Origin of the sequence: Acidiphilium sp. PA, assembly GCF_026191915.1 — a bacterium.
GTDB lineage: Bacteria > Pseudomonadota > Alphaproteobacteria > Acetobacterales > Acetobacteraceae > Acidiphilium.
Genome location: NZ_JAIMBY010000001.1, coordinates 452,740 through 508,062, shown reverse-complemented (window position 1 = coordinate 508,062; position 55,323 = coordinate 452,740). Strand labels below are relative to the sequence as shown.

Genomic DNA, 55,323 nt, shown 5'->3' with positions numbered 1-55,323 from the left:
GAGGGCCGCCTTGTAATATCGTACGTTTATAGCAACAAATAAACCGGAGGCAACAATGATCCGAAACATCGAAGATCTGGCCGAAGATTGCATGGCGCGCGGTCTATCACGCTGCAATTTCGCGAAACGCGCGGGCATACTCGGCGTTTAACAGACTTGGCAATCCGGCCGGCGATCCTGATGGGGCTCCGGGCGATCACCCTCGCGCTGTCCAAACTGTTCACGGAGCCATCGCATGACCATCCAACCTTGCATCATCGCTCTCGATGCCGGCACCTCCATGCTCAAGGCGGTCGCCTTCAATCTGGCCGGCCAGCCGATCGCAATCGAAAGCCGGCCCAACCGCTATCGCGAAGCACCGGGCGGGCTCGCCGAGCAGGACATGGTGCAAACCTGGGACGATGCAGCGGCAACCATTGCCGCCCTGGTCGCCCGCCTCGATGGTGCACCCGTCGCCGGCCTCGCCATCACCGGCCAGGGCGACGGCACCTGGCTGATCGATGCCGCGGGCACTCCGGTCGGCCCCGCTCTGCTCTGGCTCGATGGCCGGGCCGGCCCGATCATCGAGCGCATCCGCGCGAGCGATGCCGGCCTTGCGATCTTCGCCGAATCCGGCACCGGCCCGGCGGCCTGCCAGCAGGCCGGCCAATTGCTGTGGCTGGCCGCCAACCGCCCTGACCAGCTCGCCCGCGCCACCACCGCGTTCCACTGCAAGGACTGGATTTATTTCAACCTCACGGGTGTCCGCGCAACCGATCCGTCCGAGGCGTGCTTCACCTTCGGATCGTGGCGCACGCGTGCCTATTCGCCGGTCACGATCGCCGGCTATGCGCTTGAATCCTGTCGCCATCTGCTACCGCCGATCATCGATGGCATGACGACGCAGCACCCACTCACGCCTGCCGTCGCCGCAACGCTCGGCCTCGAGGCCGGCACACCGGTGGTGCTCGGCTATGTCGATGTGCTGTGCAGCGCGCTGGGCGCGGGGATCTATGGGACGGGCGCCGACTGCGGCACCTCCATCATCGGCAGCACCGGCATGAACATCCGCCTCGCCGACGATGAGTTCGAACGCGCGGCCGGCGCACCGCTCAGCGGCTACCGCATGGTGTTTCCGGTCAGGGGCAAGACCGCGCTGCTGCAATCGACCCTCGCCGCCACGCTCAACATCGACTGGCTGGTTGGTATCGCCGATCAGGCGGTCCAACTCGCCGGCCACCCGTCCGATCACGGCGCCATGCTGCGCGCCCTCGACGAACAGGTGCTCGCCGCGCCGCCGGCGCGCGCCGTCTATCACCCCTACATCTCCGCGGCGGGCGAACGCGGGCCGTTCACCAATTCAAACGCTCGCGCCAGCCTCGCCGGCATCGACCGCAGCCTCGACCTGCCGGGACTGATGCGCACGATCTATGAAGGTCTCGCCCTCGCGGCGGCCGATTGCTACGCCGCGATCGGTGGCACGCCTGACATGATCAGCATCACCGGCGGCGCCTCACGGTCGGTTGCAATGCGGCGGATCTTTGCCGCGATGCTCAACCGTCCGGTGCGGATCATCAAGGAACACGGCAGCGGTGCGTTGGGTGCGGCCATGATCGCCGCCGTCTCGCTCGGCATCGCGCCCAGCATGGATGATTGCGCCCGCGCCTGGGTCGCCCCGCTGCTCGGCGCGCCCGAACCGCCCGATCTCGCGCTCGCCGAGCATTACGCTCCGCTGCTGCCCATCTATCAGGCCGCCCGTGACGCTGCGCCGCCGTTCTGGCACCAGTTCGCCCGTTTCACGGAGACGCGGCATGGATAACACGGCGCGTGACTGCGCGGTGATCGGCGATCATTTCATGCGCCCGGCCGCGTTCGAGCGGGCCATCCGCGCCGCCTGCGGTGATGCGGTGGCGCTGCGCTCGATGACGCTGCCCTGGCCCGATCTGCCCATGGAGCATGGCTATGCCACGCCGGGCATGGACGGGTTGAAGGAATACCAGGGCGATCCCGCAGAGATCACCGGTTTCGTCGGCGACGCGGAAATCCTGGTCACCCATCTCGCCCCGGTCTCGGCGCAGATGCTGGAACGGATGCCACGGCTGCGCCTGATTGCGGTATCGCGCGGCGGCCCGGTCAATATCGATATGCAGGCTGCCCGGCTGCGCCAGATCCGCGTGGTCAACACCCCCGGCCGCAATGCCGGCGCGGTCGCTGAATTCACCATCGGCGCCATCCTCTCGCAAACCCGCCTGATCGGCGCCGGCCACGACAGTCTGCGCCGGCAGGACTGGCGGGGCGATCTGTACCGCGCCGATCGCACCGGCCGCGAACTGTCCGAAATGACCGTCGGCGTGATTGGCTACGGCCAGATCGGCACGCGTGTCGTGCGCCTGCTCAAGCCCTTTGGCTGCCGCATCCTGGTGCACGATCCCTACGTGCCGCTCGATCCGGCGGATATTGCCGACGGCGTCAGCCCCGCCACGCTCGAAACCCTGCTCGCCGAAGCCGATGTCGTCACGCTGCACGCCCGCGTCACCGCCGAGACCACGGGATTGATGAACGCGCAGCGCATCGGCGCGATGCGGCGCGGTGCCTATCTCATCAACACCGCGCGCGGCCCGCTGGTCGATTATCCGGCGCTCACCGCCGCGCTGCGCGACCATCACCTCGCCGGCGCCGCGCTCGATACCTTTGCGGTCGAACCGGTCCCGCCGGACTGGCCGTTGCTGAGCCTGCCGAACGTAACCATTACGCCGCATATCGCCGGCGCGTCGGTCAAGACCGTCACCATCGCCGCCGCCGCCGCCGCCGAGGAACTCCGCCGTTTCCTCGCCGGCGAACCACCCCTCAACCCGTGCTGACCAACCGCACCCCCCAATCCAAGGTGACCCCATATGACTGAACTCGACCTGCGCAAATCCCTGATCCACGCCTGCCAGCAAATGAACGCACTCGGCATCAACCAGGGCACCTCGGGCAACATCAGCATCCGCCATGGCGATACCATGCTGATCTCGCCATCCGCGACGCCCTACCACCTGATCGGGCCCGACATGGTGGCCGCCATGCCGATCGATGGCGATTACGGCAGCTGGACCGGCCCGAAAAAACCGTCCACCGAGTGGCGCTTTCATCTCGATATCCTGCGCGCCCGGCCCGATGTTCACGCCATCGTCCATAGCCACCCCACGTTCGCGACCACGCTCGCAATTGCGCGCAAACCGATCGAGGCGTGTCACTACATGGTCGCCGCCTTCGGCAGCACCGATATCCGTTGCGCGCCCTATGCGACATTCGGCACCAAGGAACTCTCTGAGTACGCCCTCGCGGCCCTGCAGGACCGCATGGGCTGCCTGCTTGCCAACCACGGCATGATCGCCCTGGGTGAAACGCTCGACAAGGCGATGTGGCGGGCGGTCGAGCTCGAAACCATCGCCCGGCAGTATTACTATGCGCTGCTGCTCGGCCAGCCGCATATCCTGTCCGCCGCTGAAATCGACGCGACACTCGATCAATTCGCCGGCTACGGCATCCAGGACGACGCCCCGGCGAGTGCCGCATGAGTTCCAGGCGATGATCGCCTTGCCATCAGCCCAGCGGGCAGGGTGCCTCCAGTTGCCCGGTCATCCGCTCGGTCCAGCCGTTCGCCGCCGGAAGCGTCCGATCGAGCCCCAGCCGCCGCAGCGTGTCGCATAGGCAAGCGACGCCGGGCGCGCTGCAGAAACACCGTCCACCCTCCGGATCGCCGAGCCGCAACCCGATCGACCCGCCAATCTGCGTCGCTTCGCCGCTGCCGCTGCGGTTCAGCACGATCCGTACCGGCCCCGCGATCGCATCGGACGCATCGGGCGCGCGCACACTGTAGATCACCACCGGAACATCGAGCGAACGCCCCGAGCCAAACCGTGGCAACCGCAGGGCAAAATCGCCCGGCCGGTCGTCGCCGGTGTGAAACACGGCATGATCCGCGCGGTAGCGCACCGGCAGGTCGGTGAACACATCCTTGGCAAAACCCCAGGCCCGCCAACCCGGTTCAACCGAAAATCCGTCGCTTACAATGATCCGCACATAAAACGCCCCAGGCTCGGCGGCCGATTCGCGTGGCGTCAGGCTCACGGCAAGCTGTATTTCGCGATACCGCCCGAAATCGCTGACCCGGAAATCGATCGCCAGCAGCGTCACCATGCTCCGCCCGCGGCCGCAATCGAGCGGTTCGAACGCCGCGGCCGTCGCCGGATCGAGCAACCCGGCAATCGCCGCCCGATCGACGTACCACGCCGCCCAGCCTTGCGACGCATCGATCACCCGCGCCGGCAGCGTGAACGGCACATCCCCTGCCGGCCCGACCTCGAACATCGTACCGATCTCCTCGGGATCGGCTCCCGCGATCGGCACCTGGTAATCACTCAGCAGACCGGCCGGCGGATTGTCCAGCCGGTTCGCGATGTTCTCAATCGCGGTCGGCACCGCCGTCGCGAGATTAGCCAGCAGATTAAAGTACTCGCGACCCAACCCCTGCAGCACGGTCGCGGCACTCCACGGTCCCAGCAACCCCTGCTCGACCAGCGAGGCCGAGCGCCGCGCCGCATCGGCGGTCAACCGCCAAGGCCGGCCGACCATCTCCTCGCCCGCCCGGACGTAGCTATCCATCAACCGGAACAGATCGAGCGTGGTGAACCGCGGGCGGCGCATCACAGGCGGGCGCTTGTCCGGCATCGGGGCTCCTTGGCACGCATCGTCGGATGATCCGTTACGGTGCCGTCTGATCGTCCCTGATCCGCCGGGTCGCTGTCAACCGCCCCAACCGCGCAACCAGGCCGCCGCCGGTTCCGGCCGGCCGAACAGATAGCCCTGCATCATGTCGCAGTCGCGCGCCCGCAGAAACGCCGCCTGCGCCTCGGTCTCGACCCCTTCCGCCACCGTCGTCAGACCGAGATGCCGCGTCATGGACAGAATTGCCTCGGCCAGTGTCGCATCGCGCGGATTATCAGGAAGGCGCTGGATGAAGCTGCGGTCGATCTTGATCTCCGCGATCGGCAGATTCTGCAGATACCCGAGACTCGAATACCCGGCTCCAAAATCGTCGACCGAAAACCGTATGCCGCGCGCAGCCAGCGCATCGAGCAGCGCCCTGGTCTCATCGATGCGGTCGATCAGCAGGCTCTCGGTAATTTCGATCATCAAATCTTGCGCATCGGCCCCGGCCTCGATCAGTGCCGCTTCGATATCGGCGATGAAATCAGGATCATGGAACTGCCGTGGGCTGACGTTGATCGACACGCGCAGCCGCCGTCCCCGCGCCGCCTGCTCGGCAAGGATGCGGCACACCGAACGCAGCATCCAGCGTCCCATCGCGAACACCATGCCGGTTTCCTCGGCGATAGCGATGAAATTGTCGGGCGACACCAACACGCCATCCGGTCGGCGCAATCGGATCAGCGCTTCGGCACCGGTAATATGACCATGTTGATCAACCTGCGACTGCAACCACACCTCGAACCGATCGTGGATCAATGCATCCCGCAGCGCGACTTCGATCAGATGCCGCTCGGCAACGCGCGCCTGCATCCGCGTCTCGAAATAGACGATCGGCGTCCGATCGCCCGCCTTGGCCTGACGTACCGCCATGTCCGCCTGGCGCATAATGTCCTCGATGGCATGGGCCCCGTCCGGGAACATCGCGATGCCGATGTTGGCACTGACACGGCACTCGTGCCCGACCGCATGAATCGGCTGGGCGAGGGTCGCCAGCACCTTCTCGGCAATCCGTTTCCCGATCGCGGCGGCCCGGGGCTGTGTCTCATCCAGCCCGGCCAGAAGGATCGCGAATTTATCATCGCCAACCCGTGCCACGATATCACCCTTGCGTACCACGGCCGGCAATCGCCGACCGATCTGCCGCAACACGGCATCGCCGGTGGCATGCCCGTGGAGATCATTGATCGCCTCAAACCCGTTCAGATCGAGGACCATCAACGCACTGTGCATGCCGGACTGGCGGGCCCGTACCAGAAACTGCGCCAGATGTGACAGCAACAACGCCTTGTTGGGCAAGTTCGTCAGCGCGTCGTAATAGGCCAGGCGCTCAATCGCTGCGTCCGCCTGATGCTTCTCGGTAATGTCGACCCACGCGCCGACGATCTGGTCGGGACAACCGTCGGAACCGATCACGACGGAAGCCTCGTCACGCACCCACCGATAAACGCCGTCCGACCGCGCGAACCGGTACCGATGCACAATTCGCCCGGTCGCCAGCAACCGCTGCACGGCCCTTATCGCGGCATCACGATCCTCGGGGTGTACATGGTCTATCCACCAGTTCGGTGCCCGGACCGCCGCCGGACCATACCCAAACAAACGCTCTATGTTGGCGCTGAAGTCCGTCACGCGCCACAGCATGGAATCGCTCGTGCCGTTCGGACGCTCCAACGCATAGACCAGGGTCTGGCTGGCTTCGAGCAGTCGGGTCAACCGCTGTTCGGTATCGCGCCGACCGACGAGGGCAGCATCCCGGGCACGGCGCATTCGTAATGCGCAGAGTCCGTAAGCCAGGTCACCGGCGAGCTGGCTCAGTAACCGGATCTCCTTGCCGTCGAAACTTTCATCTCCTGGCAGCACGCTCGCCGCCCGATCGGTCGCAAGCAACGTGAGGCAGCCGAAACTCGCCCCCGTTTCGTCGCACAGCGGCAGAGCAACCGCTGATACATGTCCCTCCAGATCGGCATCGTCGTGCCACACGCTGAGCGCGGCGGTGTGCATCACGTCGTCGATCACAACCGCTCGCGCCTCACGCACGGCCGTGCCGGACGGTCCCCGACCGTGAACATTGTCGCCCCAGGAAATATGAACGTCGAAAATCCGGTCGATTCCGTGCCCCGCCATCGCGACCGGGCGAAGTGTGCGCCCCTCATCGGTTTCCGCCATACCGACCCACGCGGCGCTGTAACGGCCGAGCTTGACCGCAATATCGCAGATTGCCTGGGTTAGCGCTGCTTCATCGGTCGCTCGAGCAACGGCCTCCCGGCTGGCTTGAACCGTTTGCAGGGCGCGGTTACTCCGCGAGAGCAAAGCATTGGCACGGGCCAGCGCGTCCTCACGCAACCGGCCCTGAAGGAGGGGTGTGATCCATTGCACCAGATCGGCGCAAGTCGCCCGAAACGTGCCGCTCAACTCCGGTTCACGAAATCCGATTGTAAGGGCAAACCGCCGGTGGTCCGTTGCAATCGGCATCGTGATCTGCCGGCGCGTACCGCAGCTGACGGCGAAGGCAAGCGCCGGATAATCACTGACCTGTTCAGGAACCAGGACCGGTCCGGAGTCGACCGCGACCTGCTCGCTCAGGGCGGCGGCGCATGATAATTCTCCCAGCGGCCGCCACGCGGTCCGCCGCTCCTGGCCCAGGATGGCGGCAATCTCGGGCAAATCGGCGTGACTTGCCATTACCCGATACGTCATCGTCTGCGGATCGCCCTCGCTGACCGCACAATAGGTCGCGCCCAATCGGCGGCCGACATGCGCCAGCAACGTATCGAGTGCGTCCGTCAGACTGGGGGCACTTGCCGTTATCTCCGCAATTTCCTGTCGCAACGACAATTCGGCAATCATGCTGCGCTTTTCCGTCAACCTTCGGCGCAACTCGAGTTCCGCAACCACCGAACGCGCGAGTTCGCCCAGCATCGCGATCTTCTGATCATCGAAATCAGGTCGCAAAACCCGGTCAGCAAGCGCAAACGCACCAAGCGTCAGGCCATCATCTGTCTTTAAAGGTGCGCCCGCATAAAACCGAATGCCAAGCGTTTGCACCATCCGGCTGTCATTTGCCAGCGGATCGTTCAATGCGTCATGCAACACCACCGCCATCCCGCGGTTGGTCACCGCGTCGCATAATTTGTTCCGGCGTGGCAAGTCGGTCACATCGGCGCCGTAACTCGACTTGAACTGCACGACGTCCTGACCGACCAATGAAATTAACGCGATCGGCATCTCGAACATTGCGGCGGCCAGCTTCGTGAACCGATCGAATAGCTGATCAGGTCCGACATCAGCACCACTATAGCGTCTCACCGCTGCCAGGCGCTGCGGCTCACTCGTGTCAAGGTTGTGCACGACATTACTCATAACGGTCGACATATCTCAAATACTACACCATTGCAAAAATAATTATGACGGCAGAACGGTTGTATTTTGGGCGCTTGTCTTTTTAACGCATTTCCGTCATAGGTCTGACTTCGATCCGTCGCGCTGCGAGTCTCGCACCGCGGCGCCTTTTTTGTTGTGCCCGAATCGAGGGCAGGAGAGACCGATGTTCGACGCCCTCTCGGGCAAGCTAGGCGATGTATTCGACCGGTTACGCCGGCGTGGCGCCCTGTCCGAAACCGACGTGATCGAGGCGATGCGCGATATTCGCCTCGCTTTGCTCGAGGCGGACGTCGCGTTGCCGGTCGTGCGTGACTTCATCGCGAAAGTGCGTCTCCAGGCTGTGGGTGCGGAGGTGCTCCGCGCCGTCTCACCCGGCCAGCAGGTCGTCAAAATCGTCAATGACGCTCTGGTCGAGGCTCTCGGCGGCGAAGGCGTGGTGCCCCTCAACCTCAACGCCGCCGCGCCGATCCCGTTCCTGATGGTCGGTCTGCAGGGCTCCGGCAAGACCACGACCTCCGGCAAGATCGCCCTTTATCTGAAGGACAAGCAGCGCAAGAAGGTGCTGCTCGCCAGCCTCGACACCCAGCGCCCGGCTGCCCAATTGCAGCTCGCCCAGCTGGCCGAGCGCGCCGGCGTTGCCTCGCTGCCGATCATCGCCGGCGAAACCCCGGTGCAGATCGCCCGCCGCGCCATGGATACCGGCCGGCGCGAAGTCTTCGACGTCGTCATCCTCGATACCGCCGGCCGCCTCTCGATCGACGAAGCGCTGATGGACGAGGTCAAATCCATCCGTGCCGCCACCGATCCTGCCGAGACCTTGCTGGTGGTCGATGCGATGACCGGGCAGGACGCTGTTGCCACCGCAACCGCCTTCAACGAAGCCGTGAGCATCACCGGCATCGTCATGACCCGGCTCGACGGCGATGCCCGCGGTGGCGCCGCCCTGTCGATGCGCGCGATCACCGGTGCGCCGATCAAATTGATGGGCATGGGCGAAAAGCTCGACGCACTCGAGCAGTTCCACCCCGAACGCATCGCCAGCCGCATCCTGGGCATGGGCGATATCGTCTCGCTGGTCGAGAAAGCATCGGAAAACGTCGATCAGGCCAATGCCGAAAAACTCGCCAAAAAAATGGCGAAAGGCAAGTTCGATCTCGAAGATTACGGCGAGCAGCTTAAGCAGATCACCAAAATGGGCTCGCTCTCCGGCATCATGGGCATGTTGCCGGGTGTCGGCAAGATCAAGCAGCAGCTGGCGGATGCGGATCTCGATACCTCGATCCTGAAACGTCAGGGCGCCATCATCTCGTCGATGACCAAGGCCGAGCGCGCCAATCCCGACATCATGAAGGCCAGCCGCAAAAAGCGCGTCGCCGCCGGATCGGGCACCTCGGTGCAGGAAGTCAATCGTCTGCTGAAGCAGTTTGACATGATGAAGGACATGATGAAGCGCGCCTCGAAACTGGGCCAGAAAGGTCTGGCGCGCGGCGGTCTGGCGGCGCTGATGCCGCAAGGCGGCGGTCGGCGTCCGTTTTAATAAGTCCCATCGTCCGGGAGTTAGGTTTTTGTTTACTTTGGAGAGTTATACACAATGTCGTTGAAGATCAGACTGGCCCGCGCGGGCGCGAAAAAGCGCCCGTTCTACCACATCGTGGTGGCCGATGCGCGCAGCCCGCGTGATGGTAAGTTCATCGAGCGCCTGGGCAGCTACAACCCGATGCTGCCCGCCGAGCACGAAGACCGCGTGCGCCTGGTCAACGAGCGTGTCACCCACTGGCTGAGCCAGGGCGCTCAGGCGACCGATCGTGTTGCCAAGTTCCTCGGCAAGGCCGGCCTTGCGCCGATGCCCGTCTACCGCGATCAGCCGATCCAGGCGGCGCCGAAAAAGAAGGCCCAGGAACGTGCCGCCGAGCGCGCGAAAGCCGCCGCGGCCTGATCAATGGATCAGTCGCTGATCCTGATGGGCGTCATCGGCAAGCCGCACGGGGTGCGGGGGGCAGTGCATGTGCACGCCTACACCGCAAACCCCGCGTCGCTGGCCGATTTCGCCCTGCGCGATCAGCGCGGCCGCACCATCGATCTCGCCTGGATCACCGAAGGTGTTGCCCGCATCACCCTGCACGAACCCACGGGCAAGCGCGTCGTGGCGGACCGCGATGCCGCGGCGAAGCTGGTCAACCTGCAGTTATTCGTCGAACGCAGCGCGCTGCCCCCGGCCGATGATGACGAGTACTATCTCGCCGACCTGATCGGGCTCGCCGCGATCGGCGCCGACGGCACGATCCACGGGACCATCACCGCCGTGCACGACTACGGCGCGGGCGCGAGCATCGAGCTTGATGATGGCTCGCTGCTCCCATTCACCCGCGCCGTGGTGCCCGAAATCGACCTTGCTGCAAAACGCGCGATCGTCGTGCCCCCGGTCGAGGTCGCCGGCGAAATTCCCGGCCAGAGCGCGGTGCAGGAATGAGCTTCCGGGCCACCATCCTTACCCTGTTCCCCGAGATGTTTCCCGGACCACTCGGCCATTCCCTCGCCGGTCGCGCGCTCCGTGAAGCCATCTGGTCGCTTGATTGCGTCAACATCCGCGATTTCGGCCAAGGCCGTCACCGCGCGGTGGACGATACGCCGTTCGGCGGGGGCGCCGGCATGGTCCTGCGGCCCGACGTGCTCGACGCCGCCATCGCCTCGGTCACGGACGATCGCCCCCTGATCGCCCTGACCCCGCGCGGCCGGCCACTCACACAAGCCCGCGTGAAAACACTCGCCGCAGCGCCGGGCGTCATCCTGCTCTGCGGCCGCTACGAAGGCTTCGATCAGCGCGTCCTCGATGCCCGCAACGCCGAGGAAATCAGCATCGGCGACTACGTTCTCGCCGGCGGCGAAATCGCTGCCCTCGCCCTGCTCGACGCCACCATCCGCCTGCTGCCCGGCGTGATGGGTGCGGCCGAAAGCGCCGAAGACGAAAGCTTCTCCGCCCCGCTGCTCGAATACCCGCACTACACCCGCCCGGCCGACTGGAACGGCCACACCGTTCCGGACATCCTGCTTTCGGGCAACCACGAAAGTATCGCCGCCTGGCGCCGCGCCGGATCGGAAACCATCACCAAAACCCGCAGACCCGATCTGTGGGCGCACCATATTGCCAGCCAGCCGGCTCGGCCATAACGAGACCTCGAAAGGACCAACCCATGAACGTCATCCAGACCATCGACGCCGAACAGATCGCCAAACTCGGCGAAGCGCGCGGCGTCCCCAACTTCCAGCCGGGCGACAACCTCCGCGTTTCCGTCCGCGTCAAGGAAGGCGAACGCACCCGCATCCAGGCGTTCGAAGGCGTCTGCATCGCCCGCTCCAACCGCGGCATCAACTCCAACTTCACCGTGCGCAAAATCTCCTACGGCGAAGGCGTCGAGCGCGTGTTCCCGCTCTACTCCCCCAACGTCACCGAAATCGCCGTCACCCGCCGCGGCGACGTCCGCCGCGCGAAACTCTACTACCTCCGCGGCCGCCGCGGTAAATCGGCACGCATCGCCGAAGCCGCGCGGGAAACACCGGCGGCTTGAGGCGTGTTGCAAGGCCAGGGGGCTCTGCCCCCTGGACCCCCGCCAGGAACTTAGTTCCTGGACCTCATTAGTTTCAGGTGAGAGGGGGCATGCTTCGCCCTTTGAAAGGCAACGGAATTGATGCCCCCTCTCACCTGAAACTAGCGGGGTCTGGGGCCTAAGGCCCCAGCGGGGTCAAGGGGCGGAGCCCCTTGCCTTCTTACCCACCTCAAACCACCGGAGTGACCCGCATGGCATCGACGTTGTTTGACAAAATTTGGCAGGCGCATGTTGTTGATGTGATGCCGGATGGTACGGCTATGCTGTATATCGACCGGCATCTTGTCCATGAGGTGACGTCGCCGCAGGCGTTCGAGGGATTGCGTCTCGCCGGGCGTCGGGTGCGGCGCGTCGATGCGACGATTGCGGTGGCCGACCATAATATTCCGACCGAGAATCGTGCCGCCGGCATTGCCGAACCGGAGTCGGCGTTGCAGGTCGCGACGCTGGAGCGGAATGTCGCCGAGTTCGGCGTGCCCTATATTCCGGTGGTCGATGCGCGTCAGGGCATTGTGCATATCATCGGGCCGGAGCAGGGGATTTCGCTGCCGGGCATGACGATCGTATGCGGCGATTCCCATACATCGACGCATGGGGCGATGGGTGCGCTGGCGTTCGGCATCGGCACGTCGGAGGTCGAGCACGTTTTAGCCACGCAGACGCTGTTGCAGAAACCGGCCAAGAACATGCTGGTGCGGGTCGATGGCGTATTGCCGGTCGGCTGTTCGGCCAAGGACATCATTCTCGCCGTGATCGGGCAGATCGGCACGGCCGGCGGCACCGGCCATGTCATCGAATATGCCGGCGCGGCGATCCGTGCGCTCGACATGGCGGGCCGCATGACGGTGTGCAACATGTCGATCGAGGCGGGTGCGCGCGCCGGGCTGATCGCGCCGGACGAGGTCACGTTCGACTATGTGCGTGGCCGCCCCCTTGCGCCGCAGGGCGAAGCGCTGGATCGCGCGATCGCGTACTGGCGCACCCTCGCCTCCGATGATGGCGCGCAGTACGACAAGGTGGTCACCTTGGATGCCGGCACCCTGGTGCCGCAGGTGACCTGGGGCACTAGCCCGGAAACGGTGGTGCCGATCACCGGTCATGTGCCGGACCCGGCGGCGGAGCCCGATGAGGGCAAACGCGGCCAGATGCAACGCATGCTGGAATACATGGGTCTGCGGCCAGGCCAGGCGTTGGCCGGCACCCGGATCGATGCCGTCTTCATCGGCTCCTGCACCAACGGGCGGATCGAGGATCTGCGCGCCGCTGCCGGCATCCTGCGCGGCCGTCGCGTGGCGCCGCATGTCCGCGCGATGATCGTCCCCGGCTCCGGCCTCGTCAAAGCGCAGGCCGAGGCCGAGGGTCTCGCGCAGACCTTCATCGATGCCGGCTTCGAATGGCGCGAAGCCGGCTGTTCGATGTGCCTCGGCATGAACCCCGACAAGTTGAAATCCGGCGAGCGTTGCGCGAGCACCAGCAACCGCAATTTCGAGGGTCGCCAGGGCCCGGGTGGGCGCACCCATCTGGTCTCACCGGCCATGGCCGCTGCCGCGGCTGTCGCCGGCACCCTCATCGATGCCCGGGAGATGGTGTGATGGACAAGTTCGACCGGCTCGAAGCGATCGCGGCCCCGCTGCGCATGAGCAATGTCGACACCGACAAGATCATCCCCGCCCGGTTCCTGAAAACCATCAAGCGCAGCGGCCTCGGCATCCATGCTTTTGCCGGGCTCCGCCACCAGGCAGACGGGAGCGAAAATCCCGATTTCGTCCTTAACAAACCGCCCTATCGCCACGCACATATCCTCATCGCGGGTGAGAATTTCGGCTGCGGCTCCTCGCGTGAACACGCCCCATGGGCTTTGCTCGACTTCGGCATCCGTTGCGTCATAGCGCCGAGTTTCGCCGATATTTTCTTCAACAACTGCTTCAAGAACGGCATCCTGCCGATCGTGTTGCCCCAGGCGCAATGCGACGCGCTGACGGACGACGCCGAATCGGGTGCCAACGCCCGGTTCATCGTCGATCTCGCCGCGCAGACGGTCTCTCGTCCGGATGGTGAGGCGTTCTCCTTTGAGATCGATCCGTTTCGCAAGCGCTGCCTGTTGGAAGGGCTGGACGACATCGGCCTGACACTCGAAAAATCTCCTTCAATCGATGCGTTCGAGGCGCGGACGGGTGCCGAGCCCTGGCGACCCAAAATCGTCCTCAAAGCTTAAGGAAGTCCTACTTTTCTGAAAAAAGTAGAGAAATTTGATCCCGGAGACCCCCGACCCATGATCCCCAACAAAAAACTGCTCCTCCTGCCTGGCGACGGTATCGGGCCCGAGGTCATGGTCGAAGCGCACCGGGTGATCGACTGGCTTGCCCGCACGGGCCGCGCCCGGTTCGACATCGCCGAGGATCTGGTTGGCGGCGCCTCGATCGATGTCCATGGCAAGCCGATCACCGAACCGGTCATCGAGCGCGCACTGGAAGCCGATGCCGTCCTGTTCGGCGCGGTCGGCGGCCCGCAATGGGACGACCAGGGCTTTGCCAATCGCCCCGAAATCGCCATCCTCGAACTCCGCAAACGCCTCGGCTTGTTTGCCAACCTGCGCCCCGCCCCGGTGTTCGATGCGCTGGTCGATGCCAGCCCCCTGAAGCCCGAAATCGTTCGCGGCCTCAATCTCATGATCGTGCGCGAAGCGACCGGCGGCATCTATTTCGGCGAACCGCGCGGCATCGAGACCCTGCCGGACGGCAGCAAGCGCGGGATCAACACCGAGGTCTACACCACGCCCGAAATCGTCCGCGTCGCGCGGGTCGCCTTTGAACTCGCCCGCACGCGCTCCGGCCGCGTCATGAGCGTTGAAAAGGCCAATGTGATGGAAAGCGGCCTGCTCTGGCGTCAGACCGTCGCAGCACTCGGCAAGGCGGAGTACCCGGATGTCGAACTCTCCCACATGTACGCCGACAATTGCGCGATGCAACTCGCGAAAAACCCACGCCAGTTCGATGTCATCGTAACCAGCAATCTATTTGGTGACCTGCTGTCGGACCTCGCCTCGATGCTCACCGGCTCTCTCGGCATGCTGCCCTCGGCGACTCTCGGCGCGCCCGATGCGAGCGGCCGCCGCCATGCCCTGTATGAGCCAATCCACGGCTCCGCGCCGGACATCGCCGGCAAAGGCCAGGCCAACCCCCTCGCGCAAATCCTCAGCCTCGCCATGCTGCTGCGCTACTCATTCGACATGCATGAAGACGGCGCACTGATCGAACAGGCCGTCGCCGGCGTACTGGCCAGCGGCATGCGCACCGCCGACATTCTGCAGCCCGGCACCGCCAAGATCGGCACCCGCACAATGGGCGACGCCGTCATCCGTGAGCTCGACAAGCTCGCAGGTTGATGGCCGAACGCATCCAAAAATTGCATAACCAGACAGGTCTGCAATCTAACAGAGAGTTTGTTAGGCGCGCCGACAACTACTAGGTGTGTTTCAGCCTCATCAATACAGGATGCCGTTGCAACAAAGTAACCGCCCGATTGTTCGGAATTGTTATAGTTACGCGCGCAGCCGCATCCACCCTCGCGTTCCTCGGCGTCGGGTTCATCCCAATCGTCAGCTACGTGCCAACCGCTTCGCCGTCCGCAGCAAAATCTGCCGGTCTTCCGGTGCACAGGCGCGATACAGCCGCATCAGCGCCAGCTCATCACCCTGCAAAGATCCGGTCTCGCCCGACACCAGATAGGCCAGCGAGGTTCCCAAAACCTTCGATATACGCTCGAGATTTTCCCGAACCTGCCCGGCCCGGTCGGTTTCCCACTGCGCGATCGCCGAGCGCGACACCCCAAGCTGAGCGGCAAATTCATCCTGTGTAAGGTTGTTTGCCAACCGGAGCGCACGTATGCGTTGGCCGACCGAATCTGTAGAAACTTGTTTCTTTACTGACATGAGGCGCAACATATACATATCTCCGCACGAATGCCAGCGTTTGTTATCGTGTTAGGGGTCGGATTTCATCGCGAATCGCAACTTTTACACGCCGCATATTTCATATTTGTATCAATAATAATATTATATCTAAAAAATTGTTTTAAATGATGCAAATTTTCGACCGAAAATTAAAATCTCCAAAAATAGGCGAATTTTTGCGATGCGCTGCGGCGAAGGATACCCGCTACGGCCCGAACGCCAGCCAGCCGAGGTCGTCGCAAAGTCCCGCGCTATATCCCGAAGTCTTATACTGCATAATTGAGTTTCCTTGGGACCGTCGTAGTCAGCGCCACCCCCGCGAACGGAAAGATCCAAGGCGCAGCGAAACGCGCGTGTCCAGTACCAGCGTAATATACGAGTATAACGCGACCTACCGAAGACGGCTGTATTGTAAAGTTGTAATGCTCACAAATACGCGCGCTATCCCGTAATCGGCGCGCCGCCGTACGAACCGTCACGCGGCGGAACCCGCCTTGACCAACCGGGCCGCAAAAAACCCGTCCATGCCACCGCGTTCCGCCCACATCCCCGGATGCGTGCGTAAATCGCCCATCGGCGTAACCGCCTCGGGCAGCCAGGGGATATCCTCGGCCGTAAGCGCCAGCCGCTGCAACGCGAGCCGCGCACACGCTGCCGCCACCCGCCCGAACCCTTCCTCATCCTGCAACGAACACACCGCGTAAATCAGCGTGCCCCCCGGTGCCAGCATCGCGTGTGCAGCATCAAGCAACCGGTCCTGCATCGCCGCACAATCGGCAATATCGCCCGGCCGCCGCAAATGCCGAATTTCCGGATGCCGGCGGATCGTCCCGGTCGCCGAACACGGCGCATCCAACAATATGGCCTCGAAACGCCGTTCCGGCCGCCAGGTCAGTGCATCCGCCGTCACCACATCGACCGCCATGCCCATCCGCACGCAATTCGCCCGCAGCCGATCCAGTCGCCTGCCATCCCGGTCGAGCGCGGTCACCAAAGCCCCCGCCGCCGCCAACTGCATCGTCTTGCCGCCCGGTGCCGCGCATAAATCTAGCACCCGCCGCCCGCGCACATCGCCGAATAACCGGACCGGCATCGCCGCCGCCGCGTCCTGCACCCACAATGCCGCATCCGCAAAGCCGGGCAGGGCGGTCACATCGGTCCCCGCCGGCAGCCGCGCCGAGCCGCCCGGCAGCAGCATCGCGCCCTCCGGCGGCACCGCCCCGGGCATCATCGAAACATCGAGCGGCGCCTCGAACTGCTGCGCCACCGCAATCGCCCGCGCAGCCTTGCCCCACGAAGCCCAAAGCCACGAAGGCGTATCCAGCCGCGGTTGATCAAGCGCGGCCAGCGCCGCCGTACCCGCCTCGGTCACCCGCCGCAGCAGCGCATTCACCAGCCCGGCAAACTTGCCCATCCCCTGCCCATGCGCCAGCGCGACCGCGGTGCTCACCGCAGCATGCGCCGGCGCACCAAGAAACAAGGCTTGCGCCGCGCCGATCCGCAGAATGTGCCGCACCTTCGCCGGCGGTGCCTTGGTCAGATGCGCCTCGAGCACCGCATCGATACTGCCCAGATGCCGCAACACGCTCGCGGCAATCCGGTGCGCCGCCGCCTTGTCGCGCGCCTCGATGCCCGACAGTTGATCCAGCGTCTGGTCCAGCGGCCGGCGCCGGTCCAGCACGCCACTCACCAACGCAAACGCTGTGTCGCGGGTCGGGTCGCGCTCCATCGAATTCATGATCACCTTTGCAAGGGAGTGGGATGGTGGAGCTGAGGGGAATCGAACCCCTGACCTCCTCATTGCGAACGAGGCGCTCTCCCAACTGAGCTACAGCCCCATCCCGAATGGGCGCATCGCGCGAATGGACGATGAAGTCAAGAGACGCCCCCGCCGGCACCGCCGTTGCGTGATCGCGCGGTCTTCGCTAACCCGGCAGCGACCTTTGGAGGCAACAATGCTCGCAGCCGTGTTCTGGTTTCTGAACGAAGTCATCCAGATCTACATCTATATCATGATCGCCGCCGCCATCTTCAGCTGGCTGCTCGCGTTCGGCGTGCTCGATACCCGCAACCGGATCGTCTACCGGATCGAGGATTTCCTGATCCGCGCCACCGAACCTTTCCTCGCCCCGTTCCGCCGCTTCATCCCTCCCATCGGCGGCATCGATATCTCGTTCATCATCGCCTTCCTGCTGCTGCGCGCCATGCAGATCTTTCTCGCCGGCCTCTACGCCCACCTCGCCCTGAACGGATACCAGTGACCCGGTCATGACCGCCCGCATCATCGACGGCAAAGCGATCGCCGCTGCCCTGCGTGAAACCATCGCGACGCGGATCGCGGCACTGCCCTACCGCCCCGGCCTCGCCGTCATCCTGGTGGGTGAAGACGCCGCCAGCACCGTCTATGTCCGCAACAAGGACCGCGCCGCCAAAGCCGCCGGCCTGAACGCCTCAACCATCCGCCTGCCCATGGAGACCACCCAGGCCAGCCTCCTCGGCACGATCCAGACCCTCAACGACGATCCCGATATCGACGGCATCCTGGTTCAGCTTCCCCTGCCGCCCCATATCGCGACCGATGCCATCATCCGCGCGATCGATCCCGCCAAAGACGTCGATGGCTTCCACCCCGAAAACGTCGCCGCTCTCGCGCTCGGTGTCCCCAGCCTGGTGCCCTGCACCCCAAGCGGCGTCATGCGTCTGCTGCATGCCGCCGGCACAAAAATCAGCGGTGCTCGCGCCGTGGTCGTCGGTCGCTCCAATATCGTCGGCCGCCCCATGGCCGCCCTGCTTCTCGCCGCCGACGCCACCACCACCATCGCCCACTCGCGCACGACCAACCTGCCCGCTGAATGCCGCCGCGCCGATATCCTGATCGCCGCCGTCGGCCGCGCCAACATGATCACCGCCGATTGGATCAACCCGGGGGCGACCATCATCGACGTCGGCATCAACCGCACGCCGAACGGGACCCTCACCGGCGACGTTGATTTCGCAGCCGCCCTGCCCATCGCCGGCGCCATCACCCCCGTCCCCGGCGGCGTCGGCCCCATGACCATCGCCTGCCTGCTGGACAACACGCTGCTGGCTGCCGGGCGCCGGCGGTAGAGCAGGCCAGGGGGCCTACTGCGCCGCTGGCGACAGCACTTCGCAGCCGGTCGGTCCGCGGTTCAATCGCTGGCATGCCGCAATGGCCTCTTCATGCGGCAGATCAACGAAGCGGGCGCGGAAAAACTGGCCGTGGGCCGTCGCGATCGATTGCACGACGGGCTGGCCCTTGATCAGGGACGACACGGCCGAAAGTTCCGCGATGCCAAGGGCGGCCTTGGCGTGCGCAGGCGTATCATAGGCGCCGACCTGAATGCCCCACCGCGTCACGCCGGCGTGGGCCGCGGGCCCGGGTGCGCTGCGCGCCATCGGCCGCGGCGGCGGCGCGGCAGCCTCGGCGGAGGGGATCAGCGAGAAGCCGATGTTACGATGCACGGGCGGCATCACCCGGGCCGCCGGCGGCGTATAGCGCGCCCGTTCGACAACGGGTGGCGGCGTCACCATCGCCATCTGCACCGGTGCCGGGCGCGGCGCGGGTTGCGGCCGCGGTGCCGGCGGCATGACCGGTGCGGCGGCGGCTTCGACCCGCGGCGAGATCATCGCGGTTTCTACCCGCGGCGCCGCCACCGGCCGCACCACCGGCGCGGGCAGGGGGGTGTTCGCGGCCAGTTGCGATGCGTTGAGCGACTCGGTCGAGGCATCCTGGTAACCGCCGCGAATGCCGGGGCGGATCTGGTTCGGCAGGGCGTTCATCGCGACATCCACCGCTGCAGGCTGGCTGGCCGGATATACGCCCTGAATGTTCGGGGCAATCATCGCGACATACTGCCGCGTCTGGTCCGGCAGCGGCTCCTTGTAGTCCAGATAACTGTCAAGCCGGCCCGGCCCCGCGTTGTAGGCCGCCAGGAATCCAGGGGAGCCGTAAATCTGATACATCTCGTGGATATAGGCGGTCCCCGCCATGATGTTGTTGTACGGATTATAAGGGTCTTTGCCCAACCCGTAGCGTGCCGCCATCTCCCGATAGGTCTCGGGTTCCAGCTGCATCAGCCCCATCGCCCCGGCATAGGACACCGTCAGGTGCCCGTTCATATACTCATGCCCCCCCGACTCGACCCGCATGACCTGGCGGATCCAGCGGGTCGGTACATCGAACCGCGCGGAAGCCTGCTCGATATAGGGTCCCCAGGGGTCGCTCGCGGGGCCGGGTGCGGTGTAGTCACCCGGCGAATGTGCCGCGTAATCGGCCGCCTGCTGGGTCGGTGGCAGGCTGGATTCGTGCGACGCGCAGGCCGAGAGCATCGCGAGCACCGCGACACCGCCCAACCGTGCTGCCAATCGGGGAACGCGCCGGCTGCGCCCGATCAGGTTTCGCATCATGGCGCCCCGCGGTTTTGCGGTGGGTAGCGCCATCATTGTCGAACCATGCTGCACGAGCGAAGTCTCCCTGTCACCGCCGGGGGCGGCGATTTATGCGGTGTAAAGCATCCCATGCCGCCCGAGCGCCAAACCCTGGCACGACACCGATCAGACCAACCGGCCGCATGCCCTCGAACGGTAAATTAAGTTCACCTCATAAACCCCTAACTTAATGGTGATTTCAAGGCAACCACCAAATGCATCCAGGGCGCGAAATCCAGCAATCGGCCGCCGCACCCCATGTGTCATTCGTCCCGACCGGGGAAAACCTCTGCTGCGTCTGCGCGCGCTCCCTGCCGCCGCGCCCGCCGCTGATAGACATCGATCGATTTCCGCTTATGTCTCAGCCTCAAGCTCTATTCTTTCGGACCACGACGGAGTTTTCATGGCTCATTCCCAAACGAAGAAGCGGCAGTCCCGTGCCGGTGGCGTTGTGGTGGTCGCACTCCTCACCGTGCTGAGCGCCTGCGCCACCCACCCGCCCGCCACGCCGATGGCGGCCACCCCCACCCCTATGCTCACCGGCACAATTCTATCCTCCCGCCTCGTCATGCTGCAGATCGCCGGGGCCGAGGGCGGCGTTCTCGGCGCGCTCGGGGCTCCCGCCAGTGCGGGTGAAACCCTGGCGCCTGCCACCGAATTCATTGTGCGCGAGACCGGCGGGACCATCATTTCCGTCATGCAGCCGCAGCCGACCAGCCTGCACCCGGGCGAGCGCGTCGAAATCCTGCGTGGCCTCACCACCCGATTAGCCCCCTTGCCAGCCAACGCCGCGACATGAAATCGCGGCAAGCTTACCGCCCGGCACGCGGGGTTCAGTTGAAGCGAGGGTCTGCTTCCTGTATCGCCAGACCATGAGCACGACGGCAACCAGGCCTAAATCCGAAATCGTCCAGGGCGATCCCGCACCGGCGAAACTGCCGGTTGCCACGGCGACGGACGCACCAGCCTCAGACGAAGGCACGGTGCTCAACCGGCGCGATGCGCATCTGGTCATCACCGCCGGCCTCGGCTGGCCCGGGCTGATTGCGCAGGCGGGGCGCGACCTCGCCGAAACCTGGACCTTGCGCCGCCTGGTCTGGACCCTGGCGTTTCTCGATATCAAGCTCCGTTACCGCGGCTCCCTGCTCGGCCCGTTCTGGCTCACTTTATCCACCGGTGTCATGATCGCGGCGCTGGGCTTCGTCTATTCGCATCTCTTCAAGACCGATCTGCACACCTATCTGCCGTTCCTGTCGCTCTCGCTGGTGCTCTGGAACAATTTCATCACGGCCACTGTGACCGATGGCTGCGTCGCCTACACCACCAATAATGCAACCATCCACGCCATGCGGATGCCGATGTCGATGCACGCCGCCCGCTCGGTGGTGCGCAACGTCATGGTGCTGGCCCATTCGGTCATTGTGATCGTCATCGTATTCGCCCTCGAAGACACCTGGCCCGGCCGCACCGCGTTCATGGCGCTCCCGGCCTTCGGCCTCTGGCTGATCGACGGCATGGCGGTGTCGCTGCTGCTCGGCGGCTTCTGTGCCCGTTTCCGCGACGTGCCGCCCATTGTCGCCAGCGTCATGCAGATCGCCTTTTTCGTCAGCCCGATCATCTGGAGCCCCGCCATCCTCAAGGATCGCGGCATCGGCGTCATCCTGTTGAACTGGAACCCGTTCTATTCCCTGCTGCAGATCATGCGTGCGCCATTGCTGAATCAGATGCCGAGTGTCGCGACCTGGGATTCCGCCCTCGGTTACTCGGCTGCCCTGCTCGTCATTTCGGGGTTGTTCTTCGTGCGTGCCCGCAGTCGCATCGCCTTCTGGGTCTGATGCCATGGCGATGATCCGCGCCGAGACGCTCTCGATCGATTTTCCGCTCTATCACGGCGAGAGCCGCAGCCTTAAAAAGACCATGTTCGCCGCCGCATCCGGCCGCGGCAGGCTGGGCGAGGATGCGCGCAAGCGCGTCGTCGTGCAGGCGGTGCGCGGGGTCGATTTCGAGCTCCGCTCCGGCGATCGGCTCGGCCTGATCGGCTCCAACGGCGCCGGCAAGACCACGCTGCTGCGCACGCTTGCCGGCATTTACGAGCCCAGCGGCGGGCGCATCACCATCGACGGCGCGCTATCCGCTTTGCTCGATCCCGGCCAGGGCATGAATCCCGACCTCACCGGGCGCGAGAACATCCGCCTGCGCGGCTTGTTCAGCGGATTGCATGCCGCCGATATCGCGCGCCTGCAGGAGGATGTCGCGGCCTTTGCCGAGCTGGCCCAGTTCATCGATCTGCCGGTGCGGATCTATTCCTCCGGCATGATGGTGCGGCTCGGTTTCGCGCTCGCCACCGCGATCCGGCCACAGATCCTGCTGATGGACGAATGGATTCTCGCCGGTGATGCCGCTTTCATGGGCCGCGCGCGGGAGCGGCTGGAATCGATGGTCCGGGGCGCGGAGATCCTCGTCCTTTCGAGCCATTCGGCGGATGTCATCATGCAATGGTGCAACCGCGTGATCTGGATGGATCAGGGCCAGGTCCGCGCCGATGGCACGCCGGATGAGGTTCTCTCGCAATATCTGCCGCCCGACCAATTTGCCCAGGCACGCGCCGCCATCGCCGCACGAACCGCAACCGCCGGCCTCGTGAAGGACGCGCCCGCACCGGCCGAGGCCGCGCCGGGTCAATTCCAGGTCGCCTGATCAGGCCGAACCGGCTGATCGCGGATTGTTTCCGATCTCCGGCTTGCCAAGCCGCCCCGATCGGCCACATGGATGTCGTATGAATAGACGTCACTTGCACCGCTGCGGGAGGCCTTACCGATGAACGAGCGCAGGCTGGGCCGTTCGCTCGTTGTATCCGCCATCGGCCTCGGCTGCATGGGAATGTCGGATTTTTATGCGGGGCGCGATGACGAGGAGGCGACTGCCACCATCCGCCACGCCGTCGAGCGCGGTGTCACCCTGTTCGACACCGCCGATATCTATGGCATGGGGGCCAACGAAATCCTGCTCGGCCGTGCCTTGGCGCCGTTTCGCGACCAAGTGACCATTGCAACCAAATTCGGCAATGTCCGCGGGCCGGACGGCAGTTTCCGCGGCGTCTGCGGCAGGCCCGATTACGTGCGGCAAAGCTGCGATGCCAGCCTGAGACGCCTCGGCGTCGAGACCATCGATCTCTACTACCAGCACCGGGTGGACCCCACCGTGCCGATCGAGGAGACCGTCGGCGCCATGGCCGATCTCGTGGCGCAGGGCAAGGTCCGCCACATCGGCCTGTCGGAGGCCGCACCCAACACGATCCGCCGCGCCCATGCCACCCACCGGATCGCGGCGCTGCAAAGCGAATACTCGCTCTGGACGCGCGACATGGAGGCGGAAGTACTGCCAACCTTGCGCGAACTCGGCATCGGTTTTGTGCCCTATTCGCCGCTCGGGCGGGGGTTCCTGACCGGCGCGTTCAAAGCGCCGGACGATATCCCCGAGGGCGATGTCCGCCGCGCGCAACCGCGTTTCACGGGCGAGAATTTCGCCCGCAATTTCACACTGGTGACGATTCTCGAGGAAATGGCGCAGCGGCTGAAATGCACTGCCGGTCAATTGGCGCTGGCCTTCGTGCTGGCCCAGGGCAGCGACGTCGTGCCGATCCCGGGCACCGGCAAACGCCACCACCTCGATGAAAACCTCGCAGCCCTCGATGTGCCGCTTTCGGCCGGCGACCTCGCGAAACTCGACCGCGCGATGCCCCCCGGTTCCGCTTCAGGGACCCGCTACGCCGCCGGCCAGATGGCAGCGCTCAACCGTTAGACCATCCCCAGCGCGATCAGCGATCAGGCGTGAAGGTTAGCGGCAAGCCGAAAACCTGAAACGGTTGTGCCATGGCCGCCGGAAATGGCGGAAAGTGCACCGCCATGGCCCAGTGCCGAATATGCGCATCGAACTGCTTGCTGCCGCTCAATCGATAGAGTGAGGTGGCGGTTACCACGCCGGATCGCTGAACCCTGAATTCGACCATGATATGCGCCGTCTGTCCGCCCAGGTCGCGGGCGAGGGTGGCGCGGTGGATATGTTCGATCGCGTGGATCTGACCATAGTGGTTTTTTGCACGACGTCTGTCCAGTTACGCCGTCGCCTCGATCTGCCGTACCAGAAATTCATCGAGCGCGGCCGCGAAGCGGGTGACGCCCTTGTAATCCGCCACATCCGGTGGAAGATTGGCGACCGTTGTACGCAGTTCGGCTGCCGCACCGGGTATCGCCGCGATCCGCGCGAGGCTTTGTTGATGGGTATGGATGGTGAACAACACCGCGCCGGTCGCGGGTAGCCGGCTCAGGGTCTGACGTTCGATGCGCAAGGTCAGGCGCGTGCCGGCATCATCCGCGGTGATCGCGCCGTGGGTATCTTCGCCATGGGCGTGCGGCTGGAACAGGGCGGGATCGTCGTGGATCGACCAGTTGAACCGCTCCACCAGTCGCCCTGACCGAAGCTTTTCGATGAATCGCTCGACTGGCGTTGCCAGGCGCTCGGCATAGAGCGGTACCGGGCCGTGGATGGCAGCGAGCGGCTGGCCGATCTTGTCCGCGAGCCGCCAGCGCGATGGAAAACAGAGAACCGCAGCGACCAGCGGCAGCCCCGGTTCTGGCGCCAGCAGACACAGGTCCTCCTGCACCAGCCGCCCCGCGAGTTCAAGTGGATCGCACGGTGGTGCATCGACATGCCATTGTTCATCGGTCAACCGGTTGACCACTGTGCGGCCGCTGCGGCTGAACCAGCCCGCGCGATCCGCGAGCAGATGCGCCACCAGCACGTCGAGCGCTTCGGCGCGCATCGCTGCCGAGGATTGCCGTGCGGCAAATACCTCGTCATGCCGGGTGTCGAGCAGATCACGCCGCATCGCCATCTGCATATGATACTGCCTGTCAAAAGCGGTCAGCGCATCCAGCGGCTGTGACACCAGCCCCATGCTCGCGCGATGCGGACCTGCCTGGAACGGCAGATACATCGGTTCTGCTGGCAACGGCGGAACCGGCTCGGTACCGGGATGGCGCGGGGTCATGCGATGACAGCCTATCACCGATCCGCCGCCGCCGTCCAAAACCGGGCGGCTCGCGGCGGATGACTAAATAGGACATTAAACCTGTCGGATGTTTCACGTGAAACAAACGGCAGTAATACTAACATAATGTTATTTCAGCCAAGCTCGACCATTGCCGCACCGGCCGCGATCATCACCACGGCAATCAAACCCCGCGCCCGCGGGCGTTCACCCAGAAACCACCAGGCGAACAGCACACCGAACAGCATGGATGTTTCCCGCAGCGCCGCGATCTCGCCGATTGGCGCCTGCGTCATGGCCCATAGCGCCAGCGCGTAGGACGCGACGGAACACCCGCCGCCGCCCAGGCCGCGGGCGATGGCGCGAGGCTCGGCCAACGCGACGAACCGTGACAGGCGGAATCGGAACAAGATCAGAGCGCTGGGAATTGCGGGCAGCACGAAGGTCCAGAGCGCATAGGCAACCGGCGCACCGGACAGCCGCGCGCCAAAACCGTCGTTCAGCGTATAGATCGCGATCACCACGGCATTGGCGAGCGCGAAGCGGATCGCGCGCCGCGCGCCGGGTTCGCCGCGCGCTCGTGCGAGAAGGATCACGCCGCCGGAAATTGCCAGCAACCCGCCCCATCCGTGCAGACCGAGCCGCTCGCCGAAGCCGAGCGATGCGACCGTCGCGGTCAGGGCCGGTGCCGTCCCGCGCATCACCGGATAGGCCAGACTGACCGCGCCGGCCTGATAGGCTTCGGCGATCAGGTAGTAATAGAGCAGATGCATCAGCGCTGAGATGGCAAGATGCGGCCAGGATGCCGGCGCCGGTGCCGGCAGGAACGGCAGAACGACCGCACCGATCAGACCTGCGCCGGTCAGAACGCCAACGGTTGCCATGCGCCGGTCCGCGCCGCCCCGGATGCCGACGTTCCAGGCCGCATGCAACGCTGCGCCCGTCAGTACCGCGCCGAGTGCGGCGAGCGGGACCGACGGATGGATCATGAGACTAGAAAATCCCGTATATCTCCCCTTCGGCGTTGACGCCGATACGATCGGCGGCGGGTACCCGCGGCAGGCCGGGCATGGTCAGAATGTCGCCGGCGAGTGCGACGATGAAACCGGCACCGGCCGACAGCCGGATTTCGCGGATCGGCAGGGTGAAACCGTTCGGCGCCCCCCGGCGGGCAGGATCGGCGGTGAAGCTGTATTGGGTTTTCGCCATACACACCGGCAAATTGCCGTAGCCGCGCGCCTCGAGCCGCGCGATCTGCCGCGCGGCTTTGGGGGCAAGATCGATATCATCGCCGCCGTAAATTTTTTGCACCAATGTGCGCAGCTTGTCGGCGATCGGCATATCGTCGGGATAGAGCGGCGCATAGCGCGCGGATTTCGCCTCGGTGGCCGCAATCACCGCCTGGGCCAGATCGGCCGCGCCGGCCGACCCATCCGCCCAATGGGTGCAGAACACGGCCTCGATCCCATCCGCATCGAGTGCCGTGCGGAGTGCCGCGCGTTCGGCCTCGGTATCGCCGAGGAAGCCGTTGATCGCGACGATCACCGGCAGGCCGAAGGCGCGCATCGCCGCGACATGGCGGCGCAGGTTCGAGGCACCCTCGGCGACGGCGCCTGGGTTGGGTGAGCCGAGATCGGCCTTGGCGATGCCGGCATGCATTTTCAGGGCGCGCATGGTGGCGACGACGACGGCGCAGGACGGCGCCAGACCGGCCTGACGGCATTTGATGTCGAGAAATTTCTCGCCGCCCAGATCGGCGCCGAAGCCGGCCTCGGTCACCACGAAATCGGCGAGTTTCAGCGCGGTGGTCGTCGCCATGACGGAATTGCAGCCGTGCGCGATATTGGCGAACGGGCCGCCATGCACCAGTGCGGGTGTGCCTTCGAGCGTTTGCACCAGATTGGGTTGCAGCGCATCGCGCAGCAGGGCGGCCATTGCACCGACCGCGTTGATATCGGCCGGCGTGACCGGACTGCCGTCGCGCCGTTCGGCGATCACCATGCGGGCGAGGCGCGTTTGCAGGTCATCGAGGTTTTTGGCGAGGCAGAACACGGCCATCACCTCGGACGCCACGGTGATGTCGAATTTCTGTTCGCGCGCTGCCCCGTTGGCGCCGTGACCGAGGCCGAGCACGGTTTCGCGCAGCGATCGGTCGTTCATGTCGATCGCGCGTTGGACCTGGATTTTGCGCGGGTCGACCCCGAGCGCGTTGCCCCAGTATAAATGGTTGTCGAGCAAGGCGGCGAGCAGGTTATTGGCACTCGTGATGGCGTGGAAATCGCCGGTGAAGTGCAAATTGATCTCGTCCATCGGGGCGACCTGGGCATGACCGCCGCCGGTGGCACCGCCCTTCTGGCCGAAACATGGGCCGAGGCTGGGTTCGCGCAACGCGATCATGGTGCGCTTGCCGGCCGCGCGCAACGCATCGCCCAGACCGATGGTGGTCGTGGTCTTCCCTTCGCCCGCGGGGGTCGGGCTGATGCCGACCACCAGCACCAGCGCCCCGTTCGGCCGGGGCTGGAGGGTCTCGATAAAGCCGAAATCGACCTTGCCCTTGTAGCGTCCATAGGGGATCAGTGCATCGGCTGGAATGCCGGCGGTGGCGGCGATATCGCCGATCGGGCGCAAGGTCGCGGCGCGCGCAATGTCGAGATCCGATGCCATGAAGCCTCCCCTGGTTGGCTCGCCGTTATGTCCGTGCCGGACGCCTTTACGCAAGACTTGCCTGCACCATGGGCAAACCGGTAGATAGTGGCATGACCCTGCCCTTCACATTGCCGTCCTGGATGCCCGAGTGGCTGGGGCTGATCCTGCTGCTGATCGGCCTGCTCTATGCGCTGGCGATGCTGGCGATGCCGTTTTCGGTGTTCGGCGTGAAATCGCGGCTCGAAGCGATCGAGGAACGGTTGGACCAGGTGCAGGAGGAACTGCGGATTCTGACGATGCGGTTGCCCGAGCCGCTGCGGGGCGTCGCGATCGATGAAACCCCGTACGATCCGCTGCCACGATCGGCTGCGGCCCATTACGAGTCGGCACGGCGCGCGCCTGCGCCGCCCCCCGAACCCTATCGGGAGCCGATCGGGCGGGCACGGCCGGCGGCGGCCCCGCCACGGAGCGCGCCGGCACGGCGGATCGAGCCGCGGTTGGATTGAGGGAAGCAAGGCTTCTTTTTTGTAAAAAAGAAGCAAATAACTTTTGGACTCCAGGTTTGGAACGTTGAATCGTTTGCGCGACCGGCGGCGGGGCGGGAAGTTTTTTGCGAGAAAGATCAATTTGCTCCCTACCGCGTCACGGCCAGTGGATCGACCTGGATCCCGCGCGCGGTCAGGCGCATCCAGAGCCCCGCGGCCAGCAGGCCTAGTCCGGCTGTGAGAATTGCGGTGGCGACAAACTGGCCGGCGGGCGCCAGCAGGTCGTCGGCAATGACGACGGCAGGGATGAACAGGCCGAGTGCGATCAATTCCCAGCCGACCCAGATGCCAAGGATCAGCAGACCGAGCATGATGAAGGTGATCTGGAACAGCACGCCGGCGTTCTGCTGGCCAGGGGTCAGGCCGGTGAGCGGGGCGGGAATGCCGAGGCTCTGCCACAACACGATCCAGCCGAAAAACGCGACGAAGCACCAGAACAGTTTTTGTGCATTGTCGGCATGGGCGGGTGAGCGGGCGCGGACCTGGCTGATCGCCCAGGTGCCGAACAGGCCGGCGACGCCGACGGCCAGGGTGAGGATGCTGGCGCGGGGCGCCAGTCGTATCAGCGCGTCGTTGATCAGGAAAATCGTTCCCCAGAGCAGCAGGACATCCGCGAGTCCGGCATAGACGAGCTTGCGGGCGATGCCGCGCTTGAGGCGGGATACTTCCTCGTCGATATTGGTCCGGGCGCCGATCGGTAGGGTCATGAGCGAATGGATACGCGCGGAGCAGGCGGCGTCAATTGCCATATGCCGAAGAGAACAGGAATGTCTATTTTTTTGTAAAAAAGAGGCAAAAAACGCGCGTTACCCTGACGCACAGACGCACAACACGCACAGACCAGATTTAAAAAAGTTTTTTTGCTTCTTTTTTTGTTCACAAAAAAGAAGACTCTTCCTGCCCTGCCGCGACCGCTTGCCCCCTCAGTGCGCAATCGGCTCAGGTTCCGAATCAAGCGTTTCGCGCAGCGCGACGTCTTCCACCTTCAGTCCGATGTAGAGGCCCAGCCCGGCGAAGGCTGCGACGGCGATGAAGGTGATGTGGAAGGCGCCGGCCAGAGCGGGGCTGGTGGTGGCCGGGATGTGGGAATTGCCCAGCGCGTCGATTGCGTTGCCGAGGCGCATGGTCAGGATGGTGCCGGCGAGGGTGGCGCCGAACGCGCCGCCCATCGCGCGCAGCAGCAGCAGCGTGGCGGTGGCGGCGCCGACATCGGCGCGCGGGGCGACGTTCTGGATCGCGACCAGGCTTGACGGCAGGATAAAGCCGAGGCCGACACCGACCGCGAAACAGACCGCGACGATGACGGCCAAAGGCAATGTGTCCGGCAGGATGCCGAGCAGCAGGAAGCCGAGCATGGTGGCGCCGAGCCCGCCGAGCATCAGGCCGCGGGTGCGGCCGGAGCGGCGTGCCAACTGGCCCGAGGTGTAGGCGCCGATCGTGCTGGCGACCAGAAAGGGCATGATCTCCCAGCCCGATTGCGCGGCATTGGCGTGGAACACCAGCTGAAAGAACAGCGGCAGCGAGAAGATTGCGGAGAACATCACGAGGGCGGTGAGAAACCCGATCACGACCAGGCGGTTGAAGGAGCTATTGGCGAACAGGCGGACCGGCAACAGGGGGGTCGATGCGCGCTGTTCCCAGGCCCAGAGTGCCGCGATCAGGATGAAGCCGGCGATGAATGCGCCAATGACCGGCAGGGACAGCCATGGATAGGTGTGGCCGCCCCAGGACAGGCCGAGCAGGAAGGCGGTGACCGCAAGGGTGAGGAGGACCGCGCCGGCGAAATCGATCCTGCCGCCGCGGGTGACCTGGCGAAGCTGGCGCAGGCCGATCTGGCTGAGGATGAGGGCGGCGATGCCGAGGGGCAGGTTGAACCAGAAGATCCAGCGCCAGGTGAGATGGTCGGTCACCCAGCCGCCGACCACCGGCCCGGCGGTGGAGGCGACGCCCCAGGTGCCGGCCAGCCAGCCCTGGTATTTGCCGCGTTCGCGCGGCGAGACGACATCGGCGATCGCGGCCTGGGAAATTGCGAACAGGCCGCCCCCGCCGATGCCTTGCAGGGCACGGGAGGCGACGAGTTCGGGCAGCGTCTGCGAAAGCGCGCACAGGCAGGAGGCGAGGACGAACAGGAGGATCGAGGGAATCAAGGTGGTCTTGCGGCCGAACTGATCGGACAGGCGGCCGTAGAGCGGGGTGGTTGCGGTCGAGGTGAGGAGATAGGCGGTGACCACCCAGGAGAGATGCGCGAAGCCGTGTAGATCGGCACCGATGGCGGGCACCGCCGGGATGACCACGGTTTGATCGATGGCGGCGAGCAGCATGCACAGAATGATGCCGAAAATGACCTGGAGCCGCTGCTTGTGGGTGTATTCCATGAAGCCTCGTTCGAACCGCTTCATCATTGTCCGTGCGGTGCCGCGGGGCAATGGTGTTTTTGCGATAAGGTGCAGCAAGGCTGACATGCATGAGCCGGGCCGCGCGTTTGCATGGCGGGCGCGGCTCGCTTACCGTATGCGGCAACCACATTCAGAACGAGAGATGCCCAAATGCCATTGAGCCCAGCGGAGTCCCGCGAATTGCTGCATCTGCGCGACATCGATATCCGCGGCTATCTGCGGACCGACGGCATGTTGGATATCGAGGCGCATATGGTCGACACCAAGACGTATAGTTTCGGCAACCATGATCGCGGCCGGATCAATGCGGGTGAGGCGCTGCACGGCATGTGGCTGCGCCTGACGGTGGATACCGGGCTGACGGTGCGGCGGGCGGAGGCGGCGATGGATTCGACACCGCATGCGATCTGCCCCGGGGTTGCGCCGAATTTCGCGCGGTTGGAGGGCCTGACGATCGGGCGCGGGTTTCTGAAAGGCGCGATGGAGCGCGTTGGCGGCACCCAGGGCTGCACCCATCTGCGCGAGTTGCTGCAACAGGTGGCGACGGTTTCGATCCAGACGATGTTCAGCATCAAGGCGCACAAGGCCGCGCGCGAAGGTGGCGTGAGCGAGGACCGGTGGGAGATTCCGGCGGCGTTGCTGAATTCGTGCCACGCCTATGACGAGGAGGGTGAGTTGGTGAAAGCGGTGCGGGAGCGGGCGGCGGCGCGGGCGCTCAGCGAGGCTTGAGGATCAGGGGAAGATCAGGCGCAGTCGGCGGTTGGCCTCGGTGACGGTTGGTTCATCGAGCCTCGCTTCGAATTGCAGGCTGCGGGACTGATAATCCAGCGATCGGAGGTGGGACAGGATTGTCGCACCTTTGACGCGCCCGGCGGTGATCGGCAGTTCGAAGCCGCTCAGCTTGCCGGTTTTGGACGTGATCGGCACGACCATGACCATGCCAGTGCCCTGGTTGAACAGGGTGGCGGAGAGGACCACGCCATAATGCGGGCCACGCATTTCATCGCCCATGGTGGGTGACCGGTCGAGATGGATGATATCGCCGAGTGCGGGGACGTAGCCGTGGCGTGCAAAATCGTCGCCTCGTTTGGGACCATTTGTGGGCCTGGCCGGCGGTGGCACGGTCAGAGTGTTTCACGACCGGATGGTTGTTCATTGATCCAGGTAGTGAGGCGTTGCTTTACATCGTTCGGGTCGTAATCGACCAGCAGATCGGCCAGGGTTTTCGGGCGGGGATCGGCGGCTTCGGCGATCATTGTTTCAAACTGAGTTTCGCGGAGGAGTAGGAAGGCTTCGCCGCGCCGCTTGATCCGGACGACGCCCTGGGTTGCGGCATCGAGGATCGGGCCGGACTGTTTCAGATCGCTGGCGGTAAAGATAGCGATAGGGTCGATCGACATTGGCGCTATACCTCAATTTCGGATAATCCGTAAAATACGGATATACCGGAATAAAAGCAAAAGCGGCAGTGAGCCGCAGTTAGCGTCACCGGCGCGGCATAGATGACCAAAGTTTTTTTTGCTTCTTTTTTGTTCACAAAAAAGAAGACCTTACCTTACCTTTCCTTCAGCTTGCTACGATAACCCGAATCGCCTGACCAGGGCCGCGACCTGATCTGGTGTCAGCATCCGTGGATTGAGGTTGCGCAGCAGCAGGACCAGTTTGGCGGTTTCTTCGAGTTCCTCGATGGCGAAGACGGCGGCGTCGAGTTTTTTGGCGGCGACGACGGGGCCGTGGTTGGCGAGCAGGACGGCGCTGTGTTTGCCGGCGAGGCCGCGGATTGCGGTGGCGACGGCGGGGTCGCCGGGCATGTGGTAGGGGATCAGGGCGAGTTTGCCGACGCGCATCACGGCGTAGGGCGTGATCGGCGGCAGGGCTTCGGCGGGGTCGAGGTCGGGCAGGGTGGAGAGGGCGACGGCGTGGGTTGAGTGGAGGTGGACGACCGCGCCGGCCTCGGGCCGTGTGTCGTACAGGGCGTCGTGCAGGGGGATTTCCTTGGTGGGTTTATCGCCCGAGAGGAGGATGCGGTTGCGGTCGAGCCTGGCGATGCGGGCGGGATCGAGGAAGCCGAGCGAGGCATCCGTGGGGGTGCAGAGCCAGCCGCCGTCGTCGAGGCGGACGCTGATGTTGCCGGACGCGCCGGGGGTCAGGCCGCGCTCGAACAGAGAGCGGCCAAACCGGCAGATGGCGTCGCGGAAGGCGGATTCGCTCATGATTTCGGGGGCAGGCCGTTCAGTTCGGCGATGATGTCCGACAGCATGGCCACATAGTCGTCGCCATGCCCGGTGCCGATGGCGAGCGCGTAGGAATTGCGCACGGCGGCCGCGATCGGGTTGGCGGCGTTCTGCGCCTGGGCGAAGGCGTTGAGGTAGGAAGTGTCCTTGAGCGCGTTCGAGAGGGTGAATTTATGCGCGTTGCGATCGCGCCCGACCACGTAGTTCATGTAGGTCTGGTAGAAACCGCAATCCATCCGCCCGCCGCTGATGACGCTGTGGAAGGTCTCGGCGCTGAGGCCGGATTTTTCGCCGAGCATCAGGGCTTCGGCGTAGAGCGCGCCGTAGCCGAGCGAGAGGAAATTGTTGAGCAGTTTCATGGTGTGGCCGGTGCCGGTCGGCCCGGTGTGGATCATGCGCTGGGAGAAGGTTTCGATGATCGGGCGGACGCGGTCGATATCGGCGGGGTCGCCGCCGACCATGACATCGAGCATGCCCTCCCAGGCATCCTTGGGGGTGCGGCCGAGCGGGGCATCGAGCAGGGTGATGTTCTGCGTGGCGAGGCTTGCCGCGAGCCTGGTGGTGACCGAGGGATCGGAGGTCGAGCAATCGACGATGATCAGCGGTTTGCCGGCGGCGGCGAGACCGTGTTCGCCCTGGGTGACCGCCATGACCTGATCGCTGCCGGTGACGCAGAGGAACACGATGTCGCTGGCTTCGGCCAGGGCTTTCGGCGTTTTGGCTTCGGTGGCGCCGCGGCCGATCAGGTCCTCGACCGGCACGCGGTTGCGGTGGCCCATGACCGTGAGGGGATAGCCCGCCTCGATGATGTTTTTCGCCATGCCGTGGCCCATGAGGCCGACGCCGATGAAGCCGATTTTGTCTTTGGTCATGTTGGGCCTTTACAGGAAAAAGTAAGAAAGTAGTCCTTTTTTGAAAAAAAGGACCAAAAAACTTTAGTCAGTTGACGTAGTCGCGCCAGTGGTGGGCTTGTTTGAAACCCAGGACTTCGCAGGTTTTTTTGTTGGAGAGCAGGGTTTCGTATTCCGATAGCGCGCCCCGGACGGGGACGCCGGGGTAGAAGCGGCGGAGCAGTTCGGCGGTGGGCAGGTCTGACGAGGTATCGCCGCTGGCGGCGTTGAAGACCTGATAGCCGAGCCCGTCCTTTTCGATGGCGAGGCGGCAGATCTCGCCGAGGTCGCGCGCGTCGATATAGCTCCAGGCGATGCGCTTGCGAAAACCCGGATCGGCGAAGAATTGCGGGAATTGAGCGTATTCATGCGGCTCGATCACGTTGCCGATGCGGATCGCGTAGATATCGATGCCGGATCGTAATGCAAACGCACGGGCAGTGCGTTCGTTGCAGATTTTCGAGAGCGCGTAGCTGTCCATCGGGTCGACCGGGTATTCCTCGTCGAGCGGGAAATATTCGGGGTTGCGCGGTTCATTGGCGAACACCAGACCGTAGGTCGTCTCGCTCGAGGCGATGATGACTTTTTTAATGCCGAGCTTCACCGCGGCCTCGATCACGTTGTAGGTGCCCATGGTGTTGATGCGGAACACCTCGTTGTCCGGCGTGATCATGATGCGCGGGATGGCGGCGAAATGGACCACCGCATCGATCGCCTCCGGGCGGAGCGACGGGTCGAATTCATGCAGGCCGGTGTAGCTGGACAGAGCGTTGAACACCTGGCCGGAATCGGTGATGTCGGTGATCAGGGTGCGGACTTTGGGATTGTCGAGCGGCTTGGTGTCGAGGTTGAGCACGCGGTAGCCGTGCTCGACCAGGTGGGCGACGGCGTGTTTGCCGGCTTTGCCGGTACCGCCGGTGAAGATGATTTTTTTCATGAGGGAGCCTCCGGTTTGGTGAAAGGGCCGGCGGCGGGCCGCCGGCCGTGGCATCAGAAATGGTATTGATCGATATTGGCTGCGGTAAAGACCAGCGGTTTGCTGAAGACGATGACCTTATTCTTGACCGCGTAGGTGCCAAGTCCCTTGACCGTGAACGTGTCATTGGGTTTGAGTTTGTTGTCGGCGGCGAGGCGGGCGACGTTCATGACCAGCTCGCCTTCCTTGACTTCGTTCCAGAGCGGGCTTGCCTTGATGATGCCGTCCTTGACGTATTGGCGGATCGAGTCGGGGTCGCTGGCGCCGGTGACGAAAACCTTGCCGGTGCGGCCAAGTTTTTTCACGGCCGCGGCGGCCCCGACCTCGGCGGCGCCGTCTGGTGCGATGATCGCGGTGACGTCCGGGTAGGCCTGGAGGATGTTGAGCCCGGCCGAGAGCGATTTCGAGGGGCTGGATTCACCGTATTGCGTGGTGACGATTGTCATTTTGGGAAAATGCGCGGTCATGTAGGTTTTGACTGCGCCGAGCCAGGCGTTCTGGATCGCGGCATCCGGCGTGGAGGACAGGATGGCGACTTTCGCATCCGGCCCCGCGTATTGTTCGACCGAATCGACCATCGCCTTGCCCATTGCGGGGTAGGAGGTGTTCTGGATGAAGAAATCGCGCGCATCGGGGGCGACGTCGGAATCGTAGCTGACGACCTTGATGCCCTGCTTCATGGCGCGTTCGAGGGCGGGGGCCGGCTGCGTCGGGTTGTTCGAGGTGATGGTGATGACGTTGAAGCGGCGGGCGATCAGGCTGTTGATGATATCGACCTGGCCCTGTGCGGAGGCGGTGACCGGGCCGGTGTAGAGGAACTGGATGTTGAGTTTTTTAGCGGCAGCAATTGCGCCTTTTTCGTTCGCCTTGAACACCGAAAGGCCGATGAGCTTGGGTACCATGGCGACCTTGATCCGCTTGTCCTGCGCGTGGGCGGGGGCGATGCCGGCGAGGCTGCAGAGGGCCGAGGCGAGAAGCAGGGTTTTTGTGATGGATTTCATGGAAAGTCTCCGCTGTTGCTGTTTCTGATTGAGATCGGTGGTTGGTTCAGGTGTTGGGCGGCGTGGCCTCCTGTTTACGGGAATTGATCAGGCGCAGCAGCAGCGCGCCGTAGCCGAAACCGCGATCGGACAGCAGGTTTTTCGCGGCGATCGAGACAAGGAGGATAGCGCCGGTCAACATGGTGGTGACCATGTCGGAGAATCCGGCGATCAGCATGCCCTGGCGCAGCACGCCAAGGATCAGCACCCCGAGCGTGACGCCGAGAATGCCGCCTTCGCCGCCGAAAATGCTGACGCCGCCGAGCACGACCATGGTGATGGCGGTGAGCAGCAGAATGTTACCCATGTCCGGCCGGACCGCATCGTAATAGGAAGCGAGCACGATGCCGGCGAAGGCCGCCATGAAGCCGCTGATCGCATAAACCTTGCGCAGCAGTCCGGGGACGGCAACTCCCGCGTAGTGCGCGGCGTCGCGATTGTAGCCGACCATGACGATGCGCCGGCCGAAGCCGGTGCGGGTGATCAGGATCGAAAATCCGATGGCGATTCCGATGAACATCAGAAGCTGCACCGGCAGGACGAGCGCGATGGTGCCGTTGCCGAGCACACCGAAGGGTTTGCCGAAACCGTAGGGCGGCGACGCACCGGCGAGCGCGGTGGCGACGCTGGTGTAGATGAAACTGGTGGCCAGCGTGGCGATCAGAGGTTCAACCCGCAGGCTTGTGATGACGATGCCGTTGAGCCAGCCGAGGATGGCACCGATGATCAGCGCGAGGACCGCGGCAAGCCAGATATCGAGCCCGCCGGATTTGGTGAGGATTGCCATGATGACGGCGCTGAGGCTCGCGATCGCGCCGACCGAGAGGTCGATGCCGCCGGTCAGGATGACCACGGCAAGGCCGATGGCGACGAAGCCGAAGGGAAGGAATTGGTCGGTGATGGCGAGTGTGCCGCCAAACCCGGCATAGAAACCGGGGATGAGGGTACAGAAGGCGACCAGGAGGGCGATCAGGATGATCGCGAGCGTGCGATCCCAGGCGTGGCGGGGGAGGAAGCGGTTCATCGGGCGGCTCCGCGTTTGGCGCCGAGGGTGACGGCGGCGAGGATCATCAAGCCCTCGCCTGCGGAATACCAGATGGCTGGAACATGAAGGAACACCAGGGCGGTGATCACGACACTGAGGAAGACGCTGCCGATGACGGTGCCGGCGAGATTGCCGCGGCCGCCGCTGATCAGCGTGCCGCCGATCAGCGCGATGGCGATGGATTGCAACTCGACATGGTCGCCGGTGCCGGTGGTGGCGGTGGCCGAGCCGGTGTAGGCGACGAAGACGAGGCCGCCGAACGAGGCGAGGGCTCCGGCGATCATGTAGACGAAGAGCAGCGTGCGCTTGACCGGGATGCCGGCGTTATAGGCAGCGCTGGCGTTGTTGCCGATCGCGAGGATGTTGCGGCCGAAAATCATGTGGTTCAGCACGAACCAGGCGAGCAGGGCGACCGCGGCGAGGGCGAGCACCGGGGTGGGCACCGGCAGATGCGGGATCAGGTCGCCGTTGCCGAAGCGCGCGAACTGGTTTGAGACCTGATCGACCTGCGTGCCGTTGGAGACAATGAAGGTGAGACCGCCGAACAGGCTGTAGGTGCCGAGGGTCGCGATGATCGGCGGGATGCGGACCCAGGCGACCAGCACACCGTTGACGCTGCCAAGCGCGGTACCGAGGATCAGGCAGAGCGGCAGCGCGGCGGCGAGCGGCAGATGGACCGTGGTGGAGGCGAGGCCGAACACCACGGCGCTGAGACCCATGACCGCGGAGACCGAGAGATCGATGCCGCTGGTCATGATGACGAAGGTCTGGCCGATCGCGATCAGGCCGAGCACGACGGCGCTGAGCACCATGAACTCGAGATTGTCGTAATGCATGAAGCCCGGCTTGACGATGCCGACGCCGAGTATGATGGCGACGGTGACGACCAGCAGGGTGATTTCGCGAATCTCGCGGCGTGGCCGACGCCTTTGGGGCGCGGCATCCATCGTGGCGGCGCTCATGCGGGCGTGCTCCCGGCACCGAGGAAGGCCGCGCCGACGCTGGCGGCGGTGATTTCGGCGCCGCGCAGTTCGGCTGTGATGCGCCCGGCATAGATCGCGAGGATGCGGTCGCACAGGGCGATCAGTTCTTCGAGCTCGGAGGAAATCACGATGATCGCCATGCCGGACTGTGAAAGCTCTTCGATCAGACGGTAGATGTCCTCCTTCGCGCCGACATCGACGCCGCGGGTCGGTTCATCGAGGATCGCGACGGTGGGGTTGGTGCTCATCCATTTGCCGAAGACGATTTTTTGCTGATTGCCGCCGGAGAGTTCGCGCATCGGCTGGTCGGGGCCGCGCGCGCGGACGCGAAACCGCGCGAGGGTCTGTTTGGCGATTTCGGCTTCGCGAAGCCGGTCGAGCAGGCCAATGGGGTTTTGCAGGCGGGTGATCTGCCCGGCGGTGGCGTTGTCGCGGATCGACATCGGCAGGATCGCGCCGTGGCGGGCCCGGTCTTCCGGGACGTAAACGAGGCCGGCTTCGATAATGCGCGGGATCGAGGCGTCGGTGATGTCCTGCCCGTTGAGCACGACGCTACCGGCGCTTTTGTCGCGCAGGCCGCAGATGGCTTCGGCGATTTCGGTGCGGCCGGCGCCGATCAGCCCCGCGAAGCCGACGATTTCGCCAGGAAGGATATCGAGATCGATCGCGCGGAACGCGCTCGGGTGGGTCAGGCCGCGCACCGTAAGAACGGGCCTGCCACTGGCGGCGCGGTGGGTGCGTTTGCGGTCGAAGCTGAGGGTGCGGCCGACCATGGCGCTGACTAGGCGGGACCGGTCAAAGCCCGCGCGATCAACCTCGTCGGTAACGGCGCCGTCACGCAGGACGCTGATGCGGTCGCTGATTTCCATCACCTCGTCCATGCGGTGACTGATGAAGCCGAGCGTGTAACCCTCGTCGCGCAGGCGGCGGATGATGCCGAACAGAAAACCGACCTCGCGCGATGTGAGCGGCGAGGTTGGTTCGTCGAACAGGATGATGCGGCAGCCGCGCAGCAGCGCCTTTGCGCATTCGACGAGTTGCTGCTGCGCGATGCTCAGGTGCCGGGCATCGTCACGCACATCGATATCGAGGCCGAGCGTGCGCAGCGAGTCCTGGCTGCGCGTGCGGATGCTGCGCCAGTCGACGCGTCCGGGCAGCCGGCCGCGCGTGGGCAGGACGCCGAGATACATATTTTCCGCAACGCTGAGCTCGCCCATCAGGGCGGGTTCCTGCGGCACCAGGTAGATGCCCTGGGCCTGGGCGGCGTGCGGGTTGCGGAGGTCGAGCGTCGTGGCATCGAGCGTGATGGCGCCGGCGTCCGGGCGATGGATGCCGGCGAGCACACGGAACAACGTGGATTTGCCGGCGCCGTTTTCGCCCATCAAGGTATGGACCTCACCGGGGGCGAGGCTGAGGCTGACGCGCTTGAGCACGCGGTTGGTGAGGAAGCTCTTGTCGATTTCGACGGCGCTGAGCCGACCGCTGCGCGGCGCTTGTGCCTGATCGGGCGCCCGGTCCTGACCGGAGGCGAGCGTTGGCGATGACATTGCGAGCACGTTTCGTTCCCCATGCGCGGTGCGGTTATGATCGGCTGCCCGGCTGGCACCCATATAGTCAGGGAACTTTGGTAGCGCAACCAAAATCTGACAGCGCTACCATCTTGCGCGAAGAACAAAACTTCGCGATACTCAATGTTAATTGAAACAGCCGCGCTCAATCGCGGGATAGTTTGGAGAGACGCGCCTGTTATGGACCCATCGTCCGCCCCGATGCGCCCGCGCGAACCGCGGCGCGGCCGCCGTACTGCGGTGACGCTGAGCGATGTGGCGGCGGCGGCCGGCGTTTCACCGATTACGGTATCGCGGGCGCTGAATGCGCCGGAGACGGTTTCGGAAGGATTGCGCGGGCGGGTGAATGCGACGGTCGAGGCGTTGGGCTACGTGCCCAACCGGATGGCGGGTGCGCTGGCGTCGGCCAAGACGCGGGTGATTCCGGTGATCGTGCCGTCGCTGTCGAATGTCGTATTTGTCGAGGTGATCGAGGGGATTCAGGAGACGATCGAGGCAGCCGGCTATCAGATGCTGCTGGGCAGCACCGATTATGACCTGGATCGTGAGGCGGCGCTGGCGTCCACGTTGTTGGGGTGGGCGCCGCCGGGGGTTCTGCTCGCGGGGTTACGGCACCTGCCGCGCACGGCGACGCTGTTGAAAAACGCCGATGTGCCGGTGGTCGAGTTCATGGAATACGGCGCGCGCTGCATCGACATGAACGTCGGTTTGTCGCACGTGCGGGCGGGCGCGGTGATGGCGGCTCATCTGCTCGATCGCGGATATCGTCGGGTGGGGTTCGTCGGTACGCGGATGCGCGATGATTACCGGGCACGACAGCGCTATGATGGCATGCGCCGGCATATCGCCGAAGCCGGGGGGGCAAGCGATGTTTTGTTCGAGTATCCGTCGGGCCTGGGTCAGGCGGTCGGCTGGCATGCGCTGACCGATGTCCTGGCCGCGGATCCGCAGGTTGACGCGCTGTTTTTTGCCAATGATGAAATGGCGGTGGGGGCGGTGCTGCGGGCGCAGCGCGATGGCATTGCGGTGCCGGGGCGGGTTGCGATCGCGGGGTTCAATGGGTTGCCGATGAGTGCGTTGGTAACACCGGCGCTGACCACGATTATCTCGCCGCGAAAAGAGATCGGCAGGCAGGCGGCGACCATGCTGCTGTCGAGAATCAACGGCACGCCGCTCGCGCAACGCCGCATCGATGTGGGCTTTGTACTGGAACCGCGCAGCAGCACATGACCCGAAGAGTCAAAAGTTTTTTGGTTCCTTTTTTCAAAAAAGAACTGCTTTCATACCCCCTTGATCTGGAGTTCACGCCATGACCACCGCCCGTATCGCCGTAATCGGCCTAGGCTCGATGGGTTTCGGCATGGCGGTATCGCTGGTTCGTGCGGGATTCGCGGTGGTTGGCTACGACGTGGTCGCGGCGAATGCGCAGCGTCTGGCGGATGCGGGGGGGGATGTGGCCGCGACGCCGGCCGCCGCCGCTGCCGGTGCCGATGCGGTGGTGTGCGTGGTGGTGAATGCGGCGCAGACCGAGGCGATCTTGTTTGGCGCGGATGGTTGTGCCGCCACGATGGCTCCGGGTGCGGTGTTCATCTCCTGTGCAACGATGGCGCCGGATGCGGTGCGGGCCCTGGCGGCGCGGTTGGAGGCGCAGGGGGCGCATTATCTGGATGCGCCGATCAGCGGCGGCGCGGCGCGGGCGGCGGAGGGTAAGCTGACGGTTCTAGCCTCCGGCAGCGCGGCGGCGTTCGCGCGGGCGCGACCGGTCCTGCAGGCGCTGGCGGCGACGCTGCATGAGCTTGGTGATGCGCCTGGCATTGGCGCGGGCTTCAAGATGGTGAACCAGTTGCTGGCCGGGGTGCATATTGCGGCGGCGTGTGAGGCAGTTGCGTTCGGCGCTTCGCTTGGGCTCGATTTGCGGAAACTCTATGAGGTGATCACCGGTTCGGCCGGCAATAGCTGGATGTTCGAGAACCGGGTGCCGCATATTCTGGACGCGGATTACGCGCCGCGGAGTGCGGTGAATATTTTTACCAAAGATCTTGGAATCGTGCTCGACATGGCACGCTCGGCGCCGCTTGCGGTGCCGATGGCGGGATCGGCGTTGCAGTTGTTTCTGATGACCGCGGCGGCCGGGATGGGGCGGGATGACGATGCCTCGGTGGCGCGGTTGTTTGCGATGATTTCCGGGGTGCAATTGCCGGAGGGGCAGTAAGTCAGTCGTTCTTTTTTGTAAGAAAGAACCGGAAAACTTTTATTAGGGGATAACAGATATGGTTCGGTTTGCGGCGAATTTGACGATGATGTTCACTGAGCATGAATTTCTCGATCGGTTCGCCGCGGCGGCCGATGCGGGGTTTGATGCGGTGGAGTTTCTGTTTCCCTATGAGCATCCGCCTGAGGCGATCGGGACGCGGCTTGCACGGCACGGGCTGACGCAGGCGCTGTTCAATCTGCCGCCGGGCAACTGGGCGGCGGGTGAGCGCGGACTTGCATCGTTGCCTGGACGTATCGATGAGCTAATTGATGGCACGGCACGCGCGCTTGAGTACGCGGCGGCCACCGGGGTGACCCGGCTGCATCTGATGGCCGGTATCGGTGACCGGCACGATCCGGCGGCGATGGCGCGCTATCGGGATGCGTTGGTGCGGACGGCGGAGACGCTCGCGGCGCATGGGATCGATCTGTTGCTGGAGCCGATCAATGGACGCGACATGCCGGGTTATTTTCTCAATGACATCGATGCGGCGGCGGCGATGATCGCTGAGCTTGGGATCGGTAATGTGCGCTTGCAGTTCGATATGTATCACTGCCAGATCATGCACGGCGATATCACGATGCGGTTACGCAATTATATCAAGATGATCGGCCATGTGCAGGTTGCCAGCGTGCCGTCGCGCAACGAACCAGATGGCGAAGAGGTGAATTATCCGTTCCTGTTCGATGAGCTCGACCGGCTGGGCTATGCCGGCATCGTCGGGTGCGAATACCGGCCGCGGGGGGCGACGCGCGCGGGACTTGGCTGGTTCGAAAGCCTGCGCCGATGAGTCTGAAGCTTGGTTGCATCGCCGATGATTATACCGGGGCGTCGGATCTGGCGAACACGCTGACGCGCCAGGGTCTGCGCACGATCCAGACGATCGGTGTGCCGGCGGCCAGCCTGGCGTTGGGCGACGTCGATGCCGTGGTGGTCGCGCTCAAGACGCGCTCGGTACCGGCGGCGGATGCGGTGGCGCGATCATTAACAGCGCTGGGCTGGCTGCGCGGCGAGGGGGCGGTCCATGTCATGTTCAAGATCTGCTCGACCTTTGATTCGACGGATGCCGGCAATATCGGGCCGGTGACCGAAGCGCTCGCGGCGGCGCTGGATGCGCCGGTGGTGCCCGTCACACCCGCGTTTCCCGAAACCGGGCGCACCGTGTTTCAGGGGCATTTGTTCGTGGGTTCGCGGCCGCTGCATGAAAGTCCGCTGAAGGATCATCCGCTGAACCCGATGCGCGATTCCGATCTGGTGCGGGTGCTGGCGCGGCAATCAGCGTGGGAGGTCGGGTTGGTGGCGCTCGACTGTGTCGAGCGGGGTGCCGCGGCAATTACCGCGCGCCTGGCCGCGCTGGGCGATGCCGGCGTGCGAAGCGCGATTGTCGATGCCGTATCGGAACGGAACCTGATTGCTCTGGGTGAGGCTGCGTTCGCGATGCGGCTTTCAACCGGCGCTTCCGGTCTGGGCCTGGGCCTGGCGCGGGCGGCGGTGGGTGCGGGACAGGCGGCCGCCTTGCCGGCGTGGCCCGATGTCGACGGTCACGCTGCGATCATTGCCGGCAGTTGTTCGGCCGCGACATTGGAACAGATCGAAGCAGTGGCCGGCGTGATACCTGTCGCGCGGCTCGATATCGACCGGCTGCTGGGGGATTCAGGGTATACGACTGCGATGCTCGAGTGGGCCGCCGCGCGCCTGGCGGCGGGCCCGGTGCTGCTTTCGAGCAGTGCGACGCCTGAGGTGGTTGGCCGGTTACAATCGGTGCATGGCGCAGAAGTGGGCGCGCGGATCGAGGCGGCGCTGGCCGATCTGGCCGCTGGACTAGTCGGGCGCGGCGTTCGGCGGTTGATCGTGGCGGGTGGTGAAACCTCGGGTGCGGTGATCGATCGGCTTGGGGTGACGGCGTTGGAAATCGGCGGGGAGATTGCACCCGGAGTGCCGCTGCTGCGCAGCCTGGGCGGGGAGACGATGCTGTTCGCGCTGAAATCGGGCAATTTCGGCGGGCCTGGGTTTTTTCGGGCGGCGTTGGGGGCGATGGGGTTAAGGCAGTAACGAAGGTGCTTCTTTTTTGTAAAAAAGACGCAAAAAAATTTTTTATCCGGAACGCCGGTTTTTTTGATCAATCCGGCTTAACTTGCCAAAGCTGTTGCTTCTTTTTTGCTTTTGGCTGACTTTTTTATGGCTTGATATAATTGAACCCATGTGACTCAAGCTGCATGATCCGCACGATTCCGGCGGGCACGATCATAGCCTGCGGCGCCAGTTTGGGAATGTGGCCAAGGGCGCGGCCCATGGCCTGAAGGGTGTTGTTGCAGGCATCGAACTCGACGCCAGACTGATCGAGGGCAGCGATCCGGCCGGCCACGGGCGAGTCTGCCAGCAACATATGCAGCCCGGGACCGAAGGCGACGACCACGATTTGCGTTTGATCGTTGCCGAGCAGTTTCATCGCATTTGCCGCGTTGTTCAGGGCGAGCGACCAGAGCGCTGGATTGTTGCTGCTGATCTGAATGACCAGATGGCTGGTGGCGAACGGATGCGGGTGCTGGAAAATCGGGTGGTTGAAATTAAAATCCTTCAGCATCGAAGGATTTGCCTGGGCCGAGCCCATGATGGCGAGGCTCGCGGCCAAGGCGATCGTGCAGCTGAATGATCTGACCATGAAACCCCCGTTGCCGATGCCGCGACGGTGCGGCATCGGGCAGAGTATAGGCAGGCACCCGGTGCGAGGGAAGTGTGGCGTTAGCTAGGATTTCACGAAGGATTCGAACGCGGCCTGATACGATTTATGCCAGCGCGAGAGTGCCGGGCGGTTGTGGATGATGTCGCCGGCGGCCCAGGCGATCCGCTTGTGGTCGAGGGCTTGGGTCACCGCGTTGTCGGGGCACAAGATGTAGAAATCGCCCTGTGCGAGGCGCTCGGCCATGAAGGCGACCACCTGTTCGGGTGTCCACGCGGCATCGGGCTTTTCGGCGACGTGTTTTTTGGTAAAGCCCGTGAAGGTGAAGCCGGGGATCAGAAGATGGGCGGTGACGCTTGATCCGGCTTCGCGGAGGTCATGTGCGAGGGCTTCGGTGACAGCTTTGATCCCCGCCTTGGAGACGTTGTAGGCGGTATCGCCGGGCGGCATGGTGATGCCCTGTTTCGAACCCGTATTGATGATCGCGGCCGGGATGCCCTGCGCCATCAGCGTCGGCATGAAGATCTGCACGCCATTGATGACGCCCCAGAGATTGGTATCGATGATGGTGTGCCACCGCGCGGCATCGGCGGTAAGGCCGCCACCGCCCTCCACGCCGGCATTGTTCATGACCAGTCCGATCGGGCCCGCGCGCATCGCGATGTCGTGCAGATGCTGGACATCGGCCCGGTTTCCGACATCGGTGATGATGGTCTCGATGGTGGTGCCGGGATGGTCCGCGAGAATGGCGGCGCGGGCAGATTCCAGGGCGGTTTGATCGATATCCGCCAGGAACAGCCGCATGCCATGCGCGGCGCAATGTCGTGCGGTGGCGAGGCCGATGCCGCTGGCGCCACCCGTGATGACGGCGCCGCGACCGGCGGTGAATGCGGGGTGCTGGTTCATTGGGGGGTCTCCGGATTAGGCGGCACGCTGCGCCGCCGGGTCAGACCCTACGATTGGCACGCGCAAGCACGACGTCAAGGAGGACTTGCGTGCCGGCTTCGGCTTCGTGTGGCGTGATCGATTCCGCTTCGTTGTGGGAGAGGCCGTCCTTGCACGGCGTGAAGATCATGGCGGTGGGGATGATGTTGGCAACGTGCACGGCGTCGTGCCCGGCGCCAGAGACCATTTCACGAGCGGGATAACCCAGGCGGGCGCAGGCCTGGCGGACGAGATCGATGCAGTCTGCATCGAACGGGGTGGCGGCCACGCGGAACACCGGGGTGATGCGGAGCGCGAGGCCGCGGGCGGTGGCGAGATCGGTCGCCTGCTGCGGGAAATCATCGACGATGCTGGCGATCACCGCATCGTCCGGATGGCGGAATTCGCAACCGAAGCGGATTTCGCCGGGGACGACATTGGGGGAATTCGGGTGCACGGTGAGGCGGCCGACCGTGCCGCGCCCGGCATCGCCCTGCGCGCGCATGATGCGTTCGACCAGCAGGATGATTTCGGCGGCGCCGGTGAGCGCATCGCGCCGCGCGTCCGGCGGGGTGGTGCCGGCGTGGGAATCCTGACCGGTCAGCGTGGCGTCGAACCAGACCTGGGCCTGCGCGCCGGTGACGATGCCGATGGTTTTGGCCTCGCGCTCGAGGATCGGGCCTTGTTCGATGTGCAGTTCGAAATAGGCATCGGCCGGCGTGTGGGTCGCCGGTTCCGCGCCCTCGGCGCCGATGGCGGCAAGGGCTTCGGCGACGGTGATGCCGTCGGAATCGCGCAGGGATTTGATGGCGGTTTCGGGGTGGACGCCGGCCCAGACGGCGCTGCCCATCATGGCCCGGCCGAAGCGGGCGCCTTCCTCGTCGGTCCAGTTGATCAATTCGAGCGGCGCTTCGGTGATGATGCCGAGATCGTCGAGCGTGCGCATCACTTCCAGCCCGGCGATGACGCCGAGCGCGCCATCGAACTTGCCGCCGGTTGGTTGGCTGTCGAGATGGCTGCCGAACAGGACGGGCGGGCGCGAATTGTCGCGCCCGGGGCGGCGGGCAAACATGTTGCCCATGCTGTCGGACCGGAGGGTGAGGCCCGCCTGTTCGCACCACTGGGTAAACTGGGCGCGGCCGCGGCGATCGACCTCGGTGAGCGTGACGCGATTGACGCCGCCTTTCGGGGTGGCGCCGATCGTTGCCATTGCCATCAACGTGTCCCAGAGACGTCGGCCGTCGATCCGATAATTGCTGCTCTGCATCATGCTGCCCTTGCGCGACTGATATTGTGCGCAGCGTCGCGCGGCGCGGCGCGCAATGCAAGCGCGCCGCGGCGGGGGTTGCTCTGGCGCGGTGGGGGCGACATTATGACGTCAGCACATAATGAGGGTACGCCATGAAATCACGCGGTCATTTCATCGACAACCAACATATCGATGGCGAGGGAACACGGCACCTGCCGGTGTTCGACCCGGCGCTGGGCGCGCAGACCGGGGTGGTTGCGGTGGCGACGCCGGCCGAGGTCGAGCGGGCGATTGCCGGCGCCGTGGCGGCGTTTCCTTCCTGGGCGGCAACCCCGCCGCTGCGGCGCGCGCGGGTGATGTTCAAGTTCAAGGAATTGATCGAGACGCATAAGGGCGAACTGGCCGCGCTGATCACCAACGAGCACGGCAAGGTGCTGTCGGATGCCGCGGGCGAGGTGGTGCGCGGCATGGAGGTGGTCGAATTCGCCTGCGGCATTCCCGACGTGCTGAAGGGCGAATATTCGCGCAACGTGGGTACCAACGTCGATAGCTACACGATCCGTGCGCCGCTGGGCGTGGTTGCGGGGATTACCCCGTTCAATTTCCCCGCGATGGTACCGCTGTGGATGTTTCCGGTCGCGATTGCGTGCGGCAACTGCTTTATTCTGAAGGTTTCGGAGAAAGTACCCTCGGCGGCGCTGCGGCTGGCGGAATTGTTGAAAGAGGCCGGTCTGCCCTCGGGCGTGTTCAGCGTGGTCAATGGTGACAAGGACGTGGTGGACACGCTGCTGACCGACAAGCGCATTGCGGCGATCAGCTTTGTCGGCTCGACGCCGATTGCCGAGCATATCTTCACCACCGCTTCGGCACATGGCAAGCGCGTGCAGGCATTGGGTGGCGCGAAGAACCACATGGTGGTGATGCCGGACGCGGATCTGGATCAGACCGTCGATGCGCTGATGGGCGCGGCCTATGGCTCGGCCGGCGAGCGCTGCATGGCGATTTCGGTGGCCGTCGCGGTAGGCGACATTGCCGATGCGTTAGTGGACCGGCTTACAAAAGGTGCGCGTGCACTCAAGGTCGGTCCAGGCACCGATCATGAGGCCGAGATGGGGCCGTTAGTGTCGAAGGAGCATATGGCCAAGGTTCTGTCGTATATCGACATTGGCATCGCGGAGGGGGCGAAACTGGTCGTCGATGGCCGCGGGTTGAAACTGCAGGGGCATGAAGGCGGCTACTTCGTCGGGCCGACGCTGTTCGACCATGTGCGCCCCGGCATGCGGATCCATTCCGAGGAGATTTTTGGACCCGTGCTATCCGTTGTGCGGGAGAAGACGTTTGACGATGCGGTTTCAATAATCAACGCGCATGAGTTCGGTAACGGCACGTCGATTTTCACGCGCGATGGCGACGCGGCGCGGAGTTTTGCCGATCAGATCGAGGTTGGGATGGTCGGGATCAACGTGCCGATTCCGGTGCCGATGGCGTTTCATTCGTTCGGCGGGTGGAAGCGGTCGAGCTTTGGCGATCACGGTATGCACGGGCGTGAAGGTGTGCATTTTTATACCAAGCTGAAAACCATGACGTCGCGCTGGCCGACCGGTATTCGCGCCGGTGCCGAGTTCGCGATGCCGACGATGCGGTGAAGGGGATCTTCATGTCACTCACGAAAATCTGGGCTGAAAATCGTGCGGTCTTGAATGGGTGGCTGGCGATTCCCGATGGATTTGCCAGCGAGATCATGGCCCGTCAGGGCTGGGACAGCCTGACCGTGGATTTGCAGCATGGCGTGGTCGATTACGGCGCCGCAGTCCGCATGCTGACGGCGATCAGCACGACGGATGTGGTGCCGATCGTGCGGGTGCCGTGGATTGATCCTGGGATCATCATGAAATCGCTCGATGCCGGCGCGCTTGGCGTGATCTGCCCGATGATCAACTCGGTCGAAGATGCCAAGGTGTTTGCCAATGCGATGCGCTACGCACCGCAGGGCGGCCGGAGTTACGGGCCCATTCGTGCCGGTTTCGTGCACGGTGCAGATTACGCCAAACAGGCGAACGATCTGGTCACCGGGTTCGCGATGATCGAGACCAAGCAGGCGGTCGGTGTGCTCGATGATATTCTGGCGGTGCCGGGGATCGATGCGGTGTATATCGGGCCGAACGATCTCGCGCTGACGCTCGGCATGGCGCCGCAGTTCGACCCGACGCATCCCACCATGATGGAGGCGATCGAACATATTTTGGCGCGCGCGAAGCATCACGGCAAGCGGGCTGCGATCCACACCGGATCGGCGGGGTATGCCAAAATGATGGTAGGCAAGGGCTTCGATCTGGTCACGGTCGGGTCGGATTCGCGGTTTATTGCGCAGGGTGCGGCCGAGGCGGTCGCGGCGTTCCGCGCGACGGCCTGACCGCGCATGGCCGGCGGTGCGCAGTTCGATGTCGTCGTGGTCGGTGCCGGCCTGTCCGGCATCGGCGCTGCGTGTCATCTGACGCGTGAGACGCCGGAGCGCAGCTACGTGGTGCTCGAGGGGCGGGATGCGATCGGCGGAACGTGGGATCTGTTTCGCTATCCGGGAATTCGATCCGATTCCGATATGTATACGCTGGGCTACTCGTTTCGGCCATGGACCGACTCCAAGGCGATCGCGCCGGGCCCGGCGATCTTGGATTACGTGCGCGAGACCGCGCGGGAATTCGGCGTCGATCGGCACATCCGGTTCGGGCACCACGTCAAAACCGCGGCATGGGACAGTGCGCGCGCATTATGGACGGTGACCGCAACGACGAAGCCGGATGGCGAGACGGTAGAGTTTACCTGCAACTTTCTGTTCATGTGCAGCGGTTATTACGATTATGACGGTGGCCATATGCCGGCGTTTCCGGGTGCCGATTCGTTCTCTGGCCGCATTGTTCATCCGCAGTCCTGGCCGGCCGATCTCGATTATGCCGGCAAGCGCATTGTGGTGATCGGCAGTGGCGCCACCGCGGTGACGCTGGTGCCGGAACTTGCGAAGTCCGCCGCACACGTCACGATGCTACAACGCTCGCCCACGTATATCGTCTCCCGCCCGTCTGAAGACGCCTTCGCGAACCGGATGCGCCGGCGTCTGCCCGCGAAACTCGCCTATAGTGTCACGCGCTGGCGCAACGTGCTGCTCGGGATGTTTTTCTACAATCTTGCGCGTCGAAGACCGGAACGGGTCAAAGCCGGGATCATCGGCCTCGCGCGCCAGGCGCTTGGGCCGGATTACGACGTCGCGACTCATTTTACGCCACGCTACAAGCCATGGGACCAGCGGCTCTGCCTGGTGCCCGACGGCGATTTATTCAACGCTTTGAAATCCGGCGCCGCGAGCATCGTGACGGATCAGATCGAGCGGTTCACCAGCCACGGCATCGCTCTCCGTTCCGGCGCAACCCTTGCCGCGGATATCATCGTTGCTGCGACCGGCTTGAAGTTGAAGCTGCTCGGCGGACTTGACGTGGTGGTTGACGGCAAAGCCGTCGATTTTGCAAAAACGCTGAGCTACAAGGGCATGATGATCAGCGACGTGCCGAATTTCGCGGTCTCCTTCGGCTATACCAACGCCTCCTGGACCCTCAAATCGGACCTGACCGCGGCCTACGTCTGCCGCCTGCTCAATCACATGAAGCGCCATAACTACACCCAATGCACGCCACTGCGTAACGATCCGTCGGTTACCGAAGAACCATTCCTCGACTTCACCTCGGGCTACGTCCAACGCGCCATTGCGCTGTTCCCGCGCCAGGGCTCGAAAAAGCCCTGGCGCCTTTATCAGAACTACGTTCGTGATCTGCTGATGATGCGCTGGGGTAGGCTCGCTGACGGCACCATGGCGTTCACCCGCCATCCGCGCGGGTGATGTCGCGATAGCGGATGACATTCGTCGATGTCCGGGAAAATCTTGGCTGATCAGCGCCATCCTGATGATCAGGCTGGTGGCCCTGGTACCCGTATCGCGTCTCAAGCCGGGTCAGGCGAGGGGCGCGTGTGGCCAAGAGTTCATCGGGTAAAATAGGTTCGGGTCCGGCACCCGGGCGCTGACGGCGCCCGATGCGATCGATCACGATGGTGGGGGCGCGCCGCATGGAACCGACCTCATCAGTAGCGTTTGTAGGGCAGGAATTTGCCGCTCATGGTGATTTTGACGCGATCGCCCTTCTGGTCGGGCTGGCGTTCCAATGTCATGTCAAAATCAATCGCGCTCATGATGCCATCGCCAAACTCTTCGTGGATCATCTCCTTCCAAGTCGTGCCGTAGACAGAGACGAGTTCGTAGAAGCGGTAGATCAGCGGGTCGGTCGGCACCGCGGTGGGCAGGGAGCCGCGGTAAGGCGCCTGGGCGAGCAGGGCGGCCTCTTCATCGTCGAGGCCGAACAGGGCGGCGGTTTTCTCGGCGGTTTCCGGCGTCATCGACATCTGGCCCATGCAGGCGGCGCAGACCCAGACGGGGGCGTGGCCCAGTCTGGCGGCGATTTCGGTCCAGGTCAGGTTTTTGGTTTTCTTGATCTTCAGGATTTTCTGGCCGAGAGCCGTTTTTTCGTCGTTCATTGTTGTTCCTGTTAAGTTAGGGCAGCGCTTCTTTTTGAAAAAAGGAGCAAAAACTTTTTTGACCCTGGGCCTGGGGCACTCGGATCGTGCGCCCCAGGCCGAGCGAACAACAGTTTTTTGGTTCTTTTTTACAAAACAGAGCCCTTTTTTATCTTATTCAGCGGCAACCGCCAATTCCGCCGTGCCGAACGGCAGACCTTCCTCGATCGGCAGCGAGGGATCGCGGCTCCATTCGTTCCACGAGCCGAAATAGATCGCGGTGTTGGTGATGCCGGCCTCGGCGAGGGCGACATAGCTGTTCGAGGCGCGCGCGCCCTTGAAGCAGTAGATATAGACTTTCGAGGCCGGGGTAATGCCGACGGTTGCGCATTCGGCGAGGATCTCGTTTTTCGATTTCAGCATGGGGCCCGCGGCGGTCGGCTTCATCATGCGGTACCATTCGATCCAGCGCGCGCCGGGCAGGCGGCCTTTGCGGGGGCAGAAATCCTTGCCGTAGGGCGAGGAGCTTTCGCCCACCCATTCATCGACGTCGCGTACATCGAGCAGGGCGATCGATTTGTCATCGAGGGCGGCGAGAATGTCGTCCTTGGTCAGGATCAGGCCCTTGCCGGCGTCGGTCACCGGGAAGGCGGCCGGTGTCGGCGTGGCGGCTTCGGTGGCGAGCGGCATGCCGGCGGCGGTCCAGGCGGCGAGGCCGCCGTGGAGGATTTTGGCATTTTTGTAACCAAGATACTGCAGCAGGAAATAGCCGCGGCAGGATTGGCCGAAGCCCGAGTTCATCGAGCCCTCATAGAACACGGCGGTTTCGGCGCCGGACAGGCCGAGCGCGCCGAACGCGTCGGCGAATTTACCGCGCAGTTCCGCCATGCCTTCGGGGGTCGAGGTGGCCAGGTAGGTGAAAATATCGTGCAGGTTGAACGCGCCGGGGATGTGACCTTCGGCGTAGGCGGCGGGGTTGCGGGTGTCGATCACGACGATGCCACCAGATGTCATCGCGGCATCGAGTTCGGCGGGGGTCATTAGAACAGTCATGGTCCGGCCTCCTGGTTGTGTTGGCGTTGGATTGGGGAGCTTAGCGGTCAGGCAGACGCACGGTGAGCCCATCGAGCGCGTCGGTCATGCGGATCTGGCAGCCGAGCCGCGAGGTGGGCGCGAGGTTGAACAAAGTATCGAGCGTGGCTTCCTCGTCATCGTCGGGCGGGGTCAGCCGGTCGGCCCAGTCCGGCGCGACGATGACGTGGCAGGTGGCGCAGGCCATCGAGCCGTTGCAGTCGCCGGCCACCGGCAGGCCGGCGGCGCGGGCGATCTGCATGACGTTGTCGTTGGTCGCCGCCGTGAGTTTATGTTTGGTGCCGACGCGATCAACGATGAGCAAAGCTGGCATCGGGTTCAGCTTCCAGACAGTACTGCGATCTCGCGGCGCAACTGGCGGATCGAAGGTGTGATGATGGCGACGAACCAGGCTTCGCGGACTCGCCGGTCGACCGCCGAGCCGTGGATGTAGCCACACGCGCCCCAGTGCAGCATGGCGGCCTGGGTCGCCTCGAGGCAGAATTCCGAAACCTCGACCCGGGCTTGCAGCACGGCGCGGATGTAGCCGCGGTCGCGTTCCAGCGGCGTGGCGGCGAGGGTTGCGAGGCGTTCGCGGATGGCGCTCGCCTTATCCTCAGCCTGGTCGGCTGAGAGGCGCAGATGGGTGTTGCAATGGGCCTGGGTAAGGTTCGCTTCGCGCATCAGGCCGATCGCGGCATCGATCACGCCGAGTCCCATGCCGGTTTGCAGCATGACGAAGCCGGGACGAATCCGGGCGACCATGTCGCCCAGCGGGTCGGCCAGTAATTGTTCGTCGGCAATGAAGGCGCGACGGAACAGCACGGCGTAGGTACCGGTGCCTTCGAGGGCGATGAAATGGGCGTTCTGCCTGATCGAGACGCCTTCCTGACCGATTCGCACCATGGCCATGGCGCGATGGGCGGGATCGTCAGCGTCTTCGAACATTGTGCCGAACCAATGGCCTTCGCCGAGGTTGGAGACCCAGGGCAGGATGCCGGATATGATATAACCGCCAGCGACCCGCTTGCCGCGCAGGCGGAAATCTTCGGTGCCGGACAGCGCCTTCATGGCATTGGACAGGCCGGTGCCGGCCATGACGGCGCCGGCAGCGATAGTCGGTTGCAGGCGGGCGCGCAGATCGGCGTTTTCGGTCTGTTCGAGGTACCAGCCGGCGGAGTCCTGACACCAGACGCAAAAGCCGCTGGACATGCACGTGGCGGACACCACGGCCATCGCCTCGATCGCGTCCATCAGCGACGGTTTGCCGAGCCTGGTGTGGCCGGCGAGGTGAAGGCCGTAGGCGCCGGCCGCACCCAGTGCGCGCAGCTGTGCGGCCGGGTAGAGACCGTTCTGGTCGATGGTGGCGGCGAGACCGGCCAGCGCCGCGGTTTCCGCCGCGACGGCGTCGCGCGCTTCCGCGCTGGTGGACCGCGTGCGCCGGTTGATCGATCCGATCCCGCCATCCATGTCAGGCCGCCTTCACGTCGAGTGCCACGGGTTTGGTGAAGGTGTTCGCCACCGGGGACCATTTGGTGGCGTGCGCGATCAGGGCGTCGATTTTATCCTGCGGCGCGTCGGCGACGAGGTTGACCTTGACGCGGACGGCATCGAAGCCGACCGGCTTGGGCGAGGTGTCACCGGTGCCCCAGACGGCGGTGATGTTGATGTCCGCCTCGAGTTCGAGTTCGAGGGACTGGATCGTGAGGTTTTGCGCCACGGCGTTGGCATGGATGCCGACGGCCAGACAGGAGCCGAGTGCGGCGAGCGACGCCTCGGAGGGGTTGGGCGCGGTGTCGTCGCCGAGCAGTCCGGGTGGTTCGTCGACGATGTAGGGCGGCAGATTGCGGATCATGTTCAGATGGCGGAAGCGACCCTCGGCGATCGTCTTGCATTTCAGCGTCTTGATGGCCGTGGGGTCAGCCTTGCCTTTTTCGATCAGGGCTTCGAGGCCGGTGCGATCGATCGGTTGAAGGCAGGAGATCATGGCGGTTGGCGCGGTGGCTGGCTGGCTCATCATGGATCCTTTTCGGGCTGGTCCGGTTTGGCTAGGACGCAAGACAGAACGGTCTGTCTGACTTGCCATGTTTACGATGCAAACGCCGTGCCATTACGGTGCCCGCAGGTGACGGCGTGGCAGGCTGTTAGTGGTGGCCGTGCGGCGGGCGGTGCGCGCACCCGATCTCGCGCTTTGATTTCATGAAGCGTTGCCGGGGGTTGACGCGCCGTTCGAACGTAGTCTGGGGTTGGATTTGGCCCGGTCAATTAACGGGGGATTTTCTGGCACGTTTTGTGTAGACTGCGAGTCGCTATCAGGCTGGAGAGCAATCCGGCATGTCAGTTCGGTTAATTTTTAATCAAATGCCTGGAGTATTGATTATTTTATGGGCAAGTCGAAGGACGCAATGGTGCTAAAGACGGCAGATGGCGGCTTGTCATCGCCGCAAGCCCGTATTCTGGATGTTGCGCGCGAATTATTCTGCCGGGATGGGGTCCATGCCACCGGGATCGATCGTATCCTGGCGGAAGCCGGCGCTTCGAAAATGACGTTGTATGCCCGCTATGGGTCGAAGGACGCCCTGCTGCGCGCGGTCCTGACCGAAGAAGGCAAAGAGTGGCGCCAGTGGTTTTTCGACCGGCTTGACGAGGCTGCGCCGGAGCCGCGCGCACGGCTGCATGCGATCGTGCCGGTGCTGGGCGACTGGTTCAACGGTGGCAAATTCTATGGCTGCGCGTTCATGAATGCGGTGTCGGAGCATCGCAAGGACGAGGCCTGGCTGCGCGAGATGGCGGCGGCGCATCATCGTGAAATCCTGGCGCGGTTTGCCCTGATCGGTGCAGAGGCCGGGTATGGCGAGCCGGCGACGCTGGCGCGCCAGCTTCTGTTATTGATCGACGGCACCATCGCAGCGCTGATGGTGAGCGGTGATGCAAGCGTGCTCGACATCGCACGACGCAACCTCGATGCGATCCTGAGCGCGGCGCCGCGGTCCGATGGGGCGCGCGCGCCCGTGTGAAGCGGGGCGAGCCTTGCCATCCGCGCGGCCCGCCGCCAAAAGACCGGCATGCGTTCGCCCTTCATCATATCCCG

57 protein-coding genes and 1 tRNA gene (2 of these 58 cut by a window edge) are annotated in these 55,323 nt (G+C 64.2%); 29 read left to right on the top strand and 29 right to left on the bottom strand.

Going from position 1 to position 55,323, the window contains the following annotated elements:
* The 4 genes from AruPA_RS02400 to AruPA_RS02385 all read left to right on the top strand — a co-directional run.
* Positions 1–16, top strand: partial view of a sugar-binding transcriptional regulator gene (locus tag AruPA_RS02400; protein ID WP_265634739.1) — the 3' end only. The gene continues 998 nt to the left of window position 1, outside the view; only the last 16 of its 1,014 coding nucleotides appear in the window; the start codon falls outside the window, past its left edge; it ends in the stop codon at positions 14–16.
* Between the two features lie 219 nt (positions 17–235).
* Complete coding sequence (locus AruPA_RS02395) at positions 236–1,798, top strand: FGGY-family carbohydrate kinase (RefSeq protein ID WP_265634738.1); 1,563 nt, start codon at positions 236–238, stop codon at positions 1,796–1,798.
* The gene (locus tag AruPA_RS02390; RefSeq protein WP_265634737.1) at positions 1,791–2,840 is read left to right on the top strand and encodes a 2-hydroxyacid dehydrogenase; all 1,050 of its coding nucleotides are present in this window, start codon (positions 1,791–1,793) and stop codon (positions 2,838–2,840) included. Before AruPA_RS02395 ends, AruPA_RS02390 begins: the two co-directional genes overlap by 8 nt.
* A gap of 33 nt (positions 2,841–2,873) precedes the next feature.
* On the top strand, positions 2,874–3,542 hold the full coding sequence (locus tag AruPA_RS02385) for a class II aldolase/adducin family protein (RefSeq protein ID WP_265634735.1): 669 nt from the start codon (positions 2,874–2,876) through the stop codon (positions 3,540–3,542).
* Between the two features lie 25 nt (positions 3,543–3,567).
* On the opposite strand, the gene AruPA_RS02380 is transcribed toward AruPA_RS02385, so the two are convergent.
* Together AruPA_RS02380 and AruPA_RS02375 are read right to left on the bottom strand one after the other, a co-directional pair.
* The gene (locus AruPA_RS02380; RefSeq protein WP_265634733.1) at positions 3,568–4,695 is read right to left on the bottom strand and encodes an acetoacetate decarboxylase family protein; all 1,128 of its coding nucleotides are present in this window, start codon (positions 4,693–4,695) and stop codon (positions 3,568–3,570) included.
* 75 nt (positions 4,696–4,770) lie between these two features.
* A complete protein-coding gene (locus tag AruPA_RS02375) occupies positions 4,771–8,097 on the bottom strand; it encodes an EAL domain-containing protein (RefSeq protein ID WP_265634732.1) in 3,327 nt (1,108 codons plus the stop codon).
* Between the two features lie 184 nt (positions 8,098–8,281).
* Here AruPA_RS02375 and ffh point away from each other — a divergent pair, with 184 nt between their 5' ends.
* From ffh to leuB, 8 genes are all read left to right on the top strand, one after another.
* Positions 8,282–9,655 (top strand): signal recognition particle protein, encoded by a 1,374-nt coding sequence (ffh, locus tag AruPA_RS02370; RefSeq protein WP_265634731.1) that lies wholly within the window; start codon positions 8,282–8,284, stop codon positions 9,653–9,655.
* Positions 9,656–9,709: 54 nt separating this feature from the next.
* Positions 9,710–10,054: a 30S ribosomal protein S16 gene (rpsP, locus tag AruPA_RS02365; RefSeq protein WP_265634729.1), complete on the top strand. Its 345-nt coding sequence runs from the start codon at positions 9,710–9,712 to the stop codon at positions 10,052–10,054.
* Positions 10,055–10,057: 3 nt separating this feature from the next.
* Positions 10,058–10,588 (top strand): ribosome maturation factor RimM, encoded by a 531-nt coding sequence (gene rimM / locus AruPA_RS02360; RefSeq protein ID WP_265634727.1) that lies wholly within the window; start codon positions 10,058–10,060, stop codon positions 10,586–10,588.
* Complete coding sequence (gene trmD, locus AruPA_RS02355) at positions 10,585–11,286, top strand: tRNA (guanosine(37)-N1)-methyltransferase TrmD (RefSeq protein ID WP_265634725.1); 702 nt, start codon at positions 10,585–10,587, stop codon at positions 11,284–11,286. The genes rimM and trmD overlap by 4 nt, the downstream gene beginning before the upstream one ends.
* Positions 11,287–11,309: 23 nt before the next feature.
* Positions 11,310–11,684 carry a 50S ribosomal protein L19 gene (gene rplS, locus AruPA_RS02350; protein ID WP_265634723.1) on the top strand — a complete coding sequence of 125 codons (375 nt, stop codon included), beginning with the start codon at positions 11,310–11,312 and terminating at the stop codon, positions 11,682–11,684.
* Positions 11,685–11,914: 230 nt separating this feature from the next.
* Entirely contained in the window at positions 11,915–13,315 is a 1,401-nt protein-coding gene (leuC, locus tag AruPA_RS02345; RefSeq protein WP_265634722.1) for a 3-isopropylmalate dehydratase large subunit, read from the top strand.
* Complete coding sequence (gene leuD, locus AruPA_RS02340) at positions 13,315–13,938, top strand: 3-isopropylmalate dehydratase small subunit (RefSeq protein ID WP_265634721.1); 624 nt, start codon at positions 13,315–13,317, stop codon at positions 13,936–13,938. Before leuC ends, leuD begins: the two co-directional genes overlap by 1 nt.
* 57 nt (positions 13,939–13,995) lie before the next feature.
* Positions 13,996–15,108 carry a 3-isopropylmalate dehydrogenase gene (leuB, locus tag AruPA_RS02335; protein ID WP_265634719.1) on the top strand — a complete coding sequence of 371 codons (1,113 nt, stop codon included), beginning with the start codon at positions 13,996–13,998 and terminating at the stop codon, positions 15,106–15,108.
* 213 nt (positions 15,109–15,321) lie between these two features.
* Here the strand turns inward: leuB and AruPA_RS02330 are convergent, their stop codons facing one another.
* The 3 genes from AruPA_RS02330 to AruPA_RS02320 form a co-directional block, all read right to left on the bottom strand.
* Positions 15,322–15,666 carry a helix-turn-helix domain-containing protein gene (locus AruPA_RS02330; protein ID WP_265634717.1) on the bottom strand — a complete coding sequence of 115 codons (345 nt, stop codon included), beginning with the start codon at positions 15,664–15,666 and terminating at the stop codon, positions 15,322–15,324.
* Positions 15,667–16,150: 484 nt separating this feature from the next.
* Positions 16,151–17,413, bottom strand: coding sequence for a transcription antitermination factor NusB (locus AruPA_RS02325; protein WP_265634715.1), 1,263 nt, complete (start codon positions 17,411–17,413; stop codon positions 16,151–16,153).
* Between the two features lie 24 nt (positions 17,414–17,437).
* Positions 17,438–17,513, bottom strand: a tRNA-Ala gene (locus AruPA_RS02320).
* Positions 17,514–17,630: 117 nt separating this feature from the next.
* Here AruPA_RS02320 and AruPA_RS02315 point away from each other — a divergent pair.
* Both AruPA_RS02315 and folD read left to right on the top strand, forming a co-directional pair.
* Positions 17,631–17,936 carry a YggT family protein gene (locus AruPA_RS02315; RefSeq protein ID WP_265634714.1) on the top strand — a complete coding sequence of 102 codons (306 nt, stop codon included), beginning with the start codon at positions 17,631–17,633 and terminating at the stop codon, positions 17,934–17,936.
* A gap of 7 nt (positions 17,937–17,943) precedes the next feature.
* On the top strand, positions 17,944–18,783 hold the full coding sequence (folD, locus tag AruPA_RS02310; RefSeq protein WP_265634712.1) for a bifunctional methylenetetrahydrofolate dehydrogenase/methenyltetrahydrofolate cyclohydrolase FolD: 840 nt from the start codon (positions 17,944–17,946) through the stop codon (positions 18,781–18,783).
* 15 nt (positions 18,784–18,798) lie between these two features.
* On the opposite strand, the gene AruPA_RS02305 is transcribed toward folD, so the two are convergent.
* Positions 18,799–20,103 (bottom strand): lytic transglycosylase domain-containing protein, encoded by a 1,305-nt coding sequence (locus AruPA_RS02305; protein WP_265634711.1) that lies wholly within the window; start codon positions 20,101–20,103, stop codon positions 18,799–18,801.
* A 424-nt stretch (positions 20,104–20,527) separates the two neighbouring features.
* On the opposite strand from AruPA_RS02305, the gene AruPA_RS02300 reads away from it, so the two are divergent.
* The 4 genes from AruPA_RS02300 (at position 20,528) to AruPA_RS02285 (ending at position 23,925) form a co-directional block, all read left to right on the top strand.
* Positions 20,528–20,923: a hypothetical protein gene (locus tag AruPA_RS02300; protein WP_265634709.1), complete on the top strand. Its 396-nt coding sequence runs from the start codon at positions 20,528–20,530 to the stop codon at positions 20,921–20,923.
* Between the two features lie 73 nt (positions 20,924–20,996).
* The gene (locus AruPA_RS02295) at positions 20,997–21,959 is read left to right on the top strand and encodes an ABC transporter permease (protein WP_265634707.1); all 963 of its coding nucleotides are present in this window, start codon (positions 20,997–20,999) and stop codon (positions 21,957–21,959) included.
* A gap of 4 nt (positions 21,960–21,963) precedes the next feature.
* Positions 21,964–22,821: an ABC transporter ATP-binding protein gene (locus AruPA_RS02290; protein WP_265634706.1), complete on the top strand. Its 858-nt coding sequence runs from the start codon at positions 21,964–21,966 to the stop codon at positions 22,819–22,821.
* A gap of 120 nt (positions 22,822–22,941) precedes the next feature.
* Positions 22,942–23,925, top strand: a complete 984-nt coding sequence (locus AruPA_RS02285) for an aldo/keto reductase (RefSeq protein ID WP_265634705.1) — start codon at positions 22,942–22,944, stop codon at positions 23,923–23,925.
* A 16-nt stretch (positions 23,926–23,941) separates the two neighbouring features.
* On the opposite strand, the gene AruPA_RS02280 is transcribed toward AruPA_RS02285, so the two are convergent.
* The 4 genes from AruPA_RS02280 to AruPA_RS02265 all read right to left on the bottom strand — a co-directional run bounded on the left by AruPA_RS02280 (position 23,942) and on the right by AruPA_RS02265 (position 27,838).
* A complete protein-coding gene (locus AruPA_RS02280) occupies positions 23,942–24,157 on the bottom strand; it encodes a TonB C-terminal domain-containing protein (RefSeq protein ID WP_322784380.1) in 216 nt (71 codons plus the stop codon).
* Positions 24,158–24,238: 81 nt separating this feature from the next.
* On the bottom strand, positions 24,239–25,174 hold the full coding sequence (locus AruPA_RS02275) for a DUF3445 domain-containing protein (protein WP_265634703.1): 936 nt from the start codon (positions 25,172–25,174) through the stop codon (positions 24,239–24,241).
* 134 nt (positions 25,175–25,308) lie between these two features.
* On the bottom strand, positions 25,309–26,163 hold the full coding sequence (locus tag AruPA_RS02270) for a DMT family transporter (protein ID WP_265634702.1): 855 nt from the start codon (positions 26,161–26,163) through the stop codon (positions 25,309–25,311).
* Between the two features lie 4 nt (positions 26,164–26,167).
* Positions 26,168–27,838 (bottom strand): formate--tetrahydrofolate ligase, encoded by a 1,671-nt coding sequence (locus tag AruPA_RS02265; RefSeq protein ID WP_265634701.1) that lies wholly within the window; start codon positions 27,836–27,838, stop codon positions 26,168–26,170.
* 92 nt (positions 27,839–27,930) lie between these two features.
* Here AruPA_RS02265 and AruPA_RS02260 point away from each other — a divergent pair, with 92 nt between their 5' ends.
* Positions 27,931–28,326, top strand: a complete 396-nt coding sequence (locus AruPA_RS02260) for a hypothetical protein (protein WP_265634699.1) — start codon at positions 27,931–27,933, stop codon at positions 28,324–28,326.
* A gap of 128 nt (positions 28,327–28,454) precedes the next feature.
* On the opposite strand, the gene AruPA_RS02255 is transcribed toward AruPA_RS02260, so the two are convergent.
* Positions 28,455–29,072: a hypothetical protein gene (locus tag AruPA_RS02255; protein WP_265634697.1), complete on the bottom strand. Its 618-nt coding sequence runs from the start codon at positions 29,070–29,072 to the stop codon at positions 28,455–28,457.
* Between the two features lie 216 nt (positions 29,073–29,288).
* The gene (locus tag AruPA_RS02250) at positions 29,289–30,767 is read right to left on the bottom strand and encodes an MDR family MFS transporter (protein ID WP_265634695.1); all 1,479 of its coding nucleotides are present in this window, start codon (positions 30,765–30,767) and stop codon (positions 29,289–29,291) included.
* A gap of 144 nt (positions 30,768–30,911) precedes the next feature.
* Here AruPA_RS02250 and AruPA_RS02245 point away from each other — a divergent pair, with 144 nt between their 5' ends.
* Positions 30,912–31,490, top strand: a complete 579-nt coding sequence (locus AruPA_RS02245) for a DUF2889 domain-containing protein (protein ID WP_265634693.1) — start codon at positions 30,912–30,914, stop codon at positions 31,488–31,490.
* Positions 31,491–31,493: 3 nt separating this feature from the next.
* Here AruPA_RS02245 and AruPA_RS02240 read toward each other — a convergent pair whose 3' ends face one another.
* The 9 genes from AruPA_RS02240 to AruPA_RS02200 form a co-directional block, all read right to left on the bottom strand.
* Positions 31,494–31,883 (bottom strand): type II toxin-antitoxin system PemK/MazF family toxin, encoded by a 390-nt coding sequence (locus AruPA_RS02240; RefSeq protein WP_265634691.1) that lies wholly within the window; start codon positions 31,881–31,883, stop codon positions 31,494–31,496.
* A 2-nt stretch (positions 31,884–31,885) separates the two neighbouring features.
* Complete coding sequence (locus AruPA_RS02235) at positions 31,886–32,161, bottom strand: hypothetical protein (protein WP_265634689.1); 276 nt, start codon at positions 32,159–32,161, stop codon at positions 31,886–31,888.
* Between the two features lie 174 nt (positions 32,162–32,335).
* Positions 32,336–32,974, bottom strand: a complete 639-nt coding sequence (locus AruPA_RS02230; RefSeq protein WP_265634687.1) for an aldolase — start codon at positions 32,972–32,974, stop codon at positions 32,336–32,338.
* The gene (locus AruPA_RS02225; protein WP_265634684.1) at positions 32,971–33,867 is read right to left on the bottom strand and encodes an NAD(P)-dependent oxidoreductase; all 897 of its coding nucleotides are present in this window, start codon (positions 33,865–33,867) and stop codon (positions 32,971–32,973) included. Before AruPA_RS02225 ends, AruPA_RS02230 begins: the two co-directional genes overlap by 4 nt.
* Positions 33,868–33,934: 67 nt before the next feature.
* Entirely contained in the window at positions 33,935–34,822 is an 888-nt protein-coding gene (locus tag AruPA_RS02220) for an NAD(P)-dependent oxidoreductase (protein ID WP_265634683.1), read from the bottom strand.
* A gap of 53 nt (positions 34,823–34,875) precedes the next feature.
* Entirely contained in the window at positions 34,876–35,862 is a 987-nt protein-coding gene (locus AruPA_RS02215) for a substrate-binding domain-containing protein (RefSeq protein WP_265634681.1), read from the bottom strand.
* A 46-nt stretch (positions 35,863–35,908) separates the two neighbouring features.
* Complete coding sequence (locus AruPA_RS02210; protein ID WP_265634680.1) at positions 35,909–36,925, bottom strand: ABC transporter permease; 1,017 nt, start codon at positions 36,923–36,925, stop codon at positions 35,909–35,911.
* Entirely contained in the window at positions 36,922–37,908 is a 987-nt protein-coding gene (locus AruPA_RS02205) for an ABC transporter permease (RefSeq protein ID WP_265634678.1), read from the bottom strand. The genes AruPA_RS02210 and AruPA_RS02205 overlap by 4 nt, the downstream gene beginning before the upstream one ends.
* Complete coding sequence (locus AruPA_RS02200) at positions 37,905–39,476, bottom strand: sugar ABC transporter ATP-binding protein (RefSeq protein WP_265634676.1); 1,572 nt, start codon at positions 39,474–39,476, stop codon at positions 37,905–37,907. The genes AruPA_RS02205 and AruPA_RS02200 overlap by 4 nt, the downstream gene beginning before the upstream one ends.
* A gap of 222 nt (positions 39,477–39,698) precedes the next feature.
* On the opposite strand from AruPA_RS02200, the gene AruPA_RS02195 reads away from it, so the two are divergent.
* From AruPA_RS02195 to otnK, 4 genes are all read left to right on the top strand, one after another.
* The gene (locus AruPA_RS02195; RefSeq protein ID WP_265634673.1) at positions 39,699–40,727 is read left to right on the top strand and encodes a LacI family DNA-binding transcriptional regulator; all 1,029 of its coding nucleotides are present in this window, start codon (positions 39,699–39,701) and stop codon (positions 40,725–40,727) included.
* 79 nt (positions 40,728–40,806) lie between these two features.
* Positions 40,807–41,709: an L-threonate dehydrogenase gene (ltnD, locus tag AruPA_RS02190; RefSeq protein ID WP_265634672.1), complete on the top strand. Its 903-nt coding sequence runs from the start codon at positions 40,807–40,809 to the stop codon at positions 41,707–41,709.
* A 58-nt stretch (positions 41,710–41,767) separates the two neighbouring features.
* Positions 41,768–42,541: a 2-oxo-tetronate isomerase gene (gene otnI / locus AruPA_RS02185; protein WP_265634671.1), complete on the top strand. Its 774-nt coding sequence runs from the start codon at positions 41,768–41,770 to the stop codon at positions 42,539–42,541.
* Positions 42,538–43,803: a 3-oxo-tetronate kinase gene (gene otnK, locus AruPA_RS02180; protein ID WP_265634669.1), complete on the top strand. Its 1,266-nt coding sequence runs from the start codon at positions 42,538–42,540 to the stop codon at positions 43,801–43,803. Before otnI ends, otnK begins: the two co-directional genes overlap by 4 nt.
* A gap of 124 nt (positions 43,804–43,927) precedes the next feature.
* Here the strand turns inward: otnK and AruPA_RS02175 are convergent, their stop codons facing one another.
* The 3 genes from AruPA_RS02175 to AruPA_RS02165 form a co-directional block, all read right to left on the bottom strand.
* Complete coding sequence (locus AruPA_RS02175; protein ID WP_265634667.1) at positions 43,928–44,413, bottom strand: DsrE family protein; 486 nt, start codon at positions 44,411–44,413, stop codon at positions 43,928–43,930.
* Positions 44,414–44,497: 84 nt separating this feature from the next.
* Positions 44,498–45,337, bottom strand: coding sequence for an SDR family NAD(P)-dependent oxidoreductase (locus AruPA_RS02170; RefSeq protein ID WP_265634665.1), 840 nt, complete (start codon positions 45,335–45,337; stop codon positions 44,498–44,500).
* A gap of 40 nt (positions 45,338–45,377) precedes the next feature.
* The gene (locus AruPA_RS02165) at positions 45,378–46,622 is read right to left on the bottom strand and encodes a Zn-dependent hydrolase (protein WP_265635120.1); all 1,245 of its coding nucleotides are present in this window, start codon (positions 46,620–46,622) and stop codon (positions 45,378–45,380) included.
* A 134-nt stretch (positions 46,623–46,756) separates the two neighbouring features.
* On the opposite strand from AruPA_RS02165, the gene AruPA_RS02160 reads away from it, so the two are divergent.
* The 3 genes from AruPA_RS02160 to AruPA_RS02150 are packed head-to-tail and all read left to right on the top strand — an operon-like array spanning position 46,757 to position 50,493.
* The gene (locus AruPA_RS02160) at positions 46,757–48,250 is read left to right on the top strand and encodes a CoA-acylating methylmalonate-semialdehyde dehydrogenase (protein ID WP_265634664.1); all 1,494 of its coding nucleotides are present in this window, start codon (positions 46,757–46,759) and stop codon (positions 48,248–48,250) included.
* 11 nt (positions 48,251–48,261) lie between these two features.
* Positions 48,262–49,017, top strand: a complete 756-nt coding sequence (locus tag AruPA_RS02155; protein WP_265634662.1) for an HpcH/HpaI aldolase/citrate lyase family protein — start codon at positions 48,262–48,264, stop codon at positions 49,015–49,017.
* A gap of 6 nt (positions 49,018–49,023) precedes the next feature.
* Positions 49,024–50,493, top strand: a complete 1,470-nt coding sequence (locus tag AruPA_RS02150) for an NAD(P)/FAD-dependent oxidoreductase (RefSeq protein ID WP_265634660.1) — start codon at positions 49,024–49,026, stop codon at positions 50,491–50,493.
* A gap of 239 nt (positions 50,494–50,732) precedes the next feature.
* Here the strand turns inward: AruPA_RS02150 and cynS are convergent, their stop codons facing one another.
* The 5 genes from cynS to AruPA_RS02125 form a co-directional block, all read right to left on the bottom strand.
* Entirely contained in the window at positions 50,733–51,182 is a 450-nt protein-coding gene (gene cynS, locus AruPA_RS02145) for a cyanase (protein WP_265634658.1), read from the bottom strand.
* A 153-nt stretch (positions 51,183–51,335) separates the two neighbouring features.
* Entirely contained in the window at positions 51,336–52,214 is an 879-nt protein-coding gene (locus tag AruPA_RS02140; protein ID WP_265634656.1) for a sulfurtransferase, read from the bottom strand.
* 40 nt (positions 52,215–52,254) lie between these two features.
* Positions 52,255–52,566, bottom strand: a complete 312-nt coding sequence (locus AruPA_RS02135) for a 2Fe-2S iron-sulfur cluster-binding protein (protein WP_265634655.1) — start codon at positions 52,564–52,566, stop codon at positions 52,255–52,257.
* 5 nt (positions 52,567–52,571) lie between these two features.
* The gene (locus AruPA_RS02130) at positions 52,572–53,702 is read right to left on the bottom strand and encodes an acyl-CoA dehydrogenase family protein (protein WP_265634654.1); all 1,131 of its coding nucleotides are present in this window, start codon (positions 53,700–53,702) and stop codon (positions 52,572–52,574) included.
* 1 nt (position 53,703) lies between these two features.
* A complete protein-coding gene (locus tag AruPA_RS02125; RefSeq protein ID WP_265634652.1) occupies positions 53,704–54,249 on the bottom strand; it encodes an OsmC family protein in 546 nt (181 codons plus the stop codon).
* 391 nt (positions 54,250–54,640) lie between these two features.
* Here AruPA_RS02125 and AruPA_RS02120 point away from each other — a divergent pair, with 391 nt between their 5' ends.
* Both AruPA_RS02120 and lptF read left to right on the top strand, forming a co-directional pair.
* A complete protein-coding gene (locus AruPA_RS02120) occupies positions 54,641–55,249 on the top strand; it encodes a TetR/AcrR family transcriptional regulator (RefSeq protein WP_265634650.1) in 609 nt (202 codons plus the stop codon).
* 48 nt (positions 55,250–55,297) lie between these two features.
* Positions 55,298–55,323, top strand: partial view of an LPS export ABC transporter permease LptF gene (gene lptF / locus AruPA_RS02115; RefSeq protein ID WP_265634648.1) — the start only. Its footprint extends 1,096 nt past the window's final position; 26 of the gene's 1,122 nt are visible here — the first part of the coding sequence; its start codon is at positions 55,298–55,300; its stop codon lies beyond the right edge, outside the window.

Bases quoted from the DNA above. Each gene is read 5' to 3' on its own strand.
- leuD (WP_265634721.1), top strand. From the start codon at position 13,315: ATGGACAAGTTCGACCGGCTCGAAGCGATCGCGGCCCCGCTGCGCATG.
- AruPA_RS02255 (WP_265634697.1), bottom strand. From the start codon at position 29,072: ATGACCCTACCGATCGGCGCCCGGACCAATATCGACGAGGAAGTATCC.
- AruPA_RS02305 (WP_265634711.1), bottom strand. From the start codon at position 20,103: ATGATGCGAAACCTGATCGGGCGCAGCCGGCGCGTTCCCCGATTGGCA.
- AruPA_RS02165 (WP_265635120.1), bottom strand. From the start codon at position 46,622: ATGCAGAGCAGCAATTATCGGATCGACGGCCGACGTCTCTGGGACACG.
- AruPA_RS02330 (WP_265634717.1), bottom strand. From the start codon at position 15,666: ATGTTGCGCCTCATGTCAGTAAAGAAACAAGTTTCTACAGATTCGGTC.
- AruPA_RS02275 (WP_265634703.1), bottom strand. From the start codon at position 25,174: ATGACCCCGCGCCATCCCGGTACCGAGCCGGTTCCGCCGTTGCCAGCA.
- rpsP (WP_265634729.1), top strand. From the start codon at position 9,710: ATGTCGTTGAAGATCAGACTGGCCCGCGCGGGCGCGAAAAAGCGCCCG.
- AruPA_RS02210 (WP_265634680.1), bottom strand. From the start codon at position 36,925: ATGAACCGCTTCCTCCCCCGCCACGCCTGGGATCGCACGCTCGCGATC.
- AruPA_RS02195 (WP_265634673.1), top strand. From the start codon at position 39,699: ATGCGCCCGCGCGAACCGCGGCGCGGCCGCCGTACTGCGGTGACGCTG.
- AruPA_RS02375 (WP_265634732.1), bottom strand. From the start codon at position 8,097: ATGAGTAATGTCGTGCACAACCTTGACACGAGTGAGCCGCAGCGCCTG.
- AruPA_RS02245 (WP_265634693.1), top strand. From the start codon at position 30,912: ATGCCATTGAGCCCAGCGGAGTCCCGCGAATTGCTGCATCTGCGCGAC.
- AruPA_RS02125 (WP_265634652.1), bottom strand. From the start codon at position 54,249: ATGAGCCAGCCAGCCACCGCGCCAACCGCCATGATCTCCTGCCTTCAA.
- AruPA_RS02260 (WP_265634699.1), top strand. From the start codon at position 27,931: ATGACCCTGCCCTTCACATTGCCGTCCTGGATGCCCGAGTGGCTGGGG.
- AruPA_RS02220 (WP_265634683.1), bottom strand. From the start codon at position 34,822: ATGAAAAAAATCATCTTCACCGGCGGTACCGGCAAAGCCGGCAAACAC.
- AruPA_RS02295 (WP_265634707.1), top strand. From the start codon at position 20,997: ATGAGCACGACGGCAACCAGGCCTAAATCCGAAATCGTCCAGGGCGAT.
- AruPA_RS02225 (WP_265634684.1), bottom strand. From the start codon at position 33,867: ATGACCAAAGACAAAATCGGCTTCATCGGCGTCGGCCTCATGGGCCAC.
- AruPA_RS02140 (WP_265634656.1), bottom strand. From the start codon at position 52,214: ATGACTGTTCTAATGACCCCCGCCGAACTCGATGCCGCGATGACATCT.
- AruPA_RS02270 (WP_265634702.1), bottom strand. From the start codon at position 26,163: ATGATCCATCCGTCGGTCCCGCTCGCCGCACTCGGCGCGGTACTGACG.
- AruPA_RS02265 (WP_265634701.1), bottom strand. From the start codon at position 27,838: ATGGCATCGGATCTCGACATTGCGCGCGCCGCGACCTTGCGCCCGATC.
- AruPA_RS02290 (WP_265634706.1), top strand. From the start codon at position 21,964: ATGGCGATGATCCGCGCCGAGACGCTCTCGATCGATTTTCCGCTCTAT.
- AruPA_RS02235 (WP_265634689.1), bottom strand. From the start codon at position 32,161: ATGTCGATCGACCCTATCGCTATCTTTACCGCCAGCGATCTGAAACAG.
- AruPA_RS02230 (WP_265634687.1), bottom strand. From the start codon at position 32,974: ATGAGCGAATCCGCCTTCCGCGACGCCATCTGCCGGTTTGGCCGCTCT.
- rplS (WP_265634723.1), top strand. From the start codon at position 11,310: ATGAACGTCATCCAGACCATCGACGCCGAACAGATCGCCAAACTCGGC.
- folD (WP_265634712.1), top strand. From the start codon at position 17,944: ATGACCGCCCGCATCATCGACGGCAAAGCGATCGCCGCTGCCCTGCGT.
- AruPA_RS02380 (WP_265634733.1), bottom strand. From the start codon at position 4,695: ATGCCGGACAAGCGCCCGCCTGTGATGCGCCGCCCGCGGTTCACCACG.
- AruPA_RS02200 (WP_265634676.1), bottom strand. From the start codon at position 39,476: ATGTCATCGCCAACGCTCGCCTCCGGTCAGGACCGGGCGCCCGATCAG.
- AruPA_RS02325 (WP_265634715.1), bottom strand. From the start codon at position 17,413: ATGAATTCGATGGAGCGCGACCCGACCCGCGACACAGCGTTTGCGTTG.
- AruPA_RS02215 (WP_265634681.1), bottom strand. From the start codon at position 35,862: ATGAAATCCATCACAAAAACCCTGCTTCTCGCCTCGGCCCTCTGCAGC.
- trmD (WP_265634725.1), top strand. From the start codon at position 10,585: ATGAGCTTCCGGGCCACCATCCTTACCCTGTTCCCCGAGATGTTTCCC.
- ffh (WP_265634731.1), top strand. From the start codon at position 8,282: ATGTTCGACGCCCTCTCGGGCAAGCTAGGCGATGTATTCGACCGGTTA.
- AruPA_RS02385 (WP_265634735.1), top strand. From the start codon at position 2,874: ATGACTGAACTCGACCTGCGCAAATCCCTGATCCACGCCTGCCAGCAA.
- AruPA_RS02170 (WP_265634665.1), bottom strand. From the start codon at position 45,337: ATGAACCAGCACCCCGCATTCACCGCCGGTCGCGGCGCCGTCATCACG.
- otnI (WP_265634671.1), top strand. From the start codon at position 41,768: ATGGTTCGGTTTGCGGCGAATTTGACGATGATGTTCACTGAGCATGAA.
- AruPA_RS02300 (WP_265634709.1), top strand. From the start codon at position 20,528: ATGGCTCATTCCCAAACGAAGAAGCGGCAGTCCCGTGCCGGTGGCGTT.
- AruPA_RS02395 (WP_265634738.1), top strand. From the start codon at position 236: ATGACCATCCAACCTTGCATCATCGCTCTCGATGCCGGCACCTCCATG.
- AruPA_RS02205 (WP_265634678.1), bottom strand. From the start codon at position 37,908: ATGAGCGCCGCCACGATGGATGCCGCGCCCCAAAGGCGTCGGCCACGC.
- AruPA_RS02250 (WP_265634695.1), bottom strand. From the start codon at position 30,767: ATGATGAAGCGGTTCGAACGAGGCTTCATGGAATACACCCACAAGCAG.
- leuC (WP_265634722.1), top strand. From the start codon at position 11,915: ATGGCATCGACGTTGTTTGACAAAATTTGGCAGGCGCATGTTGTTGAT.
- otnK (WP_265634669.1), top strand. From the start codon at position 42,538: ATGAGTCTGAAGCTTGGTTGCATCGCCGATGATTATACCGGGGCGTCG.
- cynS (WP_265634658.1), bottom strand. From the start codon at position 51,182: ATGAACGACGAAAAAACGGCTCTCGGCCAGAAAATCCTGAAGATCAAG.
- rimM (WP_265634727.1), top strand. From the start codon at position 10,058: ATGGATCAGTCGCTGATCCTGATGGGCGTCATCGGCAAGCCGCACGGG.
- AruPA_RS02160 (WP_265634664.1), top strand. From the start codon at position 46,757: ATGAAATCACGCGGTCATTTCATCGACAACCAACATATCGATGGCGAG.
- AruPA_RS02130 (WP_265634654.1), bottom strand. From the start codon at position 53,702: ATGGATGGCGGGATCGGATCGATCAACCGGCGCACGCGGTCCACCAGC.
- AruPA_RS02150 (WP_265634660.1), top strand. From the start codon at position 49,024: ATGGCCGGCGGTGCGCAGTTCGATGTCGTCGTGGTCGGTGCCGGCCTG.
- AruPA_RS02175 (WP_265634667.1), bottom strand. From the start codon at position 44,413: ATGGTCAGATCATTCAGCTGCACGATCGCCTTGGCCGCGAGCCTCGCC.
- AruPA_RS02135 (WP_265634655.1), bottom strand. From the start codon at position 52,566: ATGCCAGCTTTGCTCATCGTTGATCGCGTCGGCACCAAACATAAACTC.
- leuB (WP_265634719.1), top strand. From the start codon at position 13,996: ATGATCCCCAACAAAAAACTGCTCCTCCTGCCTGGCGACGGTATCGGG.
- AruPA_RS02285 (WP_265634705.1), top strand. From the start codon at position 22,942: ATGAACGAGCGCAGGCTGGGCCGTTCGCTCGTTGTATCCGCCATCGGC.
- AruPA_RS02390 (WP_265634737.1), top strand. From the start codon at position 1,791: ATGGATAACACGGCGCGTGACTGCGCGGTGATCGGCGATCATTTCATG.
- AruPA_RS02315 (WP_265634714.1), top strand. From the start codon at position 17,631: ATGCTCGCAGCCGTGTTCTGGTTTCTGAACGAAGTCATCCAGATCTAC.
- ltnD (WP_265634672.1), top strand. From the start codon at position 40,807: ATGACCACCGCCCGTATCGCCGTAATCGGCCTAGGCTCGATGGGTTTC.
- AruPA_RS02155 (WP_265634662.1), top strand. From the start codon at position 48,262: ATGTCACTCACGAAAATCTGGGCTGAAAATCGTGCGGTCTTGAATGGG.